51 protein-coding genes and 5 pseudogenes are annotated in these 57,007 nt (G+C 43.9%); 23 read left to right on the top strand and 33 right to left on the bottom strand.

The genetic code is table 11. From position 1 onward, the window contains the following. Positions 1-189 precede the first annotated feature (189 nt). From der to VZ94_RS02390, 19 genes and pseudogenes are all read right to left on the bottom strand, one after another. Entirely contained in the window at positions 190-1,590 is a 1,401-nt protein-coding gene (gene der, locus VZ94_RS02475) for a ribosome biogenesis GTPase Der (RefSeq protein WP_045778022.1), read from the bottom strand. After that, a complete protein-coding gene (gene bamB / locus VZ94_RS02470) occupies positions 1,591-2,772 on the bottom strand; it encodes an outer membrane protein assembly factor BamB (protein ID WP_045778021.1) in 1,182 nt (393 codons plus the stop codon). It abuts the gene before it with no gap. Beyond that, positions 2,772-3,419, bottom strand: a complete 648-nt coding sequence (locus VZ94_RS02465) for a YfgM family protein (RefSeq protein WP_045778020.1) — start codon at positions 3,417-3,419, stop codon at positions 2,772-2,774. The genes bamB and VZ94_RS02465 overlap by 1 nt, the downstream gene beginning before the upstream one ends. A 26-nt stretch (positions 3,420-3,445) precedes the next feature. Next, complete coding sequence (gene hisS / locus VZ94_RS02460; RefSeq protein ID WP_045778019.1) at positions 3,446-4,720, bottom strand: histidine--tRNA ligase; 1,275 nt, start codon at positions 4,718-4,720, stop codon at positions 3,446-3,448. Between the two features lie 97 nt (positions 4,721-4,817). After that, entirely contained in the window at positions 4,818-5,468 is a 651-nt protein-coding gene (gene pilW / locus VZ94_RS02455; protein ID WP_239649573.1) for a type IV pilus biogenesis/stability protein PilW, read from the bottom strand. A 3-nt stretch (positions 5,469-5,471) separates the two neighbouring features. Continuing rightward, on the bottom strand, positions 5,472-6,569 hold the full coding sequence (rlmN, locus tag VZ94_RS02450) for a dual-specificity RNA methyltransferase RlmN (RefSeq protein ID WP_045778018.1): 1,098 nt from the start codon (positions 6,567-6,569) through the stop codon (positions 5,472-5,474). Next, positions 6,544-6,977: pseudogene (ndk, locus tag VZ94_RS02445) on the bottom strand (nucleoside-diphosphate kinase). The gene rlmN and the pseudogene ndk overlap by 26 nt, the downstream one beginning before the upstream one ends. Before the next feature lie 47 nt (positions 6,978-7,024). Beyond that, complete coding sequence (gene secF / locus VZ94_RS02440) at positions 7,025-7,843, bottom strand: protein translocase subunit SecF (protein WP_239649572.1); 819 nt, start codon at positions 7,841-7,843, stop codon at positions 7,025-7,027. 142 nt (positions 7,844-7,985) lie between these two features. Beyond that, on the bottom strand, positions 7,986-9,833 hold the full coding sequence (gene secD, locus VZ94_RS02435) for a protein translocase subunit SecD (protein WP_045778017.1): 1,848 nt from the start codon (positions 9,831-9,833) through the stop codon (positions 7,986-7,988). 47 nt (positions 9,834-9,880) lie between these two features. Continuing rightward, positions 9,881-10,217: pseudogene (yajC, locus tag VZ94_RS02430) on the bottom strand (preprotein translocase subunit YajC). A gap of 256 nt (positions 10,218-10,473) precedes the next feature. After that, positions 10,474-11,584: pseudogene (gene tgt, locus VZ94_RS02425) on the bottom strand (tRNA guanosine(34) transglycosylase Tgt). 237 nt (positions 11,585-11,821) lie between these two features. Then, complete coding sequence (locus tag VZ94_RS02420) at positions 11,822-12,214, bottom strand: YMGG-like glycine zipper-containing protein (RefSeq protein WP_045778016.1); 393 nt, start codon at positions 12,212-12,214, stop codon at positions 11,822-11,824. A gap of 78 nt (positions 12,215-12,292) precedes the next feature. After that, positions 12,293-12,550, bottom strand: a complete 258-nt coding sequence (locus tag VZ94_RS02415; protein WP_157844833.1) for a flagellar protein FliT — start codon at positions 12,548-12,550, stop codon at positions 12,293-12,295. Next, complete coding sequence (fliS, locus tag VZ94_RS02410) at positions 12,525-12,992, bottom strand: flagellar export chaperone FliS (RefSeq protein WP_082081322.1); 468 nt, start codon at positions 12,990-12,992, stop codon at positions 12,525-12,527. Before fliS ends, VZ94_RS02415 begins: the two co-directional genes overlap by 26 nt. 242 nt (positions 12,993-13,234) lie before the next feature. Continuing rightward, positions 13,235-15,004 carry an NAD-dependent DNA ligase LigA gene (gene ligA, locus VZ94_RS02405; RefSeq protein WP_275575110.1) on the bottom strand — a complete coding sequence of 590 codons (1,770 nt, stop codon included), beginning with the start codon at positions 15,002-15,004 and terminating at the stop codon, positions 13,235-13,237. Continuing rightward, positions 14,976-15,260: a DNA ligase LigA-related protein gene (locus VZ94_RS30100; RefSeq protein ID WP_275575109.1), complete on the bottom strand. Its 285-nt coding sequence runs from the start codon at positions 15,258-15,260 to the stop codon at positions 14,976-14,978. Before VZ94_RS30100 ends, ligA begins: the two co-directional genes overlap by 29 nt. A 12-nt stretch (positions 15,261-15,272) precedes the next feature. Beyond that, the gene (locus tag VZ94_RS02400) at positions 15,273-16,007 is read right to left on the bottom strand and encodes a cell division protein ZipA C-terminal FtsZ-binding domain-containing protein (RefSeq protein ID WP_045778014.1); all 735 of its coding nucleotides are present in this window, start codon (positions 16,005-16,007) and stop codon (positions 15,273-15,275) included. Then, on the bottom strand, positions 16,007-19,522 hold the full coding sequence (gene smc, locus VZ94_RS02395) for a chromosome segregation protein SMC (RefSeq protein WP_045778013.1): 3,516 nt from the start codon (positions 19,520-19,522) through the stop codon (positions 16,007-16,009). The genes VZ94_RS02400 and smc overlap by 1 nt, the downstream gene beginning before the upstream one ends. Positions 19,523-19,594: 72 nt before the next feature. Beyond that, positions 19,595-20,091: pseudogene (locus VZ94_RS02390) on the bottom strand (C40 family peptidase). A 137-nt stretch (positions 20,092-20,228) separates the two neighbouring features. Between VZ94_RS02390 and VZ94_RS02385 the strand changes: the two are divergent. Continuing rightward, positions 20,229-20,765: a calcium-binding protein gene (locus tag VZ94_RS02385; protein WP_052700139.1), complete on the top strand. Its 537-nt coding sequence runs from the start codon at positions 20,229-20,231 to the stop codon at positions 20,763-20,765. Continuing rightward, positions 20,737-23,223 (top strand): calcium-binding protein, encoded by a 2,487-nt coding sequence (locus tag VZ94_RS02380; protein ID WP_045778012.1) that lies wholly within the window; start codon positions 20,737-20,739, stop codon positions 23,221-23,223. Before VZ94_RS02385 ends, VZ94_RS02380 begins: the two co-directional genes overlap by 29 nt. A gap of 127 nt (positions 23,224-23,350) precedes the next feature. On the opposite strand, the gene VZ94_RS02375 is transcribed toward VZ94_RS02380, so the two are convergent. The 5 genes from VZ94_RS02375 to VZ94_RS02360 form a co-directional block, all read right to left on the bottom strand. Beyond that, positions 23,351-23,560, bottom strand: coding sequence for a hypothetical protein (locus VZ94_RS02375; protein WP_045778011.1), 210 nt, complete (start codon positions 23,558-23,560; stop codon positions 23,351-23,353). Positions 23,561-23,791: 231 nt separating this feature from the next. Further along, positions 23,792-24,394: an NUDIX domain-containing protein gene (locus VZ94_RS02370; protein ID WP_045778010.1), complete on the bottom strand. Its 603-nt coding sequence runs from the start codon at positions 24,392-24,394 to the stop codon at positions 23,792-23,794. A 51-nt stretch (positions 24,395-24,445) separates the two neighbouring features. Further along, positions 24,446-24,922, bottom strand: a complete 477-nt coding sequence (locus VZ94_RS02365; protein ID WP_239649570.1) for a hypothetical protein — start codon at positions 24,920-24,922, stop codon at positions 24,446-24,448. Between the two features lie 63 nt (positions 24,923-24,985). Next, positions 24,986-25,429, bottom strand: a complete 444-nt coding sequence (locus VZ94_RS27755) for a hypothetical protein (protein WP_239649569.1) — start codon at positions 25,427-25,429, stop codon at positions 24,986-24,988. Beyond that, complete coding sequence (locus VZ94_RS02360) at positions 25,350-26,366, bottom strand: P-loop NTPase family protein (RefSeq protein ID WP_239649568.1); 1,017 nt, start codon at positions 26,364-26,366, stop codon at positions 25,350-25,352. Before VZ94_RS02360 ends, VZ94_RS27755 begins: the two co-directional genes overlap by 80 nt. Positions 26,367-26,827: 461 nt before the next feature. Between VZ94_RS02360 and VZ94_RS25455 the strand changes: the two genes are divergently transcribed. Further along, positions 26,828-27,097, top strand: coding sequence for a hypothetical protein (locus VZ94_RS25455; protein WP_131655452.1), 270 nt, complete (start codon positions 26,828-26,830; stop codon positions 27,095-27,097). Positions 27,098-27,178: 81 nt separating this feature from the next. Here the strand turns inward: VZ94_RS25455 and VZ94_RS02355 are convergent, their stop codons facing one another. The 3 genes from VZ94_RS02355 to VZ94_RS02345 form a co-directional block, all read right to left on the bottom strand. Then, entirely contained in the window at positions 27,179-27,523 is a 345-nt protein-coding gene (locus VZ94_RS02355; RefSeq protein WP_052700140.1) for a DUF2782 domain-containing protein, read from the bottom strand. Positions 27,524-27,596: 73 nt separating this feature from the next. Beyond that, positions 27,597-28,379, bottom strand: a complete 783-nt coding sequence (locus VZ94_RS02350; RefSeq protein ID WP_052700138.1) for a sterol desaturase family protein — start codon at positions 28,377-28,379, stop codon at positions 27,597-27,599. A gap of 579 nt (positions 28,380-28,958) precedes the next feature. Beyond that, a complete protein-coding gene (locus tag VZ94_RS02345) occupies positions 28,959-29,249 on the bottom strand; it encodes a hypothetical protein (protein ID WP_045778008.1) in 291 nt (96 codons plus the stop codon). A 420-nt stretch (positions 29,250-29,669) separates the two neighbouring features. On the opposite strand from VZ94_RS02345, the gene VZ94_RS02340 reads away from it, so the two are divergent. From VZ94_RS02340 to VZ94_RS27750, 7 genes are all read left to right on the top strand, one after another. After that, positions 29,670-30,980, top strand: a complete 1,311-nt coding sequence (locus VZ94_RS02340) for a DUF1800 domain-containing protein (RefSeq protein WP_082081319.1) — start codon at positions 29,670-29,672, stop codon at positions 30,978-30,980. Positions 30,981-31,045: 65 nt separating this feature from the next. Next, the gene (locus tag VZ94_RS22065; RefSeq protein WP_052700136.1) at positions 31,046-31,324 is read left to right on the top strand and encodes a hypothetical protein; all 279 of its coding nucleotides are present in this window, start codon (positions 31,046-31,048) and stop codon (positions 31,322-31,324) included. 11 nt (positions 31,325-31,335) lie between these two features. Then, positions 31,336-31,827, top strand: a complete 492-nt coding sequence (locus tag VZ94_RS02335) for a DUF1501 domain-containing protein (RefSeq protein ID WP_045778007.1) — start codon at positions 31,336-31,338, stop codon at positions 31,825-31,827. Further along, positions 31,812-32,024 (top strand): hypothetical protein, encoded by a 213-nt coding sequence (locus VZ94_RS02330; protein ID WP_045778006.1) that lies wholly within the window; start codon positions 31,812-31,814, stop codon positions 32,022-32,024. Before VZ94_RS02335 ends, VZ94_RS02330 begins: the two co-directional genes overlap by 16 nt. A 76-nt stretch (positions 32,025-32,100) precedes the next feature. Beyond that, complete coding sequence (locus VZ94_RS02325) at positions 32,101-32,706, top strand: DUF1501 domain-containing protein (protein WP_052700135.1); 606 nt, start codon at positions 32,101-32,103, stop codon at positions 32,704-32,706. A gap of 145 nt (positions 32,707-32,851) precedes the next feature. Further along, positions 32,852-34,066: an EAL domain-containing protein gene (locus VZ94_RS02320; protein ID WP_239649567.1), complete on the top strand. Its 1,215-nt coding sequence runs from the start codon at positions 32,852-32,854 to the stop codon at positions 34,064-34,066. Next, a complete protein-coding gene (locus tag VZ94_RS27750) occupies positions 34,017-34,481 on the top strand; it encodes a GGDEF domain-containing protein (RefSeq protein WP_239649566.1) in 465 nt (154 codons plus the stop codon). The genes VZ94_RS02320 and VZ94_RS27750 overlap by 50 nt, the downstream gene beginning before the upstream one ends. Positions 34,482-34,851: 370 nt before the next feature. Here the strand turns inward: VZ94_RS27750 and VZ94_RS02315 are convergent, their stop codons facing one another. From VZ94_RS02315 to VZ94_RS02295, 5 genes are all read right to left on the bottom strand, one after another. Next, positions 34,852-35,097, bottom strand: coding sequence for a hypothetical protein (locus VZ94_RS02315; RefSeq protein WP_045778005.1), 246 nt, complete (start codon positions 35,095-35,097; stop codon positions 34,852-34,854). Next, positions 35,084-35,356, bottom strand: a complete 273-nt coding sequence (locus tag VZ94_RS02310) for a BrnT family toxin (RefSeq protein ID WP_045778004.1) — start codon at positions 35,354-35,356, stop codon at positions 35,084-35,086. Before VZ94_RS02310 ends, VZ94_RS02315 begins: the two co-directional genes overlap by 14 nt. Positions 35,357-35,795: 439 nt before the next feature. Further along, the gene (asnB, locus tag VZ94_RS02305) at positions 35,796-37,601 is read right to left on the bottom strand and encodes an asparagine synthase (glutamine-hydrolyzing) (protein WP_045778003.1); all 1,806 of its coding nucleotides are present in this window, start codon (positions 37,599-37,601) and stop codon (positions 35,796-35,798) included. Between the two features lie 227 nt (positions 37,602-37,828). Further along, positions 37,829-38,230: a hypothetical protein gene (locus VZ94_RS02300; RefSeq protein WP_045778002.1), complete on the bottom strand. Its 402-nt coding sequence runs from the start codon at positions 38,228-38,230 to the stop codon at positions 37,829-37,831. 13 nt (positions 38,231-38,243) lie between these two features. After that, entirely contained in the window at positions 38,244-39,272 is a 1,029-nt protein-coding gene (locus VZ94_RS02295; RefSeq protein ID WP_045778001.1) for a WD40/YVTN/BNR-like repeat-containing protein, read from the bottom strand. Positions 39,273-39,364: 92 nt separating this feature from the next. On the opposite strand from VZ94_RS02295, the gene VZ94_RS26735 reads away from it, so the two are divergent. From VZ94_RS26735 to VZ94_RS02265, 13 genes and pseudogenes are all read left to right on the top strand, one after another. Next, positions 39,365-39,922, top strand: a complete 558-nt coding sequence (locus tag VZ94_RS26735; RefSeq protein WP_204369020.1) for a hypothetical protein — start codon at positions 39,365-39,367, stop codon at positions 39,920-39,922. Continuing rightward, positions 39,885-40,244, top strand: a complete 360-nt coding sequence (locus VZ94_RS26730; protein ID WP_204369019.1) for a hypothetical protein — start codon at positions 39,885-39,887, stop codon at positions 40,242-40,244. Before VZ94_RS26735 ends, VZ94_RS26730 begins: the two co-directional genes overlap by 38 nt. A 206-nt stretch (positions 40,245-40,450) precedes the next feature. Then, positions 40,451-41,167 carry a GNAT family N-acetyltransferase gene (locus VZ94_RS22060; RefSeq protein WP_052700134.1) on the top strand — a complete coding sequence of 239 codons (717 nt, stop codon included), beginning with the start codon at positions 40,451-40,453 and terminating at the stop codon, positions 41,165-41,167. After that, a pseudogene (locus VZ94_RS30095) lies at positions 41,103-41,738 on the top strand (acyl carrier protein); the annotation flags it as partial. The gene VZ94_RS22060 and the pseudogene VZ94_RS30095, both read left to right, overlap by 65 nt. Continuing rightward, entirely contained in the window at positions 41,692-41,847 is a 156-nt protein-coding gene (locus tag VZ94_RS32625) for a beta-ketoacyl synthase N-terminal-like domain-containing protein (protein ID WP_369126291.1), read from the top strand. The pseudogene VZ94_RS30095 and the gene VZ94_RS32625, both read left to right, overlap by 47 nt. Beyond that, positions 41,837-42,202, top strand: a complete 366-nt coding sequence (locus VZ94_RS30090; RefSeq protein ID WP_052700132.1) for a beta-ketoacyl [acyl carrier protein] synthase domain-containing protein — start codon at positions 41,837-41,839, stop codon at positions 42,200-42,202. Before VZ94_RS32625 ends, VZ94_RS30090 begins: the two co-directional genes overlap by 11 nt. Before the next feature lie 19 nt (positions 42,203-42,221). Then, on the top strand, positions 42,222-44,351 hold the full coding sequence (locus VZ94_RS22045; protein WP_052700131.1) for a KS-MAT linker domain-containing protein: 2,130 nt from the start codon (positions 42,222-42,224) through the stop codon (positions 44,349-44,351). Further along, positions 44,275-49,824 (top strand): beta-ketoacyl synthase N-terminal-like domain-containing protein, encoded by a 5,550-nt coding sequence (locus tag VZ94_RS02280; RefSeq protein WP_052700130.1) that lies wholly within the window; start codon positions 44,275-44,277, stop codon positions 49,822-49,824. Before VZ94_RS22045 ends, VZ94_RS02280 begins: the two co-directional genes overlap by 77 nt. Then, a complete protein-coding gene (locus tag VZ94_RS22040) occupies positions 49,754-51,130 on the top strand; it encodes a type I polyketide synthase (protein WP_052700129.1) in 1,377 nt (458 codons plus the stop codon). Before VZ94_RS02280 ends, VZ94_RS22040 begins: the two co-directional genes overlap by 71 nt. A 16-nt stretch (positions 51,131-51,146) precedes the next feature. Further along, entirely contained in the window at positions 51,147-51,719 is a 573-nt protein-coding gene (locus VZ94_RS22035) for a KS-MAT linker domain-containing protein (protein ID WP_052700128.1), read from the top strand. Further along, entirely contained in the window at positions 51,703-53,841 is a 2,139-nt protein-coding gene (locus VZ94_RS22030) for a KR domain-containing protein (protein ID WP_052700127.1), read from the top strand. The genes VZ94_RS22035 and VZ94_RS22030 overlap by 17 nt, the downstream gene beginning before the upstream one ends. Next, positions 53,816-54,523 carry an acyl carrier protein gene (locus tag VZ94_RS02270; protein ID WP_045778000.1) on the top strand — a complete coding sequence of 236 codons (708 nt, stop codon included), beginning with the start codon at positions 53,816-53,818 and terminating at the stop codon, positions 54,521-54,523. The genes VZ94_RS22030 and VZ94_RS02270 overlap by 26 nt, the downstream gene beginning before the upstream one ends. Continuing rightward, positions 54,520-55,611, top strand: a complete 1,092-nt coding sequence (locus tag VZ94_RS02265; RefSeq protein ID WP_045777999.1) for a MupA/Atu3671 family FMN-dependent luciferase-like monooxygenase — start codon at positions 54,520-54,522, stop codon at positions 55,609-55,611. The genes VZ94_RS02270 and VZ94_RS02265 overlap by 4 nt, the downstream gene beginning before the upstream one ends. A gap of 255 nt (positions 55,612-55,866) precedes the next feature. Here VZ94_RS02265 and VZ94_RS02260 read toward each other — a convergent pair whose 3' ends face one another. Next, on the bottom strand, positions 55,867-56,589 hold the full coding sequence (locus VZ94_RS02260) for a hypothetical protein (RefSeq protein WP_045777998.1): 723 nt from the start codon (positions 56,587-56,589) through the stop codon (positions 55,867-55,869). Positions 56,590-57,007: the final 418 nt, after the last annotated feature.

The following is a 57,007-nucleotide window of genomic DNA, read 5'->3' as shown; positions in this document are numbered from 1 at the left end:
AACGCAGGAGCAGTTGCCGAGGACGCCGTAAATACGTCCCTGTAGGCTTGGCGGCAGCATCCCTGCTGCCGACACCTGGAGCCACAAGGATGTGGTGAATGCAGAAAACGCAGGAGCAGTTTTCTGTCTTTCTAAACGCCCTGTCCCGTCATAAGTGTGTAGCCTATTGCGTGTAAGGTTAAATGTGTGTCATCCGTTTTTTTTCTTAACATGCTTGAATAAACGTTGGCGTTTTTGTACTTGCCTTTCGGTGAGGGTGTTTTTTTTGCCTTGAAAAGGATTGGCTGTGGTTTTGAATTCTAGTCTTAGCGGCGTTCCGGCAAGTTGTAAGCGCTCCCGGAAATAATTGGTTAAATATCGGTGATACGAAAGCGGTAACGCTTCGGTTTGCACACCATGGACAATAATCACGGGCGGATTGCGCCCACCTTGATGAGCGTATTTTAGTTTTATGCGGCGGTTTTGCACCATCGGTGGTTGGTGGGCATCGGTGGCTTCTTTTAGAATACGGTTTAAGGTCGAGGTCGATAAATTGACCATTGCGGATTCAAATAAACTATGCACGACATCGAATAATTTGCCAACGCCGCTGCCATGAAGCGCAGAAATAGGATGTTTTTCAGCAAAATCGACAAAAGGTAGTTTAAGTTCGATTTGTCGTTTAACTTTGTCTTTTTGCTCGGTTGTTAAGCCATCCCATTTGTTTAGCCCGATAATCAAGGTACGTCCGGCTTCTAGTACTAAACCCAATAAATGCGCGTCTTGATCCGTCACGCCTTCGCTGGCGTCGATTAGGTAAATAACCACATGTGCTTTGTCTATGGCTTGTAAGGCTTTGATAACGCTAAATTTTTCTATGGTTTCGGCAATGCGCGAACGTCTACGCATACCGGCTGTATCAATCAGCGTAAATTGCTTGCCTTCACGTTCAAACGGGATATAAACACTGTCACGCGTGGTGCCGGGTTGGTCAAAAACAATCACGCGTTCTTCACCCAAAATACGGTTAACCAACGTGGATTTTCCGACATTAGGTCGGCCAATCACGGCGATACCTATGCCTTTGCGTGCGCCTTCGTCGTCAATCAGTTCCGCCGCAGAAGGTAATAATTGATTGATTTTTTCTAATAGGGCAGGGACGCCGCGACCGTGGCTAGCGGCTAGCAATATGGGTTCACCTAAGGCTAGACTGTGGAATTCAGCAGTTGCTGTAGGCGCATCTATCCCATCGACTTTATTGGTGACAAGCAAAATGGGTTTACCCAATTTTCTTAGCGAATCGGCAATGACTTTATCAGAGGCGCTAATGCCTTCGCGGGCATCTACCATAAAGACAACAAGGTTAGCTTCATTAAGCGCGATTTGTACTTGTTTACGTGAAATGCTTTCTATGCCTTCGGCATCATCAGCAATACCACCGGTATCGACGACTAAACAAGGTCGCATACCATGCTGTATGCGGCCATATTGGCGGTCGCGAGTAAGCCCTGGAATGTCGGCCACTAAGGCTTCACGGCTACGGGTTAAATAATTGAATAACGTGGATTTGCCAACATTCGGTCGGCCTACTAATGCGATAACAGGTAACATTTAATGTGCGGTCAGTGCGGCTAATGTGCCGTCAGTTGCGTAAACAAATACGGTATTTTCTATGACGATGGGCTTGGCTTCGATAGCAGCATCGCTAATTTTTATGCGTGCTAATTGTCTGCCATCCGTTGTGCTTAGCCAATGCACATAACCTTCAAAATCACCTACGACAACATAGTTGTCATAAACAGCAGGTGCCGATAATTTGCGTTGATGTAGCTCTTTTTGTTTCCATAGTGCTGAGCCAGAGCGCTGATCGAGTTGTATTACATCGCCTGCTGAATCAGATAAATATAAATTACGCCAATCATTGCTAATGCCGGAATAGGCCGAAATCGCTTCGTTACGCCATAAGACATCACCGTCTAGCGCTGAAACAGCGCTTACGCCGCCGTGAAAACTCGCAGTAAAAACGACGCCACCCGCTTCAATGGGGTCTACGTCTAAATCGACTAAGCGTTCGACTTCTGAGCGGCCTTTAGGAATGGCGACACTGCTTTCCCAGACAAATTTGCCGTCGCTAAGGCGTAACGCCATGAGTTTGCCATTGTCATAGCCGCCGATAACGCTACCGTCAACAATGACTGGTGTGCCTGTTCCACGCACAGTTAAGGCGGGAACGCTGATTTCATAATGCCATTGTTTAGCGCCTGTTTTTTCATTAAGCGCTATGACATTACCATCTGTGGTGTGTACGATGACGGTATTGTCTGCGACAACGGGTATGGATAAGACTTCACTGGGTACTTTTACGCGCCACAACTGCGCGCCCGTTTCACTGTTTAATGCGATGACTTCAGCATCGCTAGTACCTATCACGACAGTGCCTTTGCCCATACCGGGGCCGCCTGAGCACGGTGTTTCTAACTCAACTTCCCAACGTAATGCCCCGCTTGCTAAATCTCTTGCTTGTACAACACCTTCTCGGTCTGCGGCAATGATACTGCCGTAACCAATAGCCGGTACTAAATTTAGAGCTTGTCCATCGGCGCCGACACCGACTTTCTCATCCCAGCGCTCTTCAATAGTAATTTCTGCCGGGTATTCGACAAGCACAGCAGGTGGGTCGGCATTGTCCTCATCGCCAAAGAGATCGGTAATGCTGGATAAGGTTTCGCCTATACCACTGCTAGCACAGCCAGCAAGTGTTAAACTTAAGAATAACAGCAGAACTTTATGCATTACTTCGTGGCTTCCTGTTTTTCTGGCGTGGTTAAATCATCCATTTTCATTTGTAATACTGACGATTTGTTACCGTTGCGTTGCGCCGATTGATACGAGGTTCTCGCTTGGTCGGGTCGATTTAATGCGACATATAAATCACCGGTTAACTCATCATACTGACCCGCAAAACTTTCTGTGGTCGCAGGGTCTACTTCATTAATCAATTTTAAGCCTTGCTCGAGTTCTTTATTAGCGAGCATTAAGCGCACGAGTCTAATTCTGGCGAGGTTAGCGAGTTCTTTATCGCCGTTTTTAATCAGCTGTTCCAATACGGCTTTAGCACCTGGTATATCGTTATGTATTGCTTTAGTTTTGGCTAACATAAGACGGCTATAAGAGACATAATCGGTGCCTGAAAACTCGGTTGCTATGCGTTCGGCTATTTTAGTGATGCTATCGGTGTTATTAGCTTTGGCGGCTTTAACTAATTCATCGTAGAGTGCTGACGCTTGCTGAGCTTGAGCTTTGCGATAGTCTTGCCAGTAGTCCCAGCCGAAAATGGCGGCTAAACCTATGCTTATGCCGATTATGGCGGCTGTGCCATTTTCTTTCCACCAGGCTTTTATAGCCGCGACTTGTTCTTCTTCGGTATCGTAAATTTCCACAGGTATTCTCTTAAAGTTATGCTGAATCAGAGGTAGAGTTGTTGAAAAAAACGAATCGCTTCTGCGTCTGTTAAAGCGCGTTGGCCTTGTTCGTCGCGTAACGATTTGATGCTGATAACACCTTGAGCGACTTCGTCATCGCCTACTATGATGGCGTAATCCGCGCCGCTTTTATCGGCTTTTTTAAATTGGCTTTTAAAACTGCCACCTTCCATGTTGACTTGTAATTTCAGATGCGGAATGGCATCGCGTAAACGTTCGGCAAAATATAAGCCTGGACGCTGCGCTTGTTCGCCGACACGCACTAAATACACCTGAACCGGTTTGGCTAGCGCTAGTGTGTTTTGGTTTTCAAGTAACGCCAGCAAACGCTCCATGCCCATTGCAAACCCTATGGCATGGCCTGTTTTTCCGCTTAGTTGTTCGATTAAGCCGTCATAACGTCCGCCAGCACATACTGTGCCTTGTGCGCCTAATTGTTCGGTTACCCACTCAAAAACGGTTTTGCTGTAATAATCCAGACCGCGCACTAAGCGAGGATTGATTTGATAGGCAATGCCTAAGTGCGTTAATAAGTCAGTCACCGCAGTAAAGTGAGCTTTGCTGTCTTCACCTAAGTAGTCAAATAAAACTGGCGCATTAGCAATGACCTCGGTTAATGCAGGATTTTTGCTGTCTAAAATTCTAAGCGGATTTGTGTGTAAGCGGCGTTTACTGTCGTCATCGAGCTGTTGACTGTGCGTTTCAAAGTAAGTAACTAATTGCTCGCGGTAGACGGCGCGCTCAGCAAGCGTCCCTAATGAGTTAAGCTCTAATCTAACGTGTGCGCGTAAGCCTAGTTTTTGCCATAAACGCTCCATGATAAGCAATAATTCAGCATCGATTTCAGGGCCTGGCATTCCATAGGTTTCTACGCCTAATTGGATAAATTGGCGGTAGCGGCCTTTTTGCGGACGCTCGTGTCTATACATCGGGCCGTAATACCATAAGCGATGTGATTGATTAGGTAATAGGCCATGTTCTAAGCTGGCTCTTAAACATCCTGCGGTACCTTCAGGTCTTAAGGTCAGTGATTCACCATTTCTATCATCGAAAGTGTACATTTCTTTTTCGACAATATCGGTGACTTCGCCAATTGAGCGTTTAAATAATTCAGTTTTTTCGACGATGGGCAAGCGAATCTCGCTATAACCATAAGCGCTGAGAACCTCACGGATAGTTGCTTCTACAGCTTGCCAAAGTGGTGTTTGTTCTGGCAAGACATCGTGCATGCCTCGTATTGCTTGTATTGTTTTAGCCATGGTGTTTAAAGTTAATGACCGGTTTTTTTGGCTTCTTCAGATAAAGGGAACTGTTCTAATAATAGATTTTTGTATTCGTTGGCTAAGCCTGCGTTACCTAATGCGCGTTCAGTTTGCAAGCCGTACCATAGGGTTTCTGCCGTGTGGGGCGCGACAGCCAAAATAGCGCTGCAAAAAAAGCTTTTGCGGGCCAGTATTCGCCGCTACGGTAACTGAATTTTTGCATCTCTAATAAAGCGGGAGCATAGCTAGCATTTGCATTTAGCGCTTGTTTGAAATAGGCTTTAGCTTTTTGTTTTTGGCCTAAGCCAAGTTGGCAAATACCTGCATTGGTTAAAGCTAGCCAAGGTCTATCGTTAAGCAAGTTAGCGATGGCTTTGGTTAATAACGCCATACCTTGGTCATATTTTTTTCTATCACACAAAAAACGACCGTAATTATTTTGCACGCCTAAATCATCTGGTTTTAGGTTTAATGCGATGTCGTATTGTTCTTCTGCTTCAGGGTATTTTTCAATTTTTTCAAATAAAAATGCTAACGCATTATGGGCTTGCATATTATTGGGTTCTTCTTTTAACGCTAACTCTAAATTCTCTTTGGCGACTTCTAACCTATTCATATTTAAATAGCGTATGCCTAATTGCACATATATATCGGCTGAGTTTTCATCTTTTTTTTTTTCAAATAAAGAACAACCGGTAGATAAAGTGAGCACTGCGCATAAAATTAAACCACGTGTTGCAAGCATACGTTACGCCTCTACTGGTTTGAGTTTTAAATGTCTTCGACTTTTATCTTGTACACGACCGACAAGCTGGCCACAGGCCGCGTCGATTTGCTCGCCTCGAGTTTTTCTAACCGTTGTGACAAGGCCTGCTTCGTTTAACACCGTTTTAAATGCGTGTATGCGCTCTGGGCTAGAGCAGCGATACGAGGTTTGCGGGAACGGATTAAACGGAATTAAATTGACCTTAGACGGTACGGTTTTTAATAATCGAATCAGGCCCTTAGCGTCTTCTAAGGAGTCGTTGATGCCATCAAGCATGACGTATTCAAACGTGATTTTGCGTCTAGGCGCTACTTTAGCATTATCTCTACAGGCATCGAGTAATTCTTTGAGCGGATATTTCTTATTAATAGGGACTAATTCATTTCTTAGCTCATCAGTGACGGCATGTAACGATACTGCTAAGCTTACATCACAGGCTTCGGTGAGTTTATAAATGGCCGGAACCACCCCTGATGTGCTTATCGTAACGCGGCGTTTAGATAAGCCAAAAGCAAAATCTTCCATCATTAAATTCATCGCTGCGACCACGTTATCGAAGTTAAGCAAGGGTTCGCCCATGCCCATCATGACGACGTTGGTAATTTTGCCGTCATTGCCTAGCCTTTGTTGTGCGGCATAGACTTGGCCTATGATTTCGGAAACGCTTAAATTACGGTTAAAACCTTGTTGCGCAGTTGAGCAAAACGTACAGGCCAGTGCGCAGCCTATTTGTGAGGATACACATAACGTGCCGCGACCTTCTTCGGGAATAAAAACGCTTTCTATGCGGTTACCGCAGTGCGTTTGTAATACCCATTTACGCACATCATCGCTGGCATGTTGTTCGTAAACAATTTCGGGTGTAGCTATGATGCAGTTTTCGTTTAGATAAGTGCGCAACGATTTACTTAAGTTACTCATGTCATCGAAGTCGGTGACGCCTTCGTGATAAATCCACTTCAGTATTTGCTGCGTTCTAAACGGTTTTTCGCCGATACCGACAAAAAAGGCGGTTAAGCCTTTTTTGTCTAAGTCCAGCAAATTAACCTTAGGCTTAGCGGGTTCTAACACAGAGTTCATTGTCTGTGAAAAAATAGCTAATTTCTCTAGCAGCGGTTGCTAACGCATCTGAGCCGTGTACGGCATTTTCGTCAATGGTGCTAGCAAAGTCTGCGCGAATAGTGCCGGGTGCTGCGTCTTTTGGGTTGGTTGCGCCCATTAATTCACGGTTTAACGCTACGGCGTTTTCACCTTCTAAGACTTGCAACATGACCGGGCCTGAAATCATAAAGGCCACTAAGTCGTTAAAAAAGCCGCGCTCTTTGTGTTCGGCGTAAAAACCTTCCGCTTGTTCTTTGGTTAACTGTACCATTTTAGCGGCGATGATTTTTAAACCGTTTTTTTCAAACCGGCTGTAGATTTCGCCAATGACATTTTTTTGCGACAGCATCGGGTTTGATAATAGAAAAAAGTGCGTTCTATGGCCATGAGTGTTTTAGCTCCTATGAGTTAAGGGGTTGATAGAATGGGTGAGGTTACGGCAAATTGTCAATATGCTCGCCTTTTTTAACCGGTGGAATTAAATCTGCAGGACAGGCGCCTAGCATTAATGCGACAGGGCTAGCGATAAAAATAGAGGAATAGGTGCCGAAGAAAACGCCGAATAATAAGACTAGCGAGAAACCATGTATCACTTCGCCGCCTAAGAAGAATAACGAAATTAATACTAAGATAACGGTTAATGATGTCATGATGGTTCTGCTCAATGTCACATTTACCGATAAATTCATCATCTCTTCGACGGTTTTATTGCGGAATGTTAAAAAACTTTCGCGAATTCTGTCGTAGACCACGATAGTGTCATTTAACGAGTAGCCGATAAGTGCTAATACGGCGGCTAATACCGTTAAGTCGAACTCCATGTTCAGTGCGGAGAAGACGCCTAAGGTCACAATGACATCGTGTAACGTCGCAACAATCGCGCCTAAGGAAAATTTCCATTCAAAGCGCCAGGCGACATATATCAAAATGCCAATGGTTGAATAGAGCAAGGCTAAAAAGCCGTCTTGCGCTAAGTCGTCGCCGACTTGAGGGCCGACAAATTCAACGCGGCGTAAATTAGCCGGTTCCGTGGTTTTTTTGTTAATCGCTTCTAATACTTTTGCACTTAAATCAGCGCTGCTCACGCCTTCTTGTAACTTTAAGCGAATCAGTACGTCTTTTGCAGTGCCGAAATTCTGTACCGTCGCGTCAGAAAAGCCTGATTCGTCTAAAGTGTTTCTTAATAGGGTTAAATCTGCGGCTTTTTCATAGCCTATCTCGATAAGCGTGCCACCGGTAAAGTCAATACCCATTTTCAAGCCATTAACGCTTAACAGAACGATAGAAATAAGCGATAACAAGCTGGAAAAAAATCAGCGCGTAGCGGCGGTTGCCAATAAAATTGATGTTAGTAACTTTCATAGAGTCGTTGAGAGTAATGTAGGCTGATAAGCGTTATATCGATAATTTTTCAACGCGACGGTCACCGTATATCCAGTTAATCACCATGCGAGTACCGGTAATTGCGGTAAAGATAGACGATAAAATACCAATGATAAACGTCACAGCAAAGCCTTTTACTGAGCCTGTGCCAAAGGCAAATAACACGACGGCAACGACTAAGTTAGTGACATGGGAATCTAAAATGGTTGCAAAGGCTTTTTCATAGCCGATATAAATACTGGCTTGGGGTGAGTTGCCATTGCGCAGTTCTTCTTTAACACGCTCAAAGATTAATACGTTAGCATCTACCGACATACCGACAGTTAAGATAATACCGGCAATACCCGGTAAGGTAAGCGTAGCTTGTAATAGCGATAGAATAGCCACGACGATGACGACGTTAAACGCTAAGGCCATATTGGCAATCATGCCGAACAGTTTGTAGTAGCCTGCCATAAATAATACGACTAATGCAAAGCCGACAACGAAGGATAAAAAGCCTTTGTCGATGTTGTCTTGGCCTAAGCTTGGACCTACTGTGCGCTCTTCGACAATATCAACCGGTGCTGCTAGGGCGCCAGCTCGTAATAATAAGGATAAGTTTCTGGCTTCATCAGGACTGTCTAAACCGGTCGTTTGGAAGCGTTTACTAAACACGCTTAAGATGGTCGCCACGCTAATGACTTTTTCGACTTTTTCTTTATGCCGGACTTTTTCGCCGTTAACGATTTTGGTTTCAGTCTTATATTCGATAAAGACGACTGCCATAGGTTTGCCAACATTAGCTTGGGTGACTTTGCCCATTTTAGCAGCACCCGCACCGTTTAAGGTAATGAAGACCGCCGCGCGTCCGTCTTGGTCCATACCGGACGAGGAATCAACGATTTGGTCGCCCGTGACAATAATTTGTCGGCTTAATAATATCGGTTGACCGTTTTTCTCGTAGTATAACCGGCTAGTTACAGGTGGATGGCCTTCAACTGCTTTTTGTACATCGTGTTCTACATCGACTAGGCGATATTCTAAAGTTGCCGTTGTACCTAGAATTTCTTTAGCGCGGGTGGTGTCTTGCACGCCGGGTAGCTGAACAACAATGCGGTTTTCACCTTGCTGTTGAATCACGGGTTCAGCGACGCCTAATTCGTTGACACGATTGCGCAACGTGGTCATGTTTTGACCGACCGCATTTTTCTTAATGTCCTTTTGTTCGCGTTCGGATATTTTTAGCCAGACTTCATCTTGAGCGGGCGGCTCAGTTAGCTCTAAATTTCTAAAGTCTTTGTCTAATACAGTGAGCAACGCAGCTTTGTCTTCAGGGGCTTTTAGTTTTACTTTAATGAAACCGTTATCTTTAGCCACTGATTCATAGCGGACTTTTTCGTTTCTTAATGCAAGTCTAATGTCTTCGTTGTAACGCTCTTCGGCTTGCTTAACGGCAGCGTCCATATCGACTTCAAGCAAGAAATGCACGCCACCGCGCAAATCTAAACCTAAGTACATGGCATCAGCACCTATGGCTTGTAGCCATGACGGTGTGGTTGGCGCAAGATTAAGAGCTACGGTGTAATCATTACCTATTTGGTCTTTTATTAAATCAGCCGCTTTCAGTTGGTCATCGGTATTAGTAAATCGGACTAAAACTTTTCCTTCGCTAAATTCAAAGGCTTTTAATGCGAGTCCGGCGTTTTTAATAGCGGCTTCTATTTGCGTGGCTTTGTCTTGAGTGACTTTTTCACTACGCGTCGTCGATATTTGTACTGAGGGGTCTTCACCGTATAGATTGGGCAGTGAATAGAGTAACGAAATAGCGAAGATGGCTATAACTAAAATATTTTTCCAAAGTGGGTAATGATTTTGCATGGGTTATTCCAACGAGTGAGTTGCGTCCCTAACGAGTGGCGTTCCGATTAATCTTTCGCCACTTTTTTGGTAATCGCTTTATAAGTTCCTTTAGGCATCATACTTTCTATGCTTTGACGTTGTACTTGAATATGGGTGTTATCTGAAATTTCAAGTTTGACAAAGTTTTCATCAAGATCGACGACTTTGCCTAAAATGCCTCCAGACGTAACAACTTCAGTCCCTTTGTTTAATGCAGATAACATTTCTTTTTTTTCTTTAGAACGTTTTGGATTGTGGGCGTAAAAACAAGAAATAAAAAAAGATTAATAACGCAACTGGAAATATCATGCCCTCTAAGCCGGGTTGTTGCGCTGCGGGCGCTGCGGCAAATGCGTCAGCGATAAAAAAAACTCATGATGAACCTCACCTTAACCTTGTTATATTAAAAGCCCACTATTATGCCATATAATCAGAAGCTTTGCTGTTATAACCTTGAGTGTTGGTTAAGAATTAGCTTTTTCGGGCTATGCGCTTTAGACGGGGTAATGCGAAGTAGGGATAGGGCATTTAGAGCACAGGTGTTGGCAGCAGGGATGCTGCCGCCAAGCCTACAGGGATGTATTTACGGCGTCCTGCGCTCTGAATGTCCTGTCCCTACTTAAATGGGTAGCCCTTTTTCGCGTAAGCGATAAAACTCTTTTTTATAGGCCGCAAACTGCTGGTTTTCTATCGCAGTTCGAATTTCTTGCATCAGTTGTAAGTAATAATGCAAGTTATGCAGCGTGTTTAAGCGGCAACCTAGCATCTCTTGGCATTTATCCAGATGTCTTAAATAAGCCCGGCTATAGTTTTGGCAGGTGTAACATGTACACGACTCATCTAAAGGTCTCGGATCGAATTCGTATTGGCTGTTGCGGATTTTAATCACGCCATAGCGGGTGAATAAATGCCCATTGCGCGCGTTACGTGTAGGCATGACGCAATCAAACATATCAATGCCTCTGCTGACCGCTTCGATTAAATCTTCCGGTGTGCCTACTCCCATGAGATAACGCGGCTTATCACGCGGTAGGTGAGGGTGTACGGCATCAAGTGTGTTAAACATTTCATCTTTGGGCTCGCCTACCGATAAGCCGCCTATGGCGTAGCCGTCAAAGCCAATATCGATTAAGCCTTGCACGGACTCTACGCGTAATGCTTCGTACATACCGCCTTGTACGATGCCGAATAACGCATTCGGGTTATCAGCATGAGCGATTTTACTGCGCAATGCCCAAACGTAATGATAAGCGCATAGAGTCTGCGGCTTGGTCGACAGTTGCCGGATAAGGTGTGCATTCATCGAAAATCATGACAATATCTGAACCTAAATCACGTTGTACGTGTATGGATTCTTCAGGGCCCATGAAAATAGGGCTGCCATTGATGGGAGATTTAAAGGTAACGCCTTGTTCATTGATTTTGCGTAATTTACCAAGACTAAACACTTGGAAGCCACCTGAATCAGTTAGTATGGGCTTTTGCCAATGCATAAAATCGTGTAAATCGCCGTGGGCCTTAATGACGGCTGTGGTGGGTCTTAGCATTAAGTGAAAGGTATTGCCTAAGATGATTTGCGCGCCTATACCGGTTAAGTCTTCTGGTGTTAGCGATTTAACCGTGCCATAAGTGCCTACAGGCATAAATATTGGCGTTTCGATAATGCCGTGCTTAACCGTTAAGCGACCACGTCTAGCATCGCCATCGGTGTTGAGTAAATTAAATTCCATGAGTCGGATTTGATTGAAAAAAAGCTAGCAAAAAAGCTATCAACGTAAGGTGGGACAGGGTATTCAGGGTGCAGGACGCCGTGAATACATCCGTGTAGGCTTGGTGGCAGCATCCCTGCTGCCAACACCTGTCCCCTAAATACACTGTCCCTACTAAAGTGTGTAGCCCAAAAAAATAGCCGACGAGTCGGCTATTTTTGTATAGATTCAGCGGGTAACGGCTTTCGCCGTGACAAGTTAACGAACGACGTTATGTCCCCGGTTGCTCATGCAATTATTATAAGCGTTTTTGTAACGTTCTTCTGCAGTGAAACCTTGTTTAGCTGCACCGCCAAAGCCGCCTGCCGCTGCACCGATTGCAGCACCACGGCCTGCATTACCAGCAAATGCACCTACGATTGCACCACCGGCAGCGCCTAATAATGCCCCAGTACCTGCGCCTACTGCAGTTTCTTTAGCAGTACCGCCTGATGCTTGCGAGGCGAGGTGTCTGCATTCTTCCATGTCTTGGTTGAGCCGGTAAGCATTTCTATCATTATAGGTGTCGACTGTAGGAGTCCAGCCTGTTTGGCTTGCGCAGCCAGTCATTAATAAAGTGGTAATAACCGTTGTTTTAAGGATGTTGTTCATAATGGTGTGTTAAAGCGAGTTAAATACGGAGCAAGCTTAACTGAGAATGCCTGAACGCCAGGTTAATAAGCGTAGCGGTCAGGAAGTATAAGCTTTGACACCTTTGTGGCTTTGATTAAGTTGTTTAAGCTCTAAGGCCAGTTCTTGGTGTTTGGCTATAGAAAGTTGGATTATCTCTTTATCCAATGCTAAGAGATTAGGTAGATTATTAATCAGCACAGCAAATTCTGCTGATTGTTGAGGTAGTGTGTTCAATAATAGTGTAAGTCGTTCTGTGCGCTGTTGTTCGACAGCAATGACTTGCTCCCAATCACCGAGCAATGCCAATGCTCGCATGTGCTTGGTGAGAGTAGTAATGTCCTCTAATTCTGTCATGGTCGCAACGCTTAGTTTTATATTCGTCAGGCATATTATCCCAGCCGGATTTAATTTCTAACATTAACGTGTTCACTTCGTCGAGCAAACTTTCATCGTTAGAGTAATTAGCGTTGATTAAACGCATTATCATGTAATCATACAGATTATCTAAATTTTCTGCGAGTTCACCACCGGCTTCTTTATTCAATGCCGCTTGTAAGCCATTAATAATGGTGATGGCTCGGCTAATATTTTCACCTTTTAAAGCAATTTCTTTGCGCGCTAAATTACCTTTAGCAATGGCGATTCGCTCTAAAACCCCTTCCATTAGCATTTGTACGAGTCTATGTGGCGATGCGTCAACAACAGCGCTTTGTATGCTGATTTGTTGATAGCGTTTGGTGGCTGATACGGCATTCATTGTTATCCCCTGTGTCAAGCAACTTTAATCCAGTCAGTTCAACTGTTGTTGCGTATTAACGGCACATAGTCTGAAAACTTTATCGAATTTGCTGAAAAAGCTGTTTATTGCACATTTTTGGGGTGAATTCTGTAAGCGACCTGGTAGGTCGCGTTAGTGTAACCCGACACAAGCCGCTTCGTTATGGCAAGTTACTGCTATCGTCTAGCCTGACCTACATAGCTGTTTTTTAATAGATTGTTTTATATAGTGTATTTTGCTAGCAGTTGGTTGAATTCGGCTTCATCAATGATATTAACACCGAAGGCTAAGGCCTTATCGAGTTTTGAACCGGCTTCTTCGCCTTTAACAACGCAAGTGGTTTTTTTGGATACGGAACTGGCAACTTTGGCACCTAAGCGCTCTAATGCATTTTTAGCTTGGTCACGTGGCATTGATAAGCTGCCGGTTAATACCCAGGTTTGTCCGGCTAAAGGGCGTGGTTCGTCGGTATCGTTGTCTTCTTGTTCTGGCCAGGTGACGCCTGCTGTTAAAATTCTGTCGATAATGGCTTGGTTATTAGCGTCATGAAAAAAATCATAAATGTTTTTAGCCATAACCGGACCTATATCTGGTGCTTGCATTAATTGTTCAACACTAGCGTTAGTAATTGCGGTATAGGTTTTAAAGAATTTTGTTAAGGTTTTTGTGCTTTCTTCGCCAACTTCCGGTATGCCTAAAGCGGCTAAGAATGTACTTAATGTGGTTTGTTTGCTGGTTTCGATAGCGTCTAAGACGTTTTGCGCACTTTTTTCACCATGACCTTCAAGACTGGCGATGTCATTTATCTTTAAGCGGTAAATATCGGCAATGGTTTTAATCACGCCTTGGTTATACAGTGCTTCAATCAGTTTGCTGCCTAAATTGACGATATTCATGCAGCGCCTGGACGCATAATGGCGTATGCGTTCGGCTGCCTGAGCTGAGCAACTTAAACCGCCGCTGCATCGATAGGCGGCTTGGCTGTCAACGTTAACAATCTCTGCTCCGCAAACCGGACATTGCTTAGGCATGACAATCATTTGTCGTTCTGAGCCTTGCGCGGTGACTTTGGTGACTTTAGGTATCACATCGCCAGCACGTTGTATTTCGACTAAATCGCCTATAGCTAGACCCAGCCGGGCAACTTCATCCATATTGTGCAACGTCGCGTTGCTTACCGTGACGCCGCCAACAAAAACGGGTTTTAATCGGGCGACAGGTGTTAAGACTCCCGTGCGGCCGACTTGAAAATCCACTGCTAATAGCTCCGTTTCCATACGTTCGGCGGGGAATTTTCTGGCAACGGCCCATTTAGGTGAACGGGCAATAAAACCTAATTCGCTTTGTAATGTTAAGTCATCGATTTTATAGACAATACCATCGATATCCATCGATAACGTAGGTCGTAAACGCGCCATGCGTTCAAAATCCTGGCTTAGTTCAGCGAGTGTGCATGTTAGCAATTGACTATCTGGGTTATGTTTAAAGCCCAGTTTATGCAAATAGTCGATAATCCCTGATTGGCTATCAACGCTTGGCCCGTCTTGGAAATGTCCTAAACCGTAAGGAATAAATTGTAAGTCGCGTTCTGCGGCTATTTTAGGATCCATTTGCCGTAATGTCCCCGCCGCAGCATTGCGTGGATTGACAAAGCGTTTGGTTTCGGCTGTTTCTGCTATTTGATTTAGTTTGTCAAAGCCTTGCTTAGTCATAAAGACTTCGCCTCGAACTTCTAGCACTGTTGGTGGTGTGTTGGTCGTTAAGCGTAACGGTATTGATTTAATTGTTTTAATATTGTGGCTAACATCTTCGCCAACTGAGCCGTCACCGCGTGTTGCCGCATAAGAGAATAGGCCTTTATCATAGCGTATGCTGACGGCTAACCCGTCTAACTTCGGCTCGCTGTACAGGGTAATACTTTCAGTAGCTATGTTGAGCTCTTTAGCGGCTTTTTCAAAAAAGTTATAGGTTTCTTCTAAGGAAAAAGGCATTCGCCAGCGATAGCATTTTGCTGGTGTGTTCGATTTTGCGAAATTCCTCAATAGGTGTTGCGCCTACGCGCTGGCTGGGCGAAGTAGGTGTGACTAATTCTGGATATTGCTGTTCTAACTCAAGTAGCTCGCGAAAGATTTGGTCGTAATAAGCATCTGAAACGCTAGGATTATCAAGGATGTAGTATTGATAATCCCATTCGTTAAGCTTTTGTATCAGTTGTTGATAGTGTTCGTTAACACCAGGTTTGGACATTGCCAGGCTCTACTATAAGCTTTGTCGGATTAGTTGTATGGTATGGTTATTCAATGGCTTGCGCGCATGATCGAGAATGTCGCCATCGAGCTGGGTCGCGACAATGTGTATCGCTTCTAATAAATCATCGAAAACACTTAGCGGCTCATCTAATAATCCAGGTTGCATGAAAAAGACTATGCCTGGGCAATAAAAGTCTTCTAAGTCAGTATTAGGAAAAGTACCAGGTTCTACCATGCAGGCTACACCATAGAGCATCTGATTTTGTGCATTTAAGCGTTCAAAAATCTGCATAGCACCATAGTGTAAATGGGCAATTCTGAATGCGTTGATTAAATCCGCGCCATTAAAACCATGTTCATGTTTAGCGACGATGCTAAATTGTATTATTTCAGGCGCGACAAAGCGTGGCGTAGGTTCTTCGTGTTCAGCTTCTTCTTGCTCAATGTCTGCGGGCTCATAATGAAACGAATCAGTAAACGCCTCATCGGCGAAGAATAGCTCATCATGTTCTTGTTCCGGCTCAACCGCCGCTGTCGATTTTGGTTTTATAGGCACAATATCAAAATCATCGTTCTCATTATGAACAATCAGTGACTCATCAATATCATCAACAAAATTTTGCTCGAACAGAAAATCTGACTCTTCAGGGGATTTTCTATTTTTGAAATAATGCCAGGCTAGCATAATTAAAATAACAAACAAGCCGGTTGCAATGATTACGACTCTTAATAATTCTTTATCCATTAGCTTTCCGAAAGACTTACCGCTTCTTCAATATCGACTGCGACCATGCGGGATACCCCAGGTTCTTTCATGGTCACACCGGCCAATTGCTGTGCAATTTCCATTGTAGCCTTATTGTGAGAAATAAATAAAAACTGCACTGTGGTCGACATGTCTTCGACCATTTTAGAGAACCGCCCAACGTTTGCTTCGTCTAGCGGTGCATCGACTTCATCTAATAAGCAAAACGGTGCGGGGTTTAGTTCAAAGATTGAGAAGACTAAAGCCACTGCGGTTAATGCTTTTTCGCCTCCGGACAGTAAATGAATGGAGGTGTTTTTTTTGCCCGGCGGTCTGGCAATAATCGTGACGCCGGATTCCAATAGGTCTTGCTCGGTTAATTCTAAGTAGCTTGACCACCACCGAAGAGTTTTGGAAATTTTTTCTTGCAAACCGCTGTTTATTTTATCGAATGTTTCTTTAAAACGTAACCGACTTTCCTTATCTATTTTATTTATTGCTTGTTCAAGCGTGGTGAGAGCCGTGATTAAATCGGCATGTTGCTCGTTTAAAAAGCGCATTCGCTCGCTTTGCGCCTGGTAATCTTCTACGGCGGTGAGGTTAATCGTGCCTAAGCGCTCAATTTGTCCGGTTAACTCGTCAAGTTGGCGTTTCCATTGCGTTTCATTGGCGTGTTCAGACAAATGATTTAGGATTTGTCCTGGCTCCGCATCAAGTTCTTGCAATTGTTCTAATACGGTTTGCCGACGTACTTCGCTTTCTTGTAGCTCAAATTTTAACCGGTCTAATTCGTTACGGTGTTTGTCGAGTTCGCGCTGTAAACGAGCCAGTTGCTCTTGCGCGGTTATGATGTCATTTTCTAGGTGTTCTAGCGTGTGTCGGTGCTTGCTTAATAGCTGTTCTAATTGGTTTTTGTCGTCTTTTAATTGTTGTAAACGTTGCTTATCGTCGGTTAACGGTGCATGGGTTTGCTCAAGTTTTTCTTGCAATATCGCAATATGCGCTTGAGTTTGTGTTTGTAGCTGTTGTAGGCGAACGATTTGTTTTTCGCTGGCAGCTTCGCTGGTGTGTAAATGTTCTAACGCAGCTTCGGCTTGGTAAACGCGTTGCCGGGTTTCGGCCAATACGTGTTCGAGTTGGCGATAGTCTAAGGTTTGTTGCTGTTGTGCGTCTTCTATTATTTGTTTATGTTGTTCGGCTTCGGCGAGTAGGTGTTCTGCTTGTTGTTTTAATGTTTCAGCCGACATAAGCGCGCTGGTTAACTGCTCGAATTCTGCATGAGCGTCATCAAGTTCCTGCTTAATTTGTTGCCAACGCCGTTGTTGTTGTTCTAGTTTAGCCGATTGAGCGCTGAGTTCGGCGTGTTTTTGTGAAATTTCATTGGCTAATTGATTATGCTGGTGTTGTAGTTGTTCGCGTGAGTTCTCTGTATCTAGCAAAGCGTGCTCGCAGGCGTCGAGTTGGTCTTCAACAATGCTAATGCGTTGCTGTATGTCTGCGTGTTGTTGTTTTAATGCGCGTATGTGCTTTTCGCGTTGTAAAACACCGGTGTTGTTTTCTGTGTTGCGGTTAATTTGTAGCCAATCAACGCCAAACCACACGCCATCGGGCGTAATAACTGATTCGTGGGCGGCTAGTTCAGTGCTTAAGGCTAGGGCGCTGGCATGGTTTTCTGCACAATAAACACCGGTTAATAAACTGGTTGGTTTGACTGGGCTTTTAATTTTATCTAGCAAAGTAACCGCTGGAACTGGCTGAGCAGAGGTTGGGTGAGATGGGTTAGGACTAACAAACATTAAGCCATCGTCAGCAGTAAATTGGTTTAGCTGGGTAATCGCTAGGTTTAATTCAGGAATACATAGCGCTTGTAAGCGGTGGCTTAATACGGCTTCTAACGCATTTTCCCAACCCGCTTCAACGTCTAATTGCTCTGCTAAACGTGGTAACTCGCCCAAGCCTAGCGCGTGTAACTTGCTATTTAGCGCGTCATTATCCTTGCCCATGGCGTGTTGTTGTAGTAATTCTAACGATGTTATTTGACCTTGCGTGTGCTGTAAGTTTGAACGTAATTGGTGTAAATCATCGTGATGGTGTTTGCTTTGTTTGCGCAATGCCATAATGTGTTGCTGCAAGTCTGAAAATTCGGTGTGCGTGTTATCGCGTTGCTCGCTTAAATGCTCAATATGGTCGGTTAAACGCTCTATCTGTTCCGAGGCTTGCTCGTGAGTCATTAGCTCACGTTCGGCTTCGAGTTTGGTCAAGCGTTGCTGTAAGCTTTGGCGTTGTTGATTAAGCTGGGCGATTAGCATACGTTGCACTTCTAAGGCTTCTTTATGGCGCGCAGTGGCATGTAGCTGTTGTTGCCATTGTTGGCGGATTTCGGTTTGTGCCTGCTGTGCTTCAGCAACTCGTTCTTGTTGCTCATCTAATTCCTCTTGCGCTAAATCTAGGCGTTGTTCGGTGCTTAATTGCTCAAGCTTTATCGCATCTCGTTGATGGACTTCAATCGCTAGCTCGTTTTGGAATTGTTGAAGCTGTTGGCTGCTACGCATGATTTCATGATTCGTATCAGCATGAGTTTTTTCGGCGTGTTTAATCGCTTGCTCTAATGCGCTTAAGGCTGATGCGGCTGCGTAATATTCGCCTTGTGCTTGATTTAAGTGTTGCTGATGGTTTTTATGGTCAAGGCGCTTTTGCTGTAAATCGGCTTCTAATGTTCGTAAGGCTGAAAATACTCGGTTATGTTCGGTTGCGGCTTGTTGGGCTTGTTCGGTTAAGCCAGTTCTTTGTGCTTCGTAAGCCTGCCAGCGCATAGCTAAAAGCTCTAGCTTGTAGTTGCGCTCTTGTTTTCTTAAGGCGATATATTTTTCTGCTTTTTCGGCTTGTTTTTCTAGGGTTTTTAATTGTCTTTCTACTTCGTCACGCAAATCATTAAGGCGTTCTAAGTTTTCCCGCGTATGTTTCATTCGCGTTTCAGTTTCGCTACGCCGTTCTTTGTATTTGGAGACGCCGGCGGCTTCTTCGATGTAGGTTCTTAATTCTTCCGGTTTAGCTTCGACGATACGCGAAATCATGCCCTGCTCAATAATGGCATAGCTGCGTGAGCCTAAGCCTGTGCCTAAAAATAAATCGGTAATGTCTTTGCGGCGGCAACGTGTGCCGTTTAGCATGAATAAGGATTGGCCATCGCGGCTAACTTGGCGTTTGATTGCGATGCTATCGTATTGGGCGTATTCACCTCCGAGTTTACGTTCGGTATTGTTAAACACCAGTTCTACCGAAGCAGTGCTGACAGGTTTGCGTTCCGATGAGCCGTTGAAAATCACATCGGTCATATTGCCGCCACGTAAGTGTTTAGCTGAGCTTTCACCCATGACCCAACGCACGGCGTCGATAATATTCGATTTACCGCAGCCATTAGGGCCAACAATTGCCGTTAAATTGCTATGAATCGGGATAGTTGTAGCATCTACGAAAGATTTGAAACCCGATAATTTGATTTTCTCCAATTTCATTCAAACAAGCACATTGCGGCAAAACCACCATTATTAACGATTTTGATTGGAATTACGAGGTTGAAAGTGTAATTACTTCGATAATGAATTGATTGGGCGTCTGGCACCACTAAAGTGCTGTTGCCAGTAATCAGTGGTTAAATTTGACACTAAGACTTTGCCTGTTCGTTGGCTGGGCGCATGAATAAAATGATTGTCATTAATGTAGATGCCTACATGGGAAAAGACTTGACCGTTGGTATTAAAAAACACCAAGTCCCCTGATTGCATGGCATATTTCGGTATAGAGGGCAGGCTAGTGCCATTTCTTTTGCTGTTCTGGGCAAGCGAACACCTTGTGTACTGTAAACATGACGAACAAACCCGCTGCAATCAAAACCTTCCCTAGGGTTGTCTTTACCATAACGGTAAGGCGTACCTTGTAATGTTAATGCGTAAGCGACCGCCTTAGGTTGGCGAGAGGGTATGGGTTTGACGACGGTTTCAGTTTCAGGCGTCGAAGAGCAGGCACTGATTAAACCGCATAAAGCAAGCAACAATAAGTGTGAAGTGGTTTTATATTTTTGCATGGCGTCCCCAGGTTTTTGTCTGAGTTTATTTTGTGATTTTAGCAACTTCACTTATGATAAATACGCTGAGAGCTGTAATTAGAATTAGCGCATCATAATTTGTTTTCTTTACGTTTATCGACTCACGAGGATTACTCATGGCAACAGTGAAAAAATTAACAACAGGGCATGACATTTGGTTAGGCACAGATGCTGCCGATGTTATCGATGCCTTAGCAGGTAATGATAACTTAGATGGTGCTGGAGGCAATGATAGTCTCATAGGTAATTTAGGCAATGACTTGATTGCAGGCGGTAGTGGTAGAGATACGTTAATCGGTGGTGCTGGAGCCGATGTTATCGATGGTGGTGTTGATGCTGATTCTATCAATGGTAGTGAAGGTGATGACATATTATACGGCGGCACTGGTATAGACACGATAACCGGTGGTTCTGGCAACGATTATATTTATGGTGGTGCTGACAACGATAGGCTGTTTGGTAATAGCGGCTCTGATGCGATTGAGGGTGGTGACGGTAACGATGTCATTAGCGATGCTAGTGATTTAAAAAGCTATGGTTCGGTATCCACTGAAAAAGATGAGTTAATCGGTGGTTTGGGAAATGATACCTTGTACGGCGGCTATGATTTCATGTGGGGTGGCGATGGTAACGACACGTTTTTATGTCAATAAAATTGCTACAGTTTATGGCGGTTTAGGTAACGATAAAATTTTTGTTAATAATGCCAGTGGTGGTTCTTGGTTAGAAGGTGGTCTTGGTAATGATAGTATTGAAGGCGGTGCCGGGCCTGATACGATTTTTTCCGGTTATGGTAATGATACGTTAAAAGGGGGCGCTGGCAATGATGCTTACGTGGTTACTTTTGATAATTTTTACACAGATGATGGTGAGAAGGATACAGGCTACGATACGATAGTTGATACCGGAGGTGTGGATACCATTTATTTTATTCGTGATTATAAGGAGGATGGTCGTGATGATGATGTGGGTGCTGATGGCAAAGAATTAGACCCGACAGTAAAAAGTAATGATTATTTTGCTGTGATGCCTAATGGAATAGAGAATGGGGTGCTAGACAGTACAGTATTTGTGCATAGACTTGATATTGGCGGCACTTATACGGTTGCAACGTTGGTTGGTAATAGTAGCCCAAATGTTTTAACCGGTAGCGATTGGTATGATGTGCTCGATGGCGCGGGGGGTAATGACACCATTTACGGTCTTGAGGGTAATGACATCATTTATTTTGGAGAGGGTAATGACAAAATAGATGGTGGTGCCGGTGAAGATTGGGTTTATTCACGAAAAGATTTCAATCTAAACAAAGACGGCGTTAATTTTGAAAATATCGATTTATTAGAGTATTCCACAGCTATTACGGCTATTGGTGATAATTTCGATAATATCCTCGTCGGGAATAGTTTTAATAATAAGTTAATCGGCTTAGCCGGTAATGATGTTTTTGGTAGTGAAAAGGATAAAGCTACTGGCACTGACAAGATGACAGGTGGTGCCGGTGATGATCTTTATTATGTCGATTCTACCGATGACGAAATTATTGAAATAGCAACAACTGGTGGCAACGACACGATACGATATGCAGGAACGATAGCAACAACCACGTATATATTGCCGACTGGGGTAGAAAACTTGGTGATGGTAAGCAACCTTATTCATGGTGTTGGTAATAATTTAAATAATAAAATTACCGGTAGCTCAGCGGCTAACACAATAGAAGGTGGTTATGGTGATGATTATTTAGACGGTGGTTCCGGTATAGATACTTTTGTTGGTGGTTATGGTGATGACACCTATGTGGTTGATAAAATTGATGAAAAAATTGTTGAAACTGAAGGGCAAGGTAGCGATTGGGTGCAATCTAGTGCTGTCACTTTAGATTTAAACAATAATAATTGGGGGGGGAGTATTGAAAATGCTCGATTAACCGGCACGACGAGTTTACTGAATTTATTTGGTAGTGCGGTTAATAATCAGTTAATTGGCAATAGTGGTAGTAATCTACTGGATGGAAAAGGCGGTAAAGATACGTTGGAAGGAGGGTTAGGTGATGATATTTATGTCGTTGATACCATAACGGACTCTTTAATTGAGGTGGTTAACAGTGTTGATGCGACAACAGGAAAAATTAAAGCTGGTTGGATTGATACAATTCAAAGTAGTGTTAATTTTTCATTGGAGGAGTTATTAAACTTTGAAAATATTACATTAACCGGCACGGTGGCTAAAACAGCAACGGGTAATACGAACGATAATACTTTAATTGGTAATGATATAGCGAATACATTGTATGGCTTAAAAGGTAATGATATTTTAGAGGGTGGTGGCGGTGTGGATACACTGGTCGGTGGTAAAGGCAATGATACCTATAGATTGACCACTGATGGCGATATTATCAATGAATTAGCCGGTGTTGATGAAGGCAATGATACCATTGAGATTCAAACCACGTATTCGTTGGCGGCGCAAAAAAATGTAGAAAATTTGACATTAATAGGAACGTTAGTTGCTAATGCGACAGGTACTGATATTGCCAATAAATTAGTCGGTAATTCTGCAGCCAATATTTTAACGGGATTAGATGGCAATGACACTCTGGTCGGTGGTGAAGGAGCTGATACGATTATCGGCGGTAAAGGTTCGGATAGTATCGATTTAACCGAGTCTGCGGTAAGTAAAGATGTGGTTAGAATTGGTGCTGGCGAGTCTGATGCCAGTGTGACCGAAGCAGATACTATTGCTAAGTTTGCAATGCTCTACGATACGTTAGACTTAGTGAATACTAAAATAGCCTCAAATACATCTAGTGCTGATGGTATCGATAAAGGTGTTATCGAAAGTCATACCATTACCAATGGTATTATTAAATTTGATGATGCTGATACTTATGTTAGCGCTTTATCGATTAGCAGCACGAACCTGCCTAGCGTACTTGAATATTTGAAGGCCAATATTATTAACGATGCTACTGTTGCGTTTGTCGCAGGTTCGGATACCTGGGTTTTCCAGGATAATGGCGCTACCGATACGTTGGTCAAGTTACTTGGTATTTCGACAGCGACTAGCGTGTCTAGTGGGAGCTTTAGTAGCACGGCAATTCATATCGCTTAGTTTTGCGATTAAATCAATTAGGGCGGCAGGGATGTCGCCTTTTTTAGTGTTGTAAAGCTAGTTTTTATGTTAAGTCGACATGAGATGGATTCCTCCGATGATAGAAATCATCGGAGGGTTTGGAAATTTATTTTCCAGCTTTTTGTTCTTCAGACGCGTTGTTTCTTGTTTTTCTTTTTTCAAGGTTAGCAAATGTTTCTGCTTGTAGTTGTTGAGCAGTACCACTTTCTAAGTGAGCAGATTTTTCGCTTTTTAAGAAAGCAATAACTGCAACGATGCCGATGATGCATGCACCAACAATGATCCACAAGCTGTTATCTTCTTTAACTTCAGACATTTTTAAATCCTCAGATTAGGTTATAAATATTATTATTTCCCATTCCTATATGGGAGCGACCCAATCACTACGATGAGCCGGTTGTCAGTAATGCTAGAACAACGGTGCAATTTTTAACATGATATGTAAGCCTTGGTCAAGCATTTATAGATATTAATGCTGCTGGCGCTGTTCCCTTCAGCGCTAAATAATCTTAAGCTATTGTTAACTAATGGTGAGATTTCCAGAGACTTAGGAATGAATCCAACGTTTTTTTACCTGTTCTTTGTTTAGCATTAACCACTGTAGCGCGATGATAGGTATCGCAGACATGATTTCCCCGTTTACTAGCATTTGATACGCTTTTTCCAAGGGAATGGTGTGCACTAAAATGTCTTCGTGTTCATCTTTTAAGCCATGAATACCTGCTACTTGACGGCTATCGACTTTACCGCAAAACAAGGTTAACCATTCTGCTGAACATCCAGGTGATGTGTAAAAACTAGCAATCTCAAATAGCTCTTGAATAACACAGCCTGCTTCTTCAAATGCTTCACGGTGAGCAACGCTTATCGCGTCTTCGCCTTGTTCTATACCGCCAGCGACAATTTCAACTAGCCAGGCGTTTTTTCCATGTACCATAGCACCAATGCGAAATTGCTCAATCATGACGATTTCGTCCGTTATTGGGTCGTAGAGTAGCACTGCAACGCAATCATTGCGTATTAAGCATTCTCGGCTAATTTTGGGGCTTAAACCGCCCGCATATAAGCTGTGTTTAAGCCAATATTTTTCCATTCTAAAAAAACCTGGGTAAACGATAGCCTTATCAATAAGGTCAATTTTTTTTTCCATGACTGAGAGAGCTTGTTGAGGCGAGAAGGAAGATAAAGCTGATGCTAGGTTTTAAAGTAGCTGCCCTAATGTGACTGAGCCTGCATAGGTAATCACTAAATAGAACAATGACATAATCGTGCTAGCAAGCCAATTTAAGGTTAGGGTGTGTTTAATGATGAAAGACGCAATGAGGTATTCCCAAACTAGCAGCACGATAAGCGAATAATAGCTTAAGCTATGCTCGGTAATGGTAAGCCATGCTAAGACTGGGATGATTAAGCAAGAAATGGCGTTGGTAGAGAAGATGAAAGCCGATAATATTTGTACAAAAGCGAATAAAGCCTTGTTGCAATACAGCATAATCCAAACAAATAAGCTGGTAATGAGCATTTCCAGATTAACCTCATAGAATGATTCTATGGGGTCATCGGTCAAATTAGCTTGTATTAAAAACTGTATTACAAAAAAAATAATCAGATTATTTTTTAAGAAGCTAACCGAGCGGGGTAAACCAATCGGGTCTGCATTAAACCAGCACAGGCGCAAGTATTTCCTAAAACTGTCCATGACAATCTTAACAGGTACAATAGGATGTTAGGGCTGCCGTGATTATAAAAAATCGTTAGACGAGTGAGAGGGGGTGTCTAGGCTAAAATAATCATTCAATATTTGTACTAAATCTTTCGCTTTTTCTGTGAGTTGAGCTAAGCGAACGCGTGTCTTTCGGTTCCATCCTGACGGCTCTGTTGTCGGTAACAGCATTCTGGAAAACCGTAAGTTTTTTTCAAATACGTTGGCTAGGTTTTCAATTAAGTTTAATTCTTTTTGTTTATCTGAAAGTTTCGGCAAAATGAGTTTAGCTTGAATACGGCTTATCAGTAAATGAATAGGAATCATGATTAAAATCAGTGCTGCAATTACGATGGGGCCTATAAAAGGATCTAATAGCAGCTCCAGAATGCCAATTTCTATTTCAGCAAAAATAGCGCCAATAGCGATAATCGCGAGAACGGTTACCGTGCCAATATGCGAGCGCTCCTTCCATAACACCATATTTTTTTTTGACTTCAGGCATAACTACTGTTTCTAAATCAGAAATGCTTTTTTCTAGTGACTCAACAATTCGATAAGAGCGATCATGTTCAATATTAGCGAGTCTTAAGTCTATTTCCGCGAAGTAGTTAGCAGGCGTTGTACTAACGTCCTCTTGTATAATCGGCAAGACAACGAATTGGCCTGTGTTTAATCCTAGTTCTGATAATTTGCGCTGCCACAATGAAATAATGGCATTGGTGTTACTGATTTTTAAATTAGCTGTGGCTTCATCGATTAAATAGACAAATTTATTACTGTCTTGATGTTTTTGAATATGTTGAATCAATTCGTTGACGAGTTGTGATTCTTGTTCAAACGCATCAGTAAAAATTAATACTAAGTCCGAATTTTCAATCGTATGTTGCGTGAGTAGCGAAATAACCGGCGTCGATTGCGAGGTGATAACATTCGGCGCATCGATAAACAATTTGCCTTTTAAGCGTTCGCTATGAATGGTTTTTAATTCCAAATAGGCGTTGATACGCGCGCCTTCGCCTTGCTGCTGTTGCTCGATTTTATTGCTAATTCGATAAAAAGGGTAGCGCGGATCCACATCAAGCGCCGTACCCGGCAACATAGCTGAATTGGCTTGGTTGCTATATAAAAACACGGTAAATTTATGCGCCGACGCCTGTGCGCCACTTTGTAATTGTTCTGCGCCTAAATAATTATTAATAAAGCGAGGCTTAGCGGTGGAATTACCACCAATGATAGTGACGATAGGCCACCACGAATATTTACACGCAGTTGACTCTTCTGACTCAATTAAGCCTAAATCGTATTCGATTTGATCCAGTTCTTGAAAGATTTTGGACACTCTTAATAAGACAGGATTGTCATTGGCAAATTGTTTTTCTATATTCAGTAAGTACTTACTAACTGGTTTGTCAGGCATTGAGTTAACCCCATTATTATAATTGTTTGAGCTAATGGAAAAGAAGTATACACCCAGAATGACTGGGAAACGTAAAAAATCAATACAAGTGATAAACCCTAATATTTATGCCGAAAAAATCAGCTTAGAAAATGCGTAGCTGAATAAGATGTTAGTTGGATTTTTAGGATACCAACGTAAGTCGGGACAGGGTATTCAGAGTGCATAACGCCAAGGATGGCGTGTAGTAGAGCAACGCAGGAGCAGTTGCCGGGGACGCCGTGAATACATCCCTGTAGGCTTGGCGGCAGCATCCCTGTTGCCAACACCTGAAGCCACAAGGATGTGGTGAATGCAGAAAACGCAGGAGCAGTTTTCTGCCTCTCTGAATACCCTGTCCCTACTCAAAGCGTGTAGCCATTTTTTTACAAGGGAAAAAATTAACAAAAAATGAATGTATTGTTGCTAATTTAGTAAATAATTTGTCTTTATTTGTTGTTATTGTCAACAATTTAGTTGCCAAGTATAGTGGAATCGCAGTAAATGCAAATCAACCACAACAGACGAGGTATTTTATGACTACCAATTGGTATAAAGATATTATTACAGCCATTATATTTATGGCGGCTTTATTTGGCTTTATTTCTGGAGAATATGTTATTTCTTCAACATTATTTGCCGCTGCGGCGATTACTAGCAACGTTAACCTAAATCGCAAACGCGACGTTGCTGGTCATTTCTCATGCAAATAATTTGTAACTCTCTATTCTTTAATTTAGTCGTTCTTTAAAAAACGCCCAGGTTTTCCTGGGCGTTTTTGCTAAAACAAACCTTTAATCCCACTCAAAGATTTTCCACATATTAATGTGGCTACCATAATCTAAATCGTTGCTACGAGCATCGAGCTTACCATCGCCGTTAGTATCTAAAAAATAATAAGCAGGACCAATATCAGGAATGACTTTAATCATGTACAAGCGGCCGCCTCTGCGGAATTCTTGTATGGTTTTTTTTCCGCGTTTGATAATTGTAATATCGGGCTCTATGGCTTCGCCGCTGTGGACAGGGGGAGGGGGCGTTGGCGTTTCAGGCAAAGATTCTAAAGCGGCAGACTCATCATCTGCCGCGTTAATCGAAAAAGCCACGCTTAGTAATACGGCAATAAAGACGGAACGCATAAAAAAGCCTTGGTTAAAAAAGGCTATCTTATTACAGATTAGCCTTTCTTGTCTCATTGCCTGGTGTTAAGAACTATTTTTGCTCGTAAAGCAATTTCATAATATCTCTTTGCGCATCCAGCCAATCTTTTAATTCATGACCGGGTCGGAAGTTGCGTTGTTCGGCTTTATAGTAAGCAGCTTCGGCAATCATTGTTTCTAAATTAATAGCAGGCGCTGGTTTAGGTGAGTCAAACGAAAAACCAAAGGATAATAAGCGAGCAAAGTCTTTTGGCGATGCTTGCTGAATTCCTAATTTATCCGCGTGCTTTAAATTAAGTGTGCGGAACAACCTATCCCATAACGATAACACGCTACCATAATTGCTATCATGCTCTAATCGTTCTACCGAGTGATGGGAGCGGTGTATTGCCGGTGTTATCACTAGCCATCCTAACCATTTTTCGCCTTTAAAACTGATATTGCTGTGGTGCAGCATGATAAAGCAGGTTAACAGCGCTTCATTGACCAGTATCTGCATTTGATCTAAGCCAATAGAAATTACATAACCGGCTTTTAGTAAATTTGTGATTAATACTTCTAACACATGCACTCTAAATGCGGTTGAGATGTTTAAAAACGGCTCGTTGTGGTGTACACGATGAAACATCCATAAACAATCAAAGTGATGGCAAGCTCTATGCCATAGATACAGCACTAAATCCAATCCGATAAACGCGAGTAATGCTTTTACCCATGTATTAGGTAATTGACTAAAGCCACTGATGCTCAAATGTTGTTGCGCAAATACGACGACAGCAAAGCTAGCGATAGACGTTACGATGCTGTTAAAAATGAAAAGACAGCTATTGGTCATATAGGAACGCCTAATTGCGGCACTAGGCCATTTTTTCTCTAGGAAAAAATGAATTCCCAAACAGATAAACAGGCAAAGAGGAGCAGTAATCCCAAAGCGATTAATTCGCCTGATAGATTAAGTACTAGCCAATGAATCGCATCATTGAAAAAAACCAAAATATTTAACATAAATTCTCCTTACGTCACAGATAAAACCGTGTTCGGGCAAAAACATCATAATGATGCCAAGTGACAAACACGTGACTTAAAGTCAAAGCTGTTAAGTCGTTACGCTGGTTTTATAAGAAAAGCATATTTCATGCCTGATATAAGGATAACTGTAGTTATTTTCAAGTGTATTGTAATATATTGATTTTTAATATTTATTTTTTTATCGTGATGACATGGATACTGCCTATCGGCATTGCGTTTAATTTGTAAGCTGTGCCTATCCGTGCAATATGTTGTTGTTATGCACCAAATAAAGCATTTTTTAGATAATTGTTAACCGTATGTGAATAGTAAAAATCCTAAAGCATGATAAACCCAAGGTGAGTGTTACCAACAGTCGCCATATTCCATCACCAACAAATGGCAATCAAATAAGGCCTGGGGAAATTTTTATCGCGATGAAAAGCCTTAAGATAACGTCTAAGAAAAAATAAATGACTAGGCTTCTGGCGGCAACCGCCCAAAGTTTATTAGAACTATTGACTGAACAGCGCCAAACAGCAGTCGCCCACCAAACCATGGGCAGGAATAACATGCCATGCACGGTCTTCCAACTTGCTATCGTATAAGACACGCTGTTGGCTCGGTAATCGATATAAGCAAACACAACATTAGCGAAGATAAAAAAAAGGCCAAAACGCTCGCCATAATGCAGCATCGCCTAGCCACATATTGCGTAAAAGTGTGTACCAACCATCACCTAGGTTTTCTTCCCATATTGGATTGTTAGCGGGCGTATAAAAGTAAAGCAAACTGGCTATCGTCGCTAAAAAACAAAATAAATTCAATGAGATTAAATAAGCTGGTATAGGATAAAACAATGGGTATGGAGGTAATAAACATAGCGGTGACGGTAAAAGGATAAAGGATTGAGTTGTGATGCGCATAGCAAAACACACAAGGATTTTCTTTACGCTGTTGTGAATAATTAACATAACTTATTCATTTTTAATGTCAAAATTAAATCATCCTATTGATTTTAAAGTGCTTACGCTTGACAGTCTAACTATGAGTTATTACAGTCCAGGCGCTTGAGCGCAGGTTTTTCTGTTGTTATCTCTACAGCCTGGAGGAAAAAATGTCAAATATCCAACGTCTCCGCCGTCTAAGTTTTTTATTCGCGATAATGTTCTCTTGGGCTGTGTGGGCTGAGCCACCGGCCGAATGTGTTGATCCTTATGCTCAGCCACAGTACCCACGCACGCCAGATACTGAAGTCGTAACGCCTACCGATGATGCGGCTAGATTTTTAAATATGGCGACTTTTGGCGCCAATCCGCGCGATATAAACCATTTAAAGCACTTCACCTATCAGCAATGGATTAATCAACAAATGAGCATGAAGGCTTCATGTCATTTGGAGTCGCTGAATATTACCCAAGATAACAATGATCGTAATAATCGCATTGAAGTGTGGTTTAGACATGCGGTTACGGCGCCTGATCAATTACGTCAACGAGTAGCTTTTGCACTTTCTGAAATTTTTGTGGTGTCTGATATGAATTCCGGTATACCACCCCATGCGCTTACTGTTTATAACGATATATTAGTGCGTAATGCGTTTGGTAATTTCAGAGACTTGTTAGAAAAAGTAACCCTATCGCCAGCTATGGGTTCTTATTTATCGATGTTAGGCAATCAAAAACCAAGTCGCGCTAAAGGCATTCGCGCCGATGAAAATTTTGCTCGTGAAATCATGCAGTTATTCACGGTAGGTTTGGTGCAGCTCAATGCTAACGGTGAGCCTTTATTAAAAGACGGTACGACCGTACCCACATATAATCAATCTGATATTGAAAATCTTGCCCGCGTGTTTACCGGTTGGAGCTGGGGAGATTCACTCTCGTTTTTTGATGGTGATGACTGGCGTATTAGCATGAAAGCATTTCGCGCTTTTCACGACCGTGATGGAAAAGTCATCATCAATAAAAAACGTATTGCTGAAAACCAAACGGCGGAAAAAGAGTTGGATATAGCGTTGAACACGCTATTTAATCACCCCAATGTAGGGCCTTTTATCGGTTTAAGACTGATTCAACGCTTAGTGACGAGTAACCCTTCACCGGAATATATTGCCCGTGTCGCTAAGAAATTTAATGATAATGGCGACGGTGTCCGGGGCGATATGAAGGCGGTTATTAAAGCGGTATTGTTAGATCCCGAAGCCCTAGGCGGAGTTAAAGTCAATAAACGCTTTGGTAAGCTACGCGAACCGTTGTTAGTGCTAACTCATTTATGGCGCGCGTTTGATGCTAGCACGGCTGAAGGTACATTACCGTATTACTACCCGGATTACACCATAGGCCAAGCGCCATTATCTTCACCTAGTGTCTTCAATTTTTTTCGGCCTAATTTTGCCCCAGTGGTGCGCTTAGCAAAAACGGTTTAGTTGCACCCGAGTTTCAATTAGTCAACGATGCGAATAACACCAGTTTTCATAACGAACTATGGGGTTTGACGCAATGGTATTACAAAGGTAATCCTTATATAAGTAGAAATAATATTTTAATTAATATCAGCACCTTAAAGAAAAATGCTAAAAATACAAAAGAACTCGTAGGCTATTTAGACACGGTGTTAACGGGTAAGCAATTACCAGAAGAAACCAAGCTAACCATAGCCAATTATGTGCGTAAAATCGATTTAGGTAGAGCCGAAAATAAAGGGGTAAGACGTTCTTTAGAAGCGCTTTACTTGGTAATGAGTTCACCTTTTTATTTAATTCAACGCTGAGGAGCATTCAAATGACGCGCACACGCTTAACAACACGACGCGATTTTTTACAGTACACGCTCGCAGCGGCAGCCGGATTGAGTAACCGTTCGGCGGCACTTGGTTTTTTAGCCGGTACTCAAGCGGCGGCTGTACAAGCCGCAGATCAAGATTATCGAGCATTAGTATGTATTTTTTTAGGCGGCGGCAATGATGGCTATAATGTTTTAATACCTACCGATTCTGAGCGATATGGGATTTATAAACAGGCTAGGTCAAATTTGGCGTTGGCTAAAGAAGATTTATTAGATTTAGCCGGGAATAATGCGGGACAGACCTATGCTGTCTGGGATGCGGCGCAAGAGATGCAACAGATGTATAACAACGGACGCTTAGCATTTGTCGCTAATGTCGGTACGTTATTACAGCCGACTCAAAAGAAAGATTACGAATCCGGTAAAAATCTACCCCCCAGCTATTTTCTCATAGCGACCAGACCGACCAAGCCATGTCCAATCAATTAGATGCGTTGCAGCGAGTCGGTTGGGGCGGGCGCATCGCAGATTTATTATCTAATTTAAATGGCCCTAATGCGTTGCCTTTAGGGATTTCTATTGCTGGCAACAACTTATTTCAAATCGGTGAAACCGCCGTACCTTATTATCTAAGCTCTTACGGTGTTGAGCGCTTTCGGTCACTAATGGGGGGCAAAAGATCCTAGAACGCGTGCGTTTAGAAAAATCTTAGAACAAGCTTCACTCGGTCATCGGTTACTAGAACGAGAATATGCTAATGCAGTGGGCAAAACCCTTGACCTTAGTGAATCACTGATTAAAGCGTTGGAAAAGAGCAATTCTGGCTCTCAATCTTGGCCGGGCGGGTATTTGTCGGATCAGCTAGAGATGGTTGCTAGAATGATTAGCGTTAGGCAAGCCTTTGGCATGAATCGGCAAGTGTTTTACGTCACGCATGGTGGTTATGATACGCACGATAATCAAATCGATAACCACAGCCGCTTAATTTCTGAGTTATCGGAGGCTATTTCTACTTTCCATAACGCGATGGAACAACTCGGTGTGGCGAGTAATGTTACGAGTTTTACATTATCTGAATTCGGTCGCACCTTAACGTCAAACGGCGATGGTACTGACCATTCTTGGGGTAATATTCAAATGGTGGCGGGCGGCTCAGTCTTAGGCGGGCAAGTGTATGGGCAATTCCCCAATCAAACCCTAGACGGTCCCGATGATTCTGGCTATGGGCGTTTGATTCCAACCACATCAATAGAGCAATATGGGGCAACGTTAGCCGCGTGGTTTGGCGCGGATGATAGCGAATTACACACACTATTTCCGCATTTAGACCGGTTTGCTACAGCTAATTTAGGTTTTATGAGTTTGTAGAGGTTAAACTCCGCCGAACCAATCAGTTCGGCGTGAGCATTCATATTAACATCTTAGTTTTTTTAGTTTCGATTTATTAGCTGTCATACGGTATTAATAATTCAAGCCTATTTTTTATAACTTAGTGCTTAATTCAGGATACTTTATGACTGCGTTACGAGACGAAATCGTCAATATCATAGAAGGCGAGCGACTGACGCCTATTTTTCAGCCTATTATTTCATTATTGCATAAAGATATTTTGGGCTATGAGGCGCTCATACGTGGACCTTCGGACAGCTCGCTACATAGCCCGTACAATTTATTTAGTGCTGCTGAACGTCATGGCCTAAGCACAAAGCTTGAATTTTGTTGCCGCAAAATCAGTATTCAATACTATTCCCGCTTAAAATTAGCCAAAAAGCTCTTTATCAATGTCAGCCCGTCGGTATTATTACAGCCGGATTTTAAAATGGGCATGACGTTAAAATATTTAGAGCAAGCCGGCTTAGATCCAAAATCAGTTGTCATAGAATTAACCGAAAGCCAACCGACCGATAATTACCCGTTGATGCGCGACGCAGTGATGCATTATCGGCAGATGGGCTTTGAAATTGCTTTAGATGATTTAGGCGCGGGTTATTCGGGGTTAAGACTATGGTCTGAGCTATTACCCGACTACGTTAAAATTGATAAGCATTTTATTCATGGCATCCATGAAGACAGTGTTAAATACAATTTTGTCCGCTCGATACAAAGCATTGCCAGTTCATTGAATTGCAATATTATTGCTGAAGGTGTTGAAACCAAAGAAGAATTTAAAACAGTAGAGTCTTTAGGGATTACCCATGCGCAAGGGTATTATTTTGCCAGACCTAACGCACAACCGCCTGAGCGCATTGATCCTGCGTTATTAGTAAGCAATCGTATTTCACCATTATTAGTACATTCATTTAATGGCCATTCTCCACAGACTAGATCTATCTTAAAAATAGTTGAGCCAGTGACGTCTGCAACCAGCATTAGTCAAGTAATGGATTTGTTTCAGCAAAATTCACAATTAACCATGATTCCCGTGGTCGATAATCTATTGGCGACCGGCATCATTTTTCGCGATAGGTTTTTATCTAAACTGTTTTCTAGTCGATATGGCTTGGAATTGTATGGCAAAAAACCAATTAGTTTGTTCGTCAGTAAAATGCCGTTAATGTTTGATGTTAACACCCCTCTGGAAACGGTGAGCCAAATGCTGACATCGAACTCGGAAAATGATTCGGCGTTTTATCGTGACCGAAAACAGTTATTATCTAGGTGTAGCGACGGTTTTAGACTTGCTCGAAGAGATTACCCGGCAACAAATCATAAATGCCAAACATGCTAACCCATTGACGTTATTACCTGGTAGTGTGCCAGTGAACGAACGTATCAATCTATTTTTAAAAGAAAAAATTCCATTTACGTTTGCTTATTTCGACCTGGATAATTTTAAACCGTATAACGATAAGTACGGTTATAGCGCTGGTGACAATGTGATAAAAGCAGTAGCTGAGCTTTTATCTAAGTTCGTTGACGAGCAACATGGCATTATCGGCCATATTGGCGGCGATGATTTTATTGTCGTTTTTTTATGCGAGGATTGGTTAGTGCGTTGCCAAAACATGCTTAGTCATTTTGCTGAATTAGCGCCTACTTTTTACATTGAAGAAGATAGGCTTAAGGGCGGTATAGTGGGCGAAGACCGCGCGGGGTTAAAAACATTTTTTTGCCTTAGTCAGTTTATCAATCGGCATTGTTGATAGTTTTGCAACTAGTCAATGTTTAACTCACGTCGATCTTTCCGACCTTGCTACCGGGGCGAAAAAGCAGGCTAAGAAAATTCCAGGTAATAGTTTTTTTATTAACCAACGCTTGCGTCTTAAAGTGGAAATGATTGATGCTGTTGATAATGAAACGGCGTTGTCTTGAGAGCTTACTAATTGATTAACAAGGTGTAATCAGGTGTTGGTCAATAACGTTGTCACAGATAATAAGCAAATCTACTGGATTTAGGAAAATGATGGGCAGTTGGGTGCATTTGATGCACCATAGCCAAGTTATTTGGTGCATGAAATGCACTCTACTTGGCTTCATCAAGAGACACCCAACGCAAAGCTCAGCGGTGTAGTGTTAGCGGAGTCCTTTGGAGCGTTGGGTTAGGCTGGTTGATGTTTTTGCTACTTCCAGCAAATACCGAAGTGCTTTGTTTACCGCTTCATCATTCGGAAAAGCTTCTGCAATATCAGGTTCAAGAAGTACTACATTGGTTTCCTCCTTGATCCGGTTTGCATATTTGCCACGCACGATTTCACCGAAATCTGATCGTTTGTATTCTGGTCTGAGTTCGTCAGCCATCTCTGATTTAACCTTCTTCATAAATTTGCCTCTCAATATTAGTCGCTAGTCGTGCCGAAATGATGCGAATCGCATTATCTCTATCGGTATGTGCCACCGTAAGTAATCGCCCTTGGGAGGAAACACCAAAGGTTACAAATCGTTCCTCGTTATCCGAGTGGTCAGGGTCATGCGTAGTAGCCGAAAATACATCGCGTAATGCACTGCTCGCTTCTTCAAAGGTAACGCCATGTTTGCGTCGGTTTGCCGTGGCTTTTTTCGGATCCCATTCAAAATGCATACTTCATGACTCTTTTTAGCTTCCATTCGGCTGAACGCCTGTTGCCATACGGATTTGTCTTTTGAGGAATGGTGAGGAGTTCATGTTTAATCGGTTTAACTAGTAATTAAATAGTTTCTGTATATCAACTTTAAGACTTAGTTATTTTGATTAAGTCTTTGACAAATAATAATTATTCTTTCTGTATATCATTCAAACTGCATTAATTTCTAGTCAGAGTGGTCACGTTAGTCCGTTTCGACTTTAACGCCCATAAAACATGCTATAAAAGCTGACTAAAGAGCATCAAATTTGATGTCATTCTATGTCCACAGATTCTACCGTCATTTTTTACTAAAAAACACCACTACACCACAAATTTACCAAGGTGTTGATGGACGAATAATTTGTGTGCCGTTTAAGGCTGTAGATATAGATTGGCGTAGCGTTTTTTTCATCATTACAACATCTCCCGCTTAAGCCAATGGCACAACACATACAACCCCCAAATATGTTGTTTTATTTTGCCTTTGCGTCCCATGTCAAGGCATTGCGCTAATGCTTCTTCATTAAACAATCCGGTTTTAGCGTTGACGCTTTCGATTAATTCTAAGCCCGATGTGGTTAATAACCAGTCCAAATAAGGATAAGCAAAACCTTTTTTCTTACGGGCGATAATGGGTTCGCTCAGATACCGGCGTGCGATTTGTTTTAACAAGGCTTTGCTTTCACCTTTGCCAATGCGTAGCAACGGGTCTACGGATAACACTAAGTCGGCTAAATTATGATTTAGAAACGGAGCGCGGGCTTCTAGCGTATGCGCCATGGAAACGCGGTCTAGCTTGGTTAAGAAATGTTCGCCAACGAAGAGTTGTAAATCGATAAAACTATACCATTGCGCGGGATGTTGATGAGCGCTGTGTTCAAAGATGGCTCGGTAAGGCGCTAAAAAACGTAGTGAAGCGTTATCGCGAATATTTTGCCGTAACAACCGATTTTGTTGTAAATCGGTAAATTTTTCGCCAGAGGTGCGGAATAACAACGTGTTATCAAAAACACGTTTATACCATTCCCATTCTTTATGCATGGAAAAATGGGCGTGGAAATAGTTTTTTAACCAGTTTTTATGTTTAAGTTGGGCGAGTTGCTCAATATCTAAGCATTCAAAATATTGCCTATAACCTAAAAATAATTCGTCGCTACCTTCGCCGCTTAACACGACTTTAAAGCCTTGTTCGGCGATGTGTTGCATCAGCATATAAAGCGGTAACGCTGCTGGGTCGTTGAGCGGTTCATCGAGAGCGGTTAACACGTGGTCGAGTTGCTCAGCAAAATCATCCCGGCCAATGACGACTTCATGATGTTCTAAACCTAGCTCAGTGGCGGTGATTTTGGCATTGGTCCGCTCATCATCTCGGCCATAGCCTTGATAGCCTAAGGTAAACGTGGGTAGTTTTTTACCTTGCTCGGCGGCGATTGCGCAAAGCATCGCGCTGTCTAGGCCGCCTGATAATAACGCCGCGACCGGTGCTTGTGTGTCTAAACGACTGCGTAGGCTGTCGTGTAGTTGTTGTTCAATCAAACTTAATGCGGTTGTAGCATCGTTGATGGCAGACGCTGGGCAAGCCAGCGGTTGGTAATAACGCTGACGAGTTAGTTGCCCGCGTTGATAACACAGCCATTCGCCACTGGCGAGTTTTTCTATGCCTTGATAAAACGTATGCGGTGGCGTAGGGGCTAAAAATGATAAGTACGAGTGTAGCGCGTCTTCATTAAGGCGCACGCTGGCTAAAAACGGCTTAACGGCTTTGAGTTCCGAAGCAAATACTATCCCTTGCGGGGTTAAATGATAAAACAGGCTTTTTTCACCGAAACGGTCGCGCACTAGATAAAGTTTGTCACCATCCAATAAGGCAAAAGCAAACATGCCATCAAAATGTTGTACACAGTCAATGCCCCAGGTTGCATAGGCGGCGAGAATAACTTCGGCGTCGCTTTCAGTTTGCCAAACTGCGTTTTTCAATACACTGCGTAATTGACGGTGATTATAAATTTCGCCGTTAAAGCTGAGTAATAAGTTGCCGCGTCGCATGGGTTGATGAGCGCGTGCATGAGTGTCGGTAATGGCTAATCGGTGGTGAGCAAGAAAAAGCTCAGGTTCTTCGATGATGCTGCTGTTGTCACGTCCTCGATGGGCAAGCGTAGCAAACGCCGAACGCGCGTGTTCGGGTGAGTAAGGGCCTAGGATTCCGAAAATGCCGCACATGGTAAGTGTAATGAGTTGTGTTTTTGAGGTTATGAGAAAGATTAAATTCCACGTTGAGATTTGCAATAACGATTATTGTTGCAACTTAGTCCGTGCGGATTTTGTGTTACCTATTATGGCTTAGTGATTTAAAAGAAGGCTGCCAAGTATTATGTTTAAATTGGACTATGCCTTCTGTTTCCAATGAAGGACAGCACAAAGCATCAGTGGTTCTCAAACTCGCGCCTTTAAACCAAATAGCATTTTGTTTGGAAAAAAATTTCGGTGGTATGTTGGGGAAATTTGTCTGAAGTTTGTGCGGGTGAAGAATATTGGTAATCGATGAAATATTGATCATAAGCGCCTGGCTTAACCGCAACAAAAACAGGGCGATTCATGAGATTGCCCCCGCTACAACCCAGGTCGACTGAGAATAATCCAACATAGAGTCGTTCATCATTTAGAAGATGGGGAACGATATTTTGGGGATTAAACCATATTGAGCAACCTAAGGTTTCTGCATATTTTGTAATTACGGCTTTGATCTTGTTATTGTCTATATGCTCAGGTTCGGGCCAAGGTTGCTCTTCAGCAAAGCAAGCATTGAACAGAACTACTAATGAAATCAATGGAAATCTGAATATTTTCATTTGCGAAATGGGGTTATTTTGCCAATGACGGCGTCTTTTTATGGATAAACACCCGTTTTTGCGTTCTTGCCCATAACACATTGCCTAGCCGTGGTTTTTTGATTTCGAGAAAAGCTTGTGTTGCCTCCACTCTAAACGGTTTAAAGCTAGCGCAATAATCGTTTGAATAGTAATTATCTAAGCTATCGAATGCTTCTGTTAACCAGCATTCATTACCATCAGTTACCAGAGCTGTAACCGCTCCGCCTAATGCATTGGTGCCAGGAGGTTGGCCTAGATGTTCCCAGCCTCCGGTTTCAGTTTTTCGGTATAAGTCAATTAAAGCCGTGGCGTTAAAAATACCGCGTTCAGGAGTTTGAAATTGCATGAATTGTGAGCGACCATCATCGGATGGCGACACTTCATGCTGCCAATTTTGACCAAAATCGTTGGAATAATAAATGTTGTTACCAGAGTAAAGCCAAACTTGCTGATTTTTGACGAAGATGTCTTGAATATAAAAGTCATCGCTAGGGTCGGTGAGGGTGTCTTCACGCCAGGTTTCACCAGCATCTAAGGTTTTTAATAAGCTATGTCCTGAGCTTGCGCTGCTACTAAAGGGTTCGATGTTGACAGCGACAACACCGGTTTTAGCGTTACTCATCGCCAATTGCAATAGGCATAGATGATTTAGGCTAAAGACTTTGCGCCAATGTTTGCCGCTGTCTTGAGTTTTGTAGATATGGCTAGTAAAGCTGTTGGTGTCGTTATGGTAAGTAGAGGCGGCTAATAATGCTTGCTGAGGTGTTAGCGCGACAAGTTGTTGCAAGCTGCTATTGCTATCTAAACCTTTAATGCGCGTATTAAACCAGCTTTGGCCTTGATCTTGGGTTATGCTTATTTTTTGGCTTTGCGTCATCACCCACGCGGTTTTATTGTCTATGGCCGATAAATAGTGGATTGGGGTGGCTAGCGTTAAAACCTGCCGCCAGTCTGCTCGGGCTAAACCCGTCTGTATGATTAATAGTAAAATAAGTAATGCGTGATAACGGTGCGTCGCCATTTTGTTATTCCCCAGACATTGGTTGCTGTTAGAATTATACATGAATGACCTATTATAGACGTTTTGCTGAATATTACTTTTCGGAGTGCACTATGACGGATGATGAATTAAAAGCATTAGTAGCCAGTCTTGCTGATAGACAACAAGAGACGCTTAAAATGTTTGACCGATTAGACCGGTTGTTTCAAGAGACAGACAGACAAATTCAAGCATCGCAAAAAGAGACGGATAAGCAGTTACAAGAAACGGGTAAACATATTGACGAACTACGGCTATCTCATAAAGAGCACGAGACGCAGATGGCAGAGCTGCGTTTAGCGCAAAAAGAGACGGATAGACAGCTGCGAGAGACGGATAAGCAGTTACAAGAAACGGGTAAACATATTGACGAACTAAGGCTATCTCATAAAGAACACGAGACGCAGATGGCAGAGCTGCGTTTATCGCAAAAAGAGACAGATAGACAATTGCAAGAAACCGATAGGCAGTTAAAAGAAACTGACAGGCAATTACGCCGTCAGCTTAAAGAGTTAGGTAAGCAAATAGGCGGTTTAGGCGAGAAGTTTGGTGGGTTTACTGAAGGGATGGCGTTTCCGTCGATGACGAAAATTTTTGACCGAGCGCTTTGGCATGGAATTCGTCACACCTAGAGTCAAAATTAAAAAAGGTGGCGATACGTTGGAATTGGACGTATTTGCTTATGCTAATTCCGAGCGCAACGAGGCGTTTATTGTCGAAGTTAAAAGCCATTTACGCCCAGAAGGCATTACGCAATTACAGACTATTTTAAAGCGCTTTCGGCAGTTTGCGCCGGAACATAAAGATAAAAAACTTTACGGTATGCTCGCCGTCGTCGATGCGTCGGAGGATTTGCGTCAAGAAGCCTTAGCCAATGGTTTTTACATGGCGGGAATTCATGACGAGCAATTTATTATCGAAACCCCCAAGGATTTTAAGCCTAAAAGCTGGTAACAGGGCTTATCTTGGCTACCAACGTAAGGCGGGACAGAGTATTCAGGGTGCAGGACGCCGTAAATACATCCCTGTAGGCTTGGTGACAGCATCCCTGCTGCCAACACCTGCACCCTAAATACCCTGTCCCTGCTCAAGTGTGTAGCGCTTATCTTCATAGACCACGAATACAATTAGACGCTAGGCGTTAGTTAAAGGAGTTTTACATGTCATGCGAGGCGTTGTTAACAGCCGCAGCTCAAGGCTTATTTCCGCTAGAATTTGATTTAAATACCGCACGAGCTAACCCTAAGTCTTTAGTCATGAGTGTTAGGGCGTATAAGATTAGACCGGCGCAACCTGCCGATTTAGCTGAGCTAGTCGCATTAGAGCAACAGTGTTGGTTAAAGCCTTTACAAGCATCTGCCGAAACTATTCAGCGGCGTTTACAAGTCAATCCCACCGGGCAATTAGTTGTTGTGTTAGATGATGCTGTGGTCGGTGTAATTTATTCGCAGCGTATTAATGACGTAGATGGATTGTCACATCATACGATGGCTTCTGTTGAAGCGTTACATCAGGACAACGGCGCTATTGTGCAGTTATTAGCCGTCAATATTAAGCCAGATAGTCAACAACGCGGATTAGGTGATGAGTTGTTAGAGTTCATGTTGCAATACGTGGGCCTAATGGGGGTTAACAGTGTTGTTGCCGTATCGTTAGTCAAAGCCGGGATTAAACCTAGCGCTATGACACTCACAGATTATCTGCAGTATAAGGATGACCGTGGTTTTTTAATCGATCCTATCTTGCGCTTCCATCAAGCACACGGCGCTAGCCTGGCAGGTGTGATTACTGATTACCGATTGACGGTGAATAATGAGCAACGTGCCGGAATTATTATTCATTATGACTTACTTAAAACGCCGTCCTCAGCGTGTTGACTATAGTGCGGTCAACAATGTCAATAACATGTCTTTAGATGCGTTAACTCAGCATGTGCATGAATTAATACTAGCTGGGTTGGGTACAGCTAAACAGGCGGCTTTTAGCCAAGAGCGCCCACTAATGGAAATGGGCTTGGATTCAGCAGATTTATTACAACTGAATGAGCGTATTACTTCACAATTCGCCGTTAACTTACCACCTGTATTTTTTTTCCAATACAACACGGCAGCAAAAATTATTGCTTATTTAAGCTATGCCTTGTCGTTGTCAAATCACCCAAAGCCGACGTCAGAGCGCTTATCTCAGCAATCCGCGCCCACCAAAGAACCGATTGCGATTATCGGTATGGCTTGCCGGTTACCCGGTCATGTTGATTCACCCGAAGCGTTTTGGCAGTTATTAATCAATCAACACTCTGCGCTTTCGGCAATTGCTCCTGCAATGCTCTACTACACGCCATCCATGGCGTTAAGCGAGCTAGACCAACAAGACCGCAAGTGGTTACAGACTGGGTCACACTATGTTAATCACGGCGGATTTATCGATGATGTCGCTTGTTTTGACGCGCCTTTTTTTTCGGGTTTCCGCTGCAGAAGCCGAGTTAATGGACCCTCAGCAGCGTTTATTATTGGAATTAAGCTGGGCCGCGTTTAGAAAACGCCGGTTTGGCGGCTAGCGAGGTTAACAACACTGATACCGGCGTGTTTATCGGAGCGAGTAGCTCTGATTATGCCAGGTTATTAGAACAATCCGCATTAGAGAGCGCAGCACATTACAGCACGGGCGCGTCGGCGGCGTTATTAGCGAATCGTATTTCGTATTTTTTTGATTGGCATGGGCCGAGTTTAACGCTGGATACGGCGTGTTCAAGTTCGTTAGTCGCAGTGCATCAAGCGATAAAAGCGTTACGGGCCGGTGAATGTCAACGGGCTTTAGTCGGTGGTGTTAATTTAATCTTACATCCGGCTAATAGTATCGCGTATGGTGAAGCAGGTATGTTAGCGCCAGACGGTTGTTGTAAAACCTTTTGACGCGCGTGCCAATGGTTATGTGCGTAGCGAAGGTGCTGTGGTCTTGTTATTAGCACCCTTGTCAGTAGCAATCGCCAATAACAATAGAATTCACGCCTTGTTAACAGGCTCGGCAACCAATCATGGCGGTATGGCGGCTGGTGTGACTGTGCCAAATCCTGAGCAGCAAGCACGCTTGTTGCAAGCGGCTTGGCGTGATGCAGGTATTCAACCTCGTGTACTCAGTTATGTAGAAACGCATGGTACTGGTACGGCGCTAGGCGACCCGATTGAGGTACAAGGCATAAAACAAGCTTTTGCCGATGATGGTATTAGCTCCGAAAAACTTTGCGGTTTAGGGGCTGTTAAAACCCAGCTAGGTCATTTAGAGGCGGCGGCCGGTATTGTAGGCTTATTAAAAACAGTGTTATGCCTAGAACATAAGCAGTTACCTGCGTTATTGCATTTTCAACAGTTAAATCCACATATCGAGTTAGACAATACGCCGTTTTATTTAACGACGGAGAAACAGGCATGGTTAGCCAATAGTTATGGTCGAGTGGCCGGTGTCAGTAGTTTTGGTTCAGGTGGGGCTAATGCCCATGTCGTGGTAACCGAATATCCTGCGACAGTGCATGAACAGGACTGGCGCTCTGATGCGGTGTTTGTGCTATCAGCAAAAACGGCTGAAGCCTTAAGTCGATATGTTGAATGCTATTTGGCATGGCTAACTAGCGCTGAAAGCATAGCGGTTAGCTTAAGCCAACTCTGTTTTACGTTGCAAACGGGTCGGGTAGCGATGGCGCATCGTTTAGCGATGCATGTGAAAGACAAGCAGGAGTTAATTTCTAAGCTCAGGCAGTTTCAGCAAGCTGTTACGCAAGACGGCGTTTATTATTCTCATTATAAAACCAGCCGACCTGAACACTATGACAGCACCGAGACGACGATAGCCTCGGCTTTAAGCGAGGGTAACCTCGATAAACTCGCGTTGTTATGGGCTTTAGGCGCAAACATAACCTGGTTAGCGCTCTATCCTGACAGAAAACCACAATGCGTGAGTTTACCGACGTATCCATTTGCGAAACAGCGTTATTGGTTACCAGGTACACCAATACCTGAGCAAGATGCTATCACTGAATACCAGCCTCAACCGTTAGTGTTAGCACCCGTGTGGCAGCACCATGAGGTTAAAACGACAATGCGTTTTGCTGAACAGCTCATCGTGTTAGATGCTGAGCGTGACATGCAAGCGCTTATTCGTCAAGTTGATGACAAGGCGGTATTTGTGTCATTAAGCGAGGTAAGTGTTAATAACCCTAGCTCGCTTTGTCATTTGCTGTGGTTTGCACCTAGTAGTCTGGCTGTTGATACTATCGCTGCGCAAGAACAAGGCGTGTTAACCGTGTTTAAACTGGTTAAAACCCTGATTGCCCAAGGCAGGGCAGAAAAAGAACTGATAGTAACCTTAGTCACTACACAAACCCAAGCCGTGTTCGCGTCTGAAGCGGTACAGCCAGCTCATGCAGGAATTCATGCGCTAGCCGGTGTTATCGCGAAAGAATTTCCGGCTTGGCGAATACGGTTATTCGATTTGGAACATGGGGTGACTATCCCGGTACAGGAGCTGTTGAATGTTGAGTTGAGTACCACGGATAGCTTGGCGTTCAGGACAGGTCAATGGTTTCAACGGGTTTTTATCCCTTTGAGAGCTGGGCCAGATAGCGCGCCGGTTTATAAGCAACGTGGTGTTTATGTGGTCTTAGGCGGTGCTGGCGGCGTTGCTACAGCATGGTCAGAGTATGTCATTACGCATTATCAAGCCCAACTTATTTGGTTAGGGCGGCGGCCTATTGACGCCGAACTTGAACAGCGTTTAAATCGTTTAAGCCAGTTAGGCCCTAAACCTTGGTATATCAGTGCCGATGCGACCGAGCTAGCGTCGCTAACCCAGGCATATCAAACGATAAAAGCACGTTTCCCGGTTATAAATGGCGTGATTCATGCGGCAACGGCTGAATTCGATGACAGTTTAACCACCATGTCAGAAGCGCATTTTTCGCTCGGTATTGGCGGCGAAAATAACGACCTCGATGCATTTATTAACTGTATGTGCCGAAGAAGAACTAGATTTTCTGCTATTCCTGTCATCAACGGTTGCCTTAGATAAGACCGGCGGTTTAAGTGGTTATGCGGCCGGTTGTGCGTTTGTCGATGCGCTAGCGCTAAGCGAATCCCATCGTTATCCGGTTAAAACGCTTAATTTAGGCCACTGCGCTATCGGCACGGGCGCACGATTAAGCGATGCGAGCAAAACTCGATTGGCGTTAAGCGGGATTAGGCCATTAACAATGGATGATGCAATGCCTGCGTTGGCTAGTTTAATCGCTGAACCTCATAGGCAACTGGCCTTAGTTAAAACACTTTATCCCGATACGCTGCCGTGGTTAGACGCCTCGTTAAGCTATTATCATGACGACCAAGTTCACCATGCGAGCATTCAACTGGCTGAATGGGTTAAGTCGGAATCAGCAGCAACACTCGCAAACCTTAGCCCATCATCGATTTTCCAGCATAGTCAATTAGAGCAAGACTTAATCAGGTTATTAGCGGATTTAGCGCAGGTTTTAAACTTTAAACAACTAAAACCTCAAGGTTACTTGGCGCGTTGGCTAGCGGCGAGTCAACACTGGTTAACTGGGCAGGTATCTACGGCAAAAACATTAGAGCAGGTTTGGCAACACTGGCAGCAAACGCTTGCCCAACAGGGCTATGCGTCTGATTTAACAGCGGCGCTAGCCCTAGTCGAGACCTGTATGCGTGCGTTGCCTGACATACTGGCTGGAAAATGTGTGGCCACCGATGTCATGTTTCCTGGTGCTAGCATGGTGTTAGTCGATGGTATTTATCAAAACAATCGCGTGTCGGATTATTTTAATGCGGTATTGGCTGAAACCTTGGTTAAGTTTATCCAGACCCAAACGCCAGGCCGGACACTGCGGATTCTGGAAATAGGCGCAGGCACAGGTGGTACAACGACTCGCGTATTAGCTAGGCTTAATGACTACCGTGACGTTATTGCCGAGTATTGTTATACCGATGTCTCTAAAGCTTTTCTGTTTTTAGGCCAAGAACGCTTTGCCGCCGATTATCCGTTTTTAGTGACTCAGCGTTTAGATATAGAACAGCCGCCGGGAAACCAAGGTTTTGCGTCTTATGCTTATGATGTGGTGATTGCCACTAATGTATTACATGCGACGCGCGATATTCGCCAAACATTAGCTCATGCTAAAACCTTGTTACGCGGCAAAGGCTTATTGTTACTGAATGAAATAACGACGCCTTCGTTATATGCCCAACTCACGTTTGGTTTATTAGAAGGCTGGTGGTTAAGCGCTGATGATGTCTTGCGGGCGCCTAACGCGCCGATTTTATTAGCGCAGCGTTGGTTAACCGTATTAAATCAGCAAGGTTTTAAGCAAGCCTGTCAAATCACGCCAGACGCCGTTGGTTTAGGGCAACAAGTATTCGCGTCGCTTAGTGACGGTCTTATCGTAACGCCATCAGTTTCGGTTTTAACTCAATCTCCAGCAGAATCGGTCACCATGACAGCAGAATCCACACAGACGACAGCAGCGGTTTTAACCACTGTGACGGCAAAGATTAAAACTATTGTAGCCGCCGTTTTGCGTATGCGGGTAGACGCGATAGATACTAACGAAGCCTTAGAAGCTTACGGTATTGATTCTATTTTAATCGTGCAAATGACCAATCGTTTACGCGAGGTTTTTGCTGAGATTAGCCGCACAGTGTTATTTGAATGCCAAACGGTCGCGGCGTTGGCTGAGTATTGCGTTAAGCATTACCCGGCGCAAGCGGCCGATTTGCTGGCGTCCAATCCAGCGAGTACGCCCACTAATACGACAGTGACTCCAACCATTCAAGCCAAACCAGCGCCTAAAAAGCTAACCTCCGAGTCTGAGGCGATTGCGATTATTGGCATGAGTTGCCGTTTTCCGGGGGCTGATACGGTAGAAGCCTTTTGGCAGTTATTGCAAAGCGGAGGCGATGCGATTACCGAAGTGCCTAAACAGCGTTGGGCCATAGACGATTTCTATTTAGCCGATATTGAGCAAGCGATAGAACAAGGTAAAAGCTATTGTCGTTGGGGCGGATTTATAGACAATATCGACGCTTTCGACGCGCAGTTTTTTAATATTTCGCCTAAAGAAGCGATGACCATAGACCCGCAAGAACGGTTATTTTTACAAACGGCGTGGTCAGCGTTAGAAGATGCCGGCATTACCCGCGACCAGTTGCAACAGCATTACCGTCAGCAAGTCGGCGTGTTTGCCGGTATTACGCGCACCGGCTTTGATTTATTTGGTCCTGAATTATGGCAAGCGGGTAAAACGCTTTATCCGCATACGTCGTTTAGTTCCGTCGCGAATCGCTTATCGTATTTTTTAAATCTGCGCGGGCCTAGTGTGCCGGTCGATACTATGTGTTCATCGTCGTTGACGGCGATTCATCAGGCCAGCCAATCGTTATTAAACCATGAGTGTGATTTGGCAATAGTCGGCGGTGTCAATATTTATCAGCATCCGTCTAATTATGTGTGGTTAAGCGCACAACGCATGTTGTCTAAAGACGGTCGTTGTAAAAGTTTTGCGGCCGGAGCAAACGGTTTTGTACCCGGTGAAGGCGTGGCGGTGCTGGTGTTAAAACGCTGGTCAGATGCGTTAGTCGATGACGACCTGATTTACGCAAAGATTCGTGCAACCCATATCAATCATGGCGGTAAAACCAATGGTTACACCGTACCTAACCCTTTAGCACAAGCCGAATTAATCCAGTCTGCGTTAAATAAAGCCGGTGTTAATGCCCGCGCCGTCAGTTATATCGAAGCGCATGGTACCGGTACCGAATTAGGCGACCCGATTGAAATGACGGCATTAACCCAAGCGTTTAGCGAAGATACCAGCGATAAAGGTTTTTGCGCTTTAGGTTCGGTGAAATCGAATATCGGCCATTTAGAAGCAGCGGCCGGTGTCGCGGGTGTGATTAAAACCGTGTTGCAATTACAGCATAGTCAAATTGTACCCAGTCTTCATGCTGACTCGCTTAATCCGCTGATTGACTTTGCCAATACGCCGTTTACGTTAGCTAGGCAATTAAGCGATTGGACGCAACCGGTGCTAAACGGTGTTGAGCAACCCCGTATTGCTGGTGTATCGTCGTTTGGTGCAGGCGGAGCTAATGCGCATATAGTATTAGAAGAGTATCAAGCCCAATCTAGGCAAACGCTAGTAAAACCAGTCGTTGCACTGGTGTTATCGGCTAAAAATAAAGACCGATTAACCGCGTATGCTGAACAGCTGTGCCAGTTTATCGAATGTCACCGTGCTGTGTGTTTAGCGGAGCTGGCTTATACCTTGCAAATAGGCCGCGAAGCGATGACGGAACGCTTAGCCTTCACAGCGGCATCAACGACAGAAGCGCTAGAGAAATTGCGTGCGTTTTTAGCCGAGTCTGAGGCTGACTATTATGTTGGCAGTAGCCAAGCGCATAAATCGGTAATTCAAGTCTTGTCGGACGAGCCGGGTATTGAACAAACCTTAGCGCAATGGTTTGCCCATCAGCGTTTTGATAAGTTATTAACTTTATGGACACAGGGATTAAAGGTTGATTGGTCTGCGTTTTATCAGCACGAACCGGTTAAACCTAAACGTATTAGCTTGCCAACGTATCCGTTTGCGCGACAAGAACACCGTTTGCCGAGCGTGCAAGCGGTTAAACCAAAATTAGTTGAAACTACCACCGCCGTTCAACACGCCATACCTAATGTTCAATTATCGCAGCCGGTTACGACTAGCCTTGTATCGAACACGTTGAGCAAACCATCGGGTATCACGCTAACAGCTGTGTCTGCTGTGCCTACGCAGTTTAACGCTGCGCTTACGCGTGGTTTACGGCAATTAACACCGTTACCGCAAATGCTTAGCCACTCTGAGTTATCAAACACACAGCAAGTCAGGCTGCATTCCCACACAGAGCATAGCAACGATGAACGGGCTACCGCGATTATTGAGGTGATTAATCAAGGCCAAGGGATTTATCAGTTGGCTATATCAACGGCAGCCGATGGCTTTAACGTTGAGTCTTTATTTATCGATGCCGTGCAGTTTTTGCTGACCGACGCTGAAAATATCAAAGTATTGGTGTTATCGGGTTTACCTGTCTTGGAAAATAACACTGCTATTCAACGCCTTAGTGATTTATTAACTCAATTATCGGTGCCGGTGATTGTGGTTGAGCCGCGAGCGTTTAGCTTGTTAACTCAACGCTTACCCAAACTCGTTTGGTTAACAGCGAGTTCGGTAGAGCAAGCGTTAACCTTAGCGGTCATTATCGCTGACGTGTCGCGCTTAGCATTAACCACGTTAACCCAGCATTTTATTCAGCAACATTTTAGGCAACGAACGGATGTTGTTCTTAGTGCTGATTGGCCTTTAGCGTTAATTAAGACTGATACCGTGTTAGCTAGCCATGTTGTTTTGTCTGAATTAGGGGGTGCAAAACCTGTAGCGTTAGCCTCTGAAGTGGTGAGTTTGTGCCGCTATGATAACGGCATTGCGTTGATAACACTGGCCGATAAACGCGCTAAAAATACCTTTACGCCTGAGTTTGTCGATGGCGTGTTAATGGCGTTTGCTGATATTGCTGAAGCTCAGTGTGATAAGGTCGTGGTGTTAACCGGTTTCGAGCAGTATTTTGCCTGTGGGGGTACGCAGCAAGGCTTGTTAGCAATACAACAAGGGCTAGCGAAATTTACCGATGAACAAAGTTATTGCGCACCGTTGTTTTGCGAGCTGCCGGTGCTTGCCGCAATGCAAGGCCATGCCATTGGTGCTGGTTGGGCGATGGGGCTGTATTGCGATGTCAGCCTATTCAGTGAAGAAAGCCGTTATCAAAGTCCTTATTTACGCTATGGCTTCACACCGGGTGCTGGCTCTACCCTGATTTTTCCGCAAAAGTTAGGTAAGGCGTTCAGCTTTGAGATTTTATATTCAGCGCAAACCTATACCGGTCATGAGTTAAAACAACGCGGTATTAGCCAAAGGGTTTTACCTAGAGAACGCGTTTTGCCAAGTGCATTAGCGATAGCTGCCGCATTATGCCAAATGCCGCGTGCGCGTTTAATCGCCGAAAAGCAGCAACGCGTGCAGGAGTTGCGGCAACAATTGTTTACCGTATTTGCTGAAGAACTGGCTATGCATGATAAAACCTTTGTGCATAATCCTGAGGTTATTGCCAAGATTAGCCAGCATTTTGCCCAAAGCTTAAGCGACGCTAATAACCGCACTCCCAGTTATGGGTTAAAAGCTCAGCCTGCAACGCCTAAACCTAGCAGTAATGAGTTGTTTAATGAGTTGCGTGCGAGTTTAGCAGAAGAGTTGTATTTAAAGCCCGATGCGATTGACGCAACGGCAGTCTTTATCGACTTAGGCATGGACTCAATCAGTGCGGTAACCTGGATTCGGAAATTAAACAAACGTTTTTGGCGTTCAATTGGAAGCAACGTTGATTTATCGTTATCCGCAGCTCACAGCGTTTGCCGAGTTTATCGCTGGGTTGGTTAATCTTAAACCGACCGCTTTACCGACACTGGCAAGCGATGACGTATTGACGCAGTTACGGCAAACACTAGCGGCTGAACTCTATTTAGTTGCTGAGCAAGTTGATGACCACGCGGCGTTTATCGATTTAGGTATGGATTCAATTAGCGCGGTAACATGGATTCGCAAAATCAATAAGCAATTTGGCTTAGACTTAGGTGCAACCAGTATTTATAGTCATCCCAATTTACGGGCATTTACGGCGTTTGTGTGTGCAAGCTGTGGCCAAGACAGTGTATTAACACTTGAATCTGATAATGAGCACGCTACGCCCGTTGAACCTATACCCACCGAAGTGAAACTCACGCCTCAGTTAATGCGTGTCTTTTCTACTCAAACCGCACCGCCGGTTGTAACTAATACAACAAAACCCGATAAACCAACACCCCCTGCGATAGCTGTGATTGGTATGGCCGGACAATTCCCGCAAGCGGAAAACTTAGCCGCTTATTGGCAGCATCTGGCTGAAGGTAACGATTGTGTGATTGAGATTCCTGCCGAGCGGTTTGACCTACACGCGTATTACCATCCAGACCGACAAAAGCCGGGCAAAACGGTTTGTCCACGCATGGGCGTGTTAACCACGGCGGCATTATTTGATCCGTTGTTTTTTAATATTTCACCGTTTGAAGCGGAATTAATGGACCCGCAGCAACGCTTATTCTTAATGGCAAGCTGGCAGTGCATTGAAAATGCCGGCATTAACCCGTTGACGTTATCGGGTCAAGCTTGTGGTGTATTTGTTGGTTGCGAAGAAGGCGATTACGCGAAGTTATTAGATGAGCAAGGCTTAACAGCGTCTGCGTTATTGGGCGAGTCGCCCGCGTTATTACCGGCGCGTATTGCCTATTATCTAAATTTAAAAGGTCCTTGTTTAGCGATAGATACGGCATGTTCATCAGCGTTAGTCGCGCTCGCTCAAGCCTGTGATAGCCTGTTATTAGGCCATTGTGATTTAGCCATCGCCGGCGGCGTGTATGTGATAACAGGGCCTGAAATTCACGTTAAAATGAGTCAATCCGGCATGTTGTCTCCCGATGGTCGTTGCTATGCATTTGATAGTCGTGCCAATGGTTTTGTACCGGGCGAGGGTGTGGGCGCGGTCTTGTTGAAGCGCTTAGACGAGGCTGAACGCGACGGTGACCCGATTATCGGCGTAGTTCGTGGTTGGGGCGTCAACCAAGATGGTAAAACCAACGGCATTACCGCACCTAATCCTGAGGCACAAGCCGATTTAATCAAACAAGTGCAACAGCGTTTTTCAGCTTAACCCTGAAAGGATTACGATGTTAGAAGCGCATGGTACCGGTACACAGCTAGGCGACCCGATAGAAATCGATGGTTTACGCACAGCTTTTAGTGGGGTACAGCGCAAACAGTACTGTGCATTAGGTTCAGTCAAAAGCAATATCGGTCATACCGCAACAGCAGCCGGCATTGCGAGTTCGCTTAAAGTTTTGCTGGCGCTACAACAGCACTACATTCCACCTACGATTCATTATCAACAGCTTAACGAGCATATTAAGTTAGAAAACACGCCGTTTTATATTAACGACCAGGGTAGGGCGTGGCCTAAAAGTTCTGAGCCTCGTTATGCGGCGGTGAGTTCGTTTGGTTTTAGTGGCAGCAATGCGCATGTTGTTTTTAGTGATTACCCGGCTACACCCACATCGATAGACGCTGTTCAGCAGCCGTTAGCCTTTGTGTTATCGGCTAAATCCTTCAATCAACTCATTGATTATGCAAAAAATTTATATGACTATCTAAACGCTGAAGCAAACCTCGATTTAACGGCATTAGCGTATACGCTGCAAATGGGACGCGCCGAGTTTAACCAGCGTTTTGGCCGTTATCGCTAGCAATATTGACCAATTAAAACAAGGTTTAATCGCTTTTTGTCAACAGCCCCAGTCTAAACATCTCGCTTGTTTTTATGGTCAGGTTGACGGTAGCCAATCGGTTAGTATGGGTAACAACACCAATGACCAACGCGAATTAGCTCAGCATTGGGTCAACGGTGCCGTGGTTGATTGGCGGCGTTGTTATGCTAATCGTGTCATTACGCGCTTATCTAATGTTCCTGGTCATCCGTTTGCGTTAAAACCGTATTGGCCTGCTAAAAAACCAGCAACAGCTTCGCTAGCGGATTGGCAGCCCGCGCCGCTGCCTAACTATGATTGGACGCAACGTGTTGCATTAATCAGTCGTTTACGCTGTTTGGCAATCGTCGCTGATGTCGAGCAACAAGCTGATTATCAAGCATTCGTCAGTCAACTCAATAGTGCAACCGGTGTTAATGTTGAGTTAACCTTAAGCTATTACTTAGCCAAGCAAAGCATTAAAGACACGGCGTATCCGCTGGTATTGTTGATTGATTGTGCTAGTACTCGTTCAGCGTTGTTTGATGTGTTAACACACTGCACACAACCGGTACAGGTGTTATGCGTTACCGATACAAACCCGCAAACACTTTGCGAGCAAGCCTTCAACACCTCTCATGTGTGGCATATTGTCGATATAGCCAATCTATCGGAGCAATCCGCTATGCAAGTGTTATTCAGTGAGTTATTGGCTTATAACGTAGGGTTGCCATTAACACCGGGGGTCACACAAATTGCTTACCGGCAACAGCAGCGTTGGTTAAAAACTAAACGGCAGGTTGCTGCAGGACTCGAAACCGTAACGCCTGAGCTGCATTCCCACGCAGAGCGTGGGAACGAGAACTGGCCAGAATTGCATTCCCAGGCAGAGTGTAGCAACGATAACTCAATGATAATTAACCAAGCATCCGGTTATTTTATTGCTAAACGTTGGCAGCCTTTGGCGCTTACAGAGCACTCCGCTGTATTTACCGCGAGTCAAGGCTTGTATCTAGTTAATTCAGAGTCACTCGCTATCGTCAACACCTGGTTAGGCGTCACTGCGTCAGCGCAACGGGTTATTGTAGTGGACAATAAGCAGCCGCTTCATGTCGATGTGGCAAGCTATCAAGATATTCGCTTTGTCATTGATTTAAGTGATTGTTTTCTTGAGCCTCAACAACATAGTGGCGAGCCGGGTTACAAATGGTTGTTTTATCAGAATTTAATTGCTCATAGCCCCGCGTTAAAACTGGTTTATTTAACCTTAGGCTTACAAACTTACCAAAATTCAAGCCCTAGCTTAGCCGGTGCTAGCTGGGCGGGGTTGGTTAAAATACTTAGCGCCGAATATCGACATGTTCAGGCTAAACATATCGATATAGATGCCAAGCTTTGGCAAGACGCTCATGCATTATGGCAACACATCATGGCTGAGTGCGCGGCTGATTCTGAGCATACCGAGCTGTGTTATCGCGCTGGTCAACGTTATGTGCCTTATTTACTTACAGAGCAACCCTTGCCTAAGTCGCCTAGACTCACACTATCGCCAACCGGTGTTTATGTGATTACCGGCGCAACGCGTGGTATTGGTTTGGAATTAGCAGAATTTTTAGCTGAGCAAGGTGCTAAACATTTTGTGTTGTTAGGTGTGACACCATTACCGCCACCATCCGATTGGTCACGTATTATTCTCGAAACTTCGGATGCAGCACTGAAAAATAAACTGCTTGCGCTACAACGCGTGCTGGCAAAAGTACCTAATAGTCGAGTAGTGACGATACCGTTAACCGAGCTAGACCCGTTAACACAGTATTTCACGACGATAAGACAAGAACTCGGTGAAATTAAAGGTGTTATCCATTGTGCCGGTGTTTATTCTGATGCGACTAAACCTGGGTTTATCGAGAAAGATTTAAATAACGCACTCGCAGTATTCGAGCCGAAAATAACCGGTATACAAAACCTACACCAATTATTCCAACACGATAAGCTAGAATTTATGTTAGCGGTGACCTCGTTAACCGGTGTGATGCCCAGACTCGCGCGTGGTGCGGCTGATTATGCGTTGGCGAATGCTTATGTAGACTTTTTTTATGGCGTATCATGCGGCGCGTGGTAAGCCTTATCTGTCAGTCTCTTGGTCGGATTGGCGGCAAACCGGCGCGATTACGCGGTTATGCGAGGCTAGGCGTAACCGCGTTGACGAGATTTTCGCTGCACTAGGCTTGAAAACCTTTAGCAATAGTGAAGGGCGTTATTTGTTGGCTTCGGTGTTAGCGAGTGCTCAGCGTGGTTGGGTCTTCCCAGCATTTATCGATGCAACTGCATTTGCTGAACAACAGCCTGTTTTATTAACTGTCAATGTCACTAAAGAGTCGCCACAGCTACAGTCGTTAATCAGCCAATTACCCCAATGGGAATATGAGCAACGCCAAGGTCAGGTCTTTGACATTAGCCGATTAACCGCGCTGATTGATTTAGACGAACTCAAAACTTTAGCACCGGAGTTCATACAGCGTATTTATGCATTGATATTTCCAGATGAATTTGGCTCGACGTCTGGGCAAGAAAATGCGTTATTGCAAACAATCACTGACACCGTTATCGAGGTATTAAAGCTAGAGCAGGTCGATACAGCTCAGCCTTTACAAAACTATGGCTTAGATTCGATTACGGCGATGGTACTCGCGACGCGTTTAGAAAAGCGTTTAGGGCAACCGGTTAAACCACGCTGGCTAATTGATTATGCGACGATAACTGCATTAGCCGCACATTTACAAACCCAAGAGGCTAGCGTATGACGACGGTAGCTGAACTATTAGGTTTACAGCGCAAGCCGCAACCGGCAACAATCAGTTTTAGTTTATTGTTTTTTTCCGATGTTAGAAAAGAGCTAACCGATGCGGAAAAATATGCATTTATGCGTGAACTCACACTGTTCGGCGATAGAGAAGGCTTTACTGCCGTGTATTTGCCTGAGCGTCACTTTCATGAGTTCGGTTCGATTTATGCAAATTCGGCTGTCGCCGCAGCTTATTTAATTCCGCAAACCCAACGTATTCGTTTTAGAACCGCCGGTATTTCGCTACCTTTACATCATCCGGCGGAAGTCGTCGAGTGGTGGGCGATGAATGACGTATTATCAGGGGGCAGGGTGGATTTAGGCTTTGGCTCCGGTTGGCATAAAGCGGATTTTATCTTAGCACCTGACCATTACCACGACCGGCGGCAGCTATGTAGCGAGACCATTCCGGTTATTCAACGCTTATGGCGCGGTGAAACCGTTGCGTTTCCAGGGCCAGGCGGTGAGTTAATACCTATTACTTGCTATCCAAGACCCGTACAAAAAGACGTCGCAGTCTGGTTATTAGTCACGCAAAATGATGAAGGCTTTATCCATGCAGGTAGACAAGGCTATAACGTGTTTACGATGTTATACGGTAATAATCTCGAGGCGATGGCGAAAAAAATAACGCTGTATAGACAAGCGCGGGCTGAAGCCGGATTAGACCCGGCGTCAGGTATTGTGACGTTAATGCTGCATACCTTATTACTACCCTCGCTAGAAACCGTGCAACAGGCGGTAGAACAACCGTTTAAACACTACATTAAAAGCGCACTCGACGCCCATGTAGAAGCCGCAGTCCAGCAATCCGGCGGTATTACGCCTAGCGAAGACGAAAAATCGAAAATGTTAGATTATGCGTACCAGCGCTATTTTAAAACCGGAGCGCTGTTCGGTACGGTTAGCGACGGTCGGCGCGTTGTGGACGAGGCGATTAAAGCCGGTGTTAATGATATTGCGTGTTTATTGGATTTTGGTGTTGAACAGTCGGTGGTTTACGACTCGCTGAGGTATTTGGCGGAGTTGGTTAATGACTACCGTTAATTTTCTCGTTCCCACGCTCTGCGTCAATGCCCACAGTTAAGAAAAAACCATTAACACCTAGTGTTACGAAAAATTTATTAGGTTTAGATATAGGATGCGCTGAGGTACGAAGCGCATCTGTCGAGTCTTCACACGATTGATGCACCTCCTTTCGTCGGCATATCCTATAGTTATCTCATTGAAATGTCGTGATAATTCTTTAACTTAATGGTAATGACGCAGAGCATGGGAACGAGGAAAACACGACCGGTAAATTTAAGGTCTTGTTGCTAGAGTAGCAGCAGCTGCTGCTCTTTCTGCACTAGGCCCATGTTGAATGGTTAAAGTTGCAGAGCGAATAATCCCGTCGGGTTTTCCAGCTGGCGTATCGATATCTTGGTGGCAACATCCAGCAGTAAGAACTTCTACTTGATGCGTACCTGGGCCCACGCTTGCAAAAAACATGAACGATGCCATGTGTGGCGGGTCAATACCAGCAAAAAAACCATTTTCAACAACATTAGGCAGCCAAATAATGGGTGAATTAAATGATGAAGCTATTGGATAGCCGAGACTAATAAAAAAATCTTTAGAATTCCAATGCCCATTCATAGGCTTGCCGTCGACTCTGACTTGAAACACCATGGCATTATCGTTTGGCTGAGCATTCACACTTAAATTCACTAATACACAAGAACTAGGCTCAGAAACTGTTTTAAAACTTGTCGAAAAAAGCGGCGCTGGGCTGAATCCTCCTATAGGATAATAAACACCATTTTCTATACCACCGGAATAATCGCGAGTAGGTGAGTAAATGGTCGAGCGGCCTATTGCTTTAGCTTCTGTCATCTCAGTGCTATTTGCACAAGCATCAGGTAAAGGGACATAAGTGTCATCAAGAGTATCCTTCAGCGCGGCTAAAGAATTTTGGCTGCTGAACAAGGCCAGTGTAGCGACTAAGGCAGTGATTGCATATATTTTATATTGCTTGCTTTTCATGGTGTTATCTCCAGTTTTATTGTTGCAATGAGGCGTTTATTGGCTGAAATTCCCCGGCTATCTTTTAGGGTGAATTGCAGACGAATAAAGTCTAAGCGAGCGAGCAAACGCGAGCAGTGACTTTTGGCCTTGTCAATTAGGAACAATTACCAGGAGGGTAAGAACTGTTGTATGGTTTTTTGATGCGGAAACAACTAACCGGAGAGTTGTGTGCAGGAGAGCTGCACGCAAGGTTCGGAGGGAGAAGAGAGAAATCTTCTCTACCCCTATCTGTCGACTCTTCACACGATTGATGCGCCTCTTTTCGTCGGCATATCCTATAAAATTTATTAACCTAATGGCAGTGACGCAGAGCGTGGGAACGAGAAATTAGGTTTAGATATAGGATGCGCTGAGGTACGAAGCGCATCTGTCGAGT

The sequence above is a fragment of the Methylocucumis oryzae genome (genome assembly GCF_000963695.1).
Lineage (GTDB): Bacteria > Pseudomonadota > Gammaproteobacteria > Methylococcales > Methylomonadaceae > Methylovulum > Methylovulum oryzae.
Note: the sequence above shows the minus strand (reverse complement) of the source record. Positions and strands in the feature narration are given on the sequence as shown.

Coding starts and splice junctions, on each gene's coding strand:
- VZ94_RS02345 (WP_045778008.1), bottom strand. CDS start 29,249: ATGCTGCATTATGGCGAGCGTTTTGGCCTTTTTTTTATCTTCGCTAAT.
- fliS (WP_082081322.1), bottom strand. CDS start 12,992: ATGAATGCCGTATCAGCCACCAAACGCTATCAACAAATCAGCATACAA.
- ligA (WP_275575110.1), bottom strand. CDS start 15,004: ATGCCTTTTTCCTTAGAAGAAACCTATAACTTTTTTGAAAAAGCCGCT.
- VZ94_RS02385 (WP_052700139.1), top strand. CDS start 20,229: ATGGCAACAGTGAAAAAATTAACAACAGGGCATGACATTTGGTTAGGC.
- smc (WP_045778013.1), bottom strand. CDS start 19,522: ATGAAATTGGAGAAAATCAAATTATCGGGTTTCAAATCTTTCGTAGAT.
- VZ94_RS02315 (WP_045778005.1), bottom strand. CDS start 35,097: ATGAAGAAGGTTAAATCAGAGATGGCTGACGAACTCAGACCAGAATAC.
- VZ94_RS02300 (WP_045778002.1), bottom strand. CDS start 38,230: ATGAAAATATTCAGATTTCCATTGATTTCATTAGTAGTTCTGTTCAAT.
- pilW (WP_239649573.1), bottom strand. CDS start 5,468: ATGCTTGCAACACGTGGTTTAATTTTATGCGCAGTGCTCACTTTATCT.
- VZ94_RS02375 (WP_045778011.1), bottom strand. CDS start 23,560: ATGTCTGAAGTTAAAGAAGATAACAGCTTGTGGATCATTGTTGGTGCA.
- VZ94_RS02400 (WP_045778014.1), bottom strand. CDS start 16,007: ATGGATAAAGAATTATTAAGAGTCGTAATCATTGCAACCGGCTTGTTT.
- VZ94_RS02265 (WP_045777999.1), top strand. CDS start 54,520: ATGACGACGGTAGCTGAACTATTAGGTTTACAGCGCAAGCCGCAACCG.
- bamB (WP_045778021.1), bottom strand. CDS start 2,772: ATGCATAAAGTTCTGCTGTTATTCTTAAGTTTAACACTTGCTGGCTGT.
- VZ94_RS02270 (WP_045778000.1), top strand. CDS start 53,816: ATGGCGTATCATGCGGCGCGTGGTAAGCCTTATCTGTCAGTCTCTTGG.
- VZ94_RS32625 (WP_369126291.1), top strand. CDS start 41,692: ATGTTAATCACGGCGGATTTATCGATGATGTCGCTTGTTTTGACGCGC.
- VZ94_RS02260 (WP_045777998.1), bottom strand. CDS start 56,589: ATGAAAAGCAAGCAATATAAAATATATGCAATCACTGCCTTAGTCGCT.
- asnB (WP_045778003.1), bottom strand. CDS start 37,601: ATGTGCGGCATTTTCGGAATCCTAGGCCCTTACTCACCCGAACACGCG.
- der (WP_045778022.1), bottom strand. CDS start 1,590: ATGTTACCTGTTATCGCATTAGTAGGCCGACCGAATGTTGGCAAATCC.
- VZ94_RS02350 (WP_052700138.1), bottom strand. CDS start 28,379: ATGACCAATAGCTGTCTTTTCATTTTTAACAGCATCGTAACGTCTATC.
- VZ94_RS22060 (WP_052700134.1), top strand. CDS start 40,451: ATGTCATGCGAGGCGTTGTTAACAGCCGCAGCTCAAGGCTTATTTCCG.
- VZ94_RS30100 (WP_275575109.1), bottom strand. CDS start 15,260: ATGTCCAAACCTGGTGTTAACGAACACTATCAACAACTGATACAAAAG.
- VZ94_RS02335 (WP_045778007.1), top strand. CDS start 31,336: ATGACGCGCACACGCTTAACAACACGACGCGATTTTTTACAGTACACG.
- VZ94_RS02310 (WP_045778004.1), bottom strand. CDS start 35,356: ATGCATTTTGAATGGGATCCGAAAAAAGCCACGGCAAACCGACGCAAA.
- VZ94_RS02295 (WP_045778001.1), bottom strand. CDS start 39,272: ATGGCGACGCACCGTTATCACGCATTACTTATTTTACTATTAATCATA.
- VZ94_RS26735 (WP_204369020.1), top strand. CDS start 39,365: ATGACGGATGATGAATTAAAAGCATTAGTAGCCAGTCTTGCTGATAGA.
- VZ94_RS22035 (WP_052700128.1), top strand. CDS start 51,147: ATGTTAGAAGCGCATGGTACCGGTACACAGCTAGGCGACCCGATAGAA.
- VZ94_RS02280 (WP_052700130.1), top strand. CDS start 44,275: ATGCATTTATTAACTGTATGTGCCGAAGAAGAACTAGATTTTCTGCTA.
- VZ94_RS02415 (WP_157844833.1), bottom strand. CDS start 12,550: ATGCGAGCATTGGCATTGCTCGGTGATTGGGAGCAAGTCATTGCTGTC.
- rlmN (WP_045778018.1), bottom strand. CDS start 6,569: ATGAACTCTGTGTTAGAACCCGCTAAGCCTAAGGTTAATTTGCTGGAC.
- VZ94_RS27755 (WP_239649569.1), bottom strand. CDS start 25,429: ATGGTGTTATGGAAGGAGCGCTCGCATATTGGCACGGTAACCGTTCTC.
- VZ94_RS02380 (WP_045778012.1), top strand. CDS start 20,737: ATGGTAACGACACGTTTTTATGTCAATAAAATTGCTACAGTTTATGGC.
- VZ94_RS02420 (WP_045778016.1), bottom strand. CDS start 12,214: ATGAACAACATCCTTAAAACAACGGTTATTACCACTTTATTAATGACT.
- VZ94_RS02370 (WP_045778010.1), bottom strand. CDS start 24,394: ATGGAAAAAAAAATTGACCTTATTGATAAGGCTATCGTTTACCCAGGT.
- VZ94_RS02340 (WP_082081319.1), top strand. CDS start 29,670: ATGTCAAATATCCAACGTCTCCGCCGTCTAAGTTTTTTATTCGCGATA.
- secF (WP_239649572.1), bottom strand. CDS start 7,843: ATGGGTATTGACTTTACCGGTGGCACGCTTATCGAGATAGGCTATGAA.
- VZ94_RS02360 (WP_239649568.1), bottom strand. CDS start 26,366: ATGCCTGACAAACCAGTTAGTAAGTACTTACTGAATATAGAAAAACAA.
- VZ94_RS02330 (WP_045778006.1), top strand. CDS start 31,812: ATGTCCAATCAATTAGATGCGTTGCAGCGAGTCGGTTGGGGCGGGCGC.
- VZ94_RS02320 (WP_239649567.1), top strand. CDS start 32,852: ATGACTGCGTTACGAGACGAAATCGTCAATATCATAGAAGGCGAGCGA.
- secD (WP_045778017.1), bottom strand. CDS start 9,833: ATGCAAAATCATTACCCACTTTGGAAAAATATTTTAGTTATAGCCATC.
- hisS (WP_045778019.1), bottom strand. CDS start 4,720: ATGGCTAAAACAATACAAGCAATACGAGGCATGCACGATGTCTTGCCA.
- VZ94_RS02355 (WP_052700140.1), bottom strand. CDS start 27,523: ATGCGTTCCGTCTTTATTGCCGTATTACTAAGCGTGGCTTTTTCGATT.